At 58.4% G+C, this 57,245-nt stretch carries 49 protein-coding genes, 2 tRNA genes and 1 other RNA gene (1 of these 52 cut by a window edge); 31 read left to right on the top strand and 21 right to left on the bottom strand.

The annotated features are described in order from the left end of the window. From BGIM_RS0122465 to BGIM_RS0122445, 5 genes are all read left to right on the top strand, one after another. A protein-coding gene (locus BGIM_RS0122465) for an enoyl-CoA hydratase-related protein (RefSeq protein ID WP_020471980.1) crosses the window boundary here: on the top strand, positions 1–1,229 show its 3' portion. Its footprint begins 826 nt before the window's first position; 1,229 of the gene's 2,055 nt are visible here — the last part of the coding sequence; the start codon falls outside the window, past its left edge; the stop codon is at positions 1,227–1,229. Between the two features lie 74 nt (positions 1,230–1,303). Next, positions 1,304–1,771, top strand: a complete 468-nt coding sequence (locus BGIM_RS0122460) for a RidA family protein (protein ID WP_020471979.1) — start codon at positions 1,304–1,306, stop codon at positions 1,769–1,771. 115 nt (positions 1,772–1,886) lie between these two features. After that, a complete protein-coding gene (locus BGIM_RS0122455; RefSeq protein WP_020471978.1) occupies positions 1,887–2,813 on the top strand; it encodes a sugar phosphate isomerase/epimerase family protein in 927 nt (308 codons plus the stop codon). A 284-nt stretch (positions 2,814–3,097) separates the two neighbouring features. After that, a complete protein-coding gene (locus tag BGIM_RS0122450; protein ID WP_020471977.1) occupies positions 3,098–3,991 on the top strand; it encodes a serine hydrolase in 894 nt (297 codons plus the stop codon). Between the two features lie 24 nt (positions 3,992–4,015). After that, positions 4,016–5,161: a Gfo/Idh/MocA family protein gene (locus BGIM_RS0122445; protein ID WP_020471976.1), complete on the top strand. Its 1,146-nt coding sequence runs from the start codon at positions 4,016–4,018 to the stop codon at positions 5,159–5,161. A gap of 76 nt (positions 5,162–5,237) precedes the next feature. On the opposite strand, the gene dapA is transcribed toward BGIM_RS0122445, so the two are convergent. Next, on the bottom strand, positions 5,238–6,125 hold the full coding sequence (gene dapA, locus BGIM_RS0122440; RefSeq protein WP_029630289.1) for a 4-hydroxy-tetrahydrodipicolinate synthase: 888 nt from the start codon (positions 6,123–6,125) through the stop codon (positions 5,238–5,240). A 295-nt stretch (positions 6,126–6,420) separates the two neighbouring features. Between dapA and BGIM_RS0122430 the strand changes: the two genes are divergently transcribed. The 6 genes from BGIM_RS0122430 to BGIM_RS0122405 all read left to right on the top strand — a co-directional run bounded on the left by BGIM_RS0122430 (position 6,421) and on the right by BGIM_RS0122405 (position 11,187). Beyond that, positions 6,421–7,260 (top strand): MotA/TolQ/ExbB proton channel family protein, encoded by an 840-nt coding sequence (locus BGIM_RS0122430; protein WP_020471974.1) that lies wholly within the window; start codon positions 6,421–6,423, stop codon positions 7,258–7,260. An 86-nt stretch (positions 7,261–7,346) separates the two neighbouring features. Then, positions 7,347–7,820: an ExbD/TolR family protein gene (locus BGIM_RS58025; RefSeq protein WP_020471973.1), complete on the top strand. Its 474-nt coding sequence runs from the start codon at positions 7,347–7,349 to the stop codon at positions 7,818–7,820. Between the two features lie 10 nt (positions 7,821–7,830). Further along, complete coding sequence (locus tag BGIM_RS0122420; protein ID WP_020471972.1) at positions 7,831–8,328, top strand: ExbD/TolR family protein; 498 nt, start codon at positions 7,831–7,833, stop codon at positions 8,326–8,328. Positions 8,329–8,580: 252 nt separating this feature from the next. Then, the gene (locus tag BGIM_RS0122415) at positions 8,581–9,360 is read left to right on the top strand and encodes a hypothetical protein (protein ID WP_157369344.1); all 780 of its coding nucleotides are present in this window, start codon (positions 8,581–8,583) and stop codon (positions 9,358–9,360) included. A gap of 78 nt (positions 9,361–9,438) precedes the next feature. Then, entirely contained in the window at positions 9,439–11,004 is a 1,566-nt protein-coding gene (locus tag BGIM_RS51820) for a prenyltransferase/squalene oxidase repeat-containing protein (RefSeq protein ID WP_020471970.1), read from the top strand. Positions 11,005–11,113: 109 nt separating this feature from the next. Then, positions 11,114–11,187, top strand: a tRNA-Arg gene (locus tag BGIM_RS0122405). A 48-nt stretch (positions 11,188–11,235) separates the two neighbouring features. Here the strand turns inward: BGIM_RS0122405 and BGIM_RS58020 are convergent. The 3 genes from BGIM_RS58020 to BGIM_RS0122390 all read right to left on the bottom strand — a co-directional run bounded on the left by BGIM_RS58020 (position 11,236) and on the right by BGIM_RS0122390 (position 12,939). Continuing rightward, complete coding sequence (locus BGIM_RS58020; protein WP_020471969.1) at positions 11,236–12,204, bottom strand: tyrosine-type recombinase/integrase; 969 nt, start codon at positions 12,202–12,204, stop codon at positions 11,236–11,238. 6 nt (positions 12,205–12,210) lie between these two features. Next, entirely contained in the window at positions 12,211–12,435 is a 225-nt protein-coding gene (locus BGIM_RS0122395; protein WP_157369343.1) for a hypothetical protein, read from the bottom strand. Between the two features lie 195 nt (positions 12,436–12,630). After that, a complete protein-coding gene (locus BGIM_RS0122390) occupies positions 12,631–12,939 on the bottom strand; it encodes a hypothetical protein (protein ID WP_029630286.1) in 309 nt (102 codons plus the stop codon). A 343-nt stretch (positions 12,940–13,282) separates the two neighbouring features. Between BGIM_RS0122390 and BGIM_RS51810 the strand changes: the two genes are divergently transcribed. Next, positions 13,283–14,419 carry a C2 family cysteine protease gene (locus tag BGIM_RS51810; RefSeq protein ID WP_020471966.1) on the top strand — a complete coding sequence of 379 codons (1,137 nt, stop codon included), beginning with the start codon at positions 13,283–13,285 and terminating at the stop codon, positions 14,417–14,419. Positions 14,420–14,526: 107 nt separating this feature from the next. On the opposite strand, the gene BGIM_RS0122380 is transcribed toward BGIM_RS51810, so the two are convergent. Next, positions 14,527–14,600 (bottom strand) — tRNA-His (locus tag BGIM_RS0122380). Between the two features lie 291 nt (positions 14,601–14,891). Between BGIM_RS0122380 and BGIM_RS0122370 the strand changes: the two genes are divergently transcribed. Together BGIM_RS0122370 and BGIM_RS0122365 are read left to right on the top strand one after the other, a co-directional pair. Then, positions 14,892–15,155: a hypothetical protein gene (locus BGIM_RS0122370; RefSeq protein ID WP_020471964.1), complete on the top strand. Its 264-nt coding sequence runs from the start codon at positions 14,892–14,894 to the stop codon at positions 15,153–15,155. Positions 15,156–15,173: 18 nt separating this feature from the next. After that, positions 15,174–15,662, top strand: a complete 489-nt coding sequence (locus BGIM_RS0122365) for an NUDIX hydrolase (RefSeq protein WP_020471963.1) — start codon at positions 15,174–15,176, stop codon at positions 15,660–15,662. Between the two features lie 145 nt (positions 15,663–15,807). Here the strand turns inward: BGIM_RS0122365 and BGIM_RS0122355 are convergent, their stop codons facing one another. Next, positions 15,808–16,647: a sigma-70 family RNA polymerase sigma factor gene (locus BGIM_RS0122355; RefSeq protein ID WP_029630285.1), complete on the bottom strand. Its 840-nt coding sequence runs from the start codon at positions 16,645–16,647 to the stop codon at positions 15,808–15,810. A 460-nt stretch (positions 16,648–17,107) separates the two neighbouring features. Beyond that, the gene (locus tag BGIM_RS0122345) at positions 17,108–18,922 is read right to left on the bottom strand and encodes a 30S ribosomal protein S1 (protein ID WP_020471959.1); all 1,815 of its coding nucleotides are present in this window, start codon (positions 18,920–18,922) and stop codon (positions 17,108–17,110) included. A gap of 286 nt (positions 18,923–19,208) precedes the next feature. On the opposite strand from BGIM_RS0122345, the gene BGIM_RS0122340 reads away from it, so the two are divergent. Further along, positions 19,209–19,436, top strand: a complete 228-nt coding sequence (locus BGIM_RS0122340; RefSeq protein WP_020471958.1) for an addiction module protein — start codon at positions 19,209–19,211, stop codon at positions 19,434–19,436. Positions 19,437–19,747: 311 nt separating this feature from the next. On the opposite strand, the gene BGIM_RS0122335 is transcribed toward BGIM_RS0122340, so the two are convergent. Further along, the gene (locus tag BGIM_RS0122335) at positions 19,748–20,818 is read right to left on the bottom strand and encodes a peptidylprolyl isomerase (protein ID WP_020471956.1); all 1,071 of its coding nucleotides are present in this window, start codon (positions 20,816–20,818) and stop codon (positions 19,748–19,750) included. Positions 20,819–21,077: 259 nt separating this feature from the next. Here BGIM_RS0122335 and BGIM_RS0122330 point away from each other — a divergent pair, with 259 nt between their 5' ends. Beyond that, complete coding sequence (locus BGIM_RS0122330; RefSeq protein WP_020471955.1) at positions 21,078–22,298, top strand: PQQ-binding-like beta-propeller repeat protein; 1,221 nt, start codon at positions 21,078–21,080, stop codon at positions 22,296–22,298. Between the two features lie 3 nt (positions 22,299–22,301). Beyond that, on the top strand, positions 22,302–22,946 hold the full coding sequence (gene queC, locus BGIM_RS0122325) for a 7-cyano-7-deazaguanine synthase QueC (RefSeq protein WP_020471954.1): 645 nt from the start codon (positions 22,302–22,304) through the stop codon (positions 22,944–22,946). Positions 22,947–22,949: 3 nt separating this feature from the next. Here the strand turns inward: queC and BGIM_RS0122320 are convergent, their stop codons facing one another. The 4 genes from BGIM_RS0122320 to BGIM_RS51805 form a co-directional block, all read right to left on the bottom strand. After that, positions 22,950–24,326 (bottom strand): DUF58 domain-containing protein, encoded by a 1,377-nt coding sequence (locus tag BGIM_RS0122320; RefSeq protein ID WP_020471953.1) that lies wholly within the window; start codon positions 24,324–24,326, stop codon positions 22,950–22,952. A gap of 128 nt (positions 24,327–24,454) precedes the next feature. Further along, positions 24,455–25,882 carry an MBL fold metallo-hydrolase gene (locus BGIM_RS0122315; protein ID WP_020471952.1) on the bottom strand — a complete coding sequence of 476 codons (1,428 nt, stop codon included), beginning with the start codon at positions 25,880–25,882 and terminating at the stop codon, positions 24,455–24,457. Positions 25,883–26,028: 146 nt separating this feature from the next. Then, positions 26,029–26,529: RNase P RNA component class A (gene rnpB / locus BGIM_RS58225), an RNA gene on the bottom strand. 68 nt (positions 26,530–26,597) lie between these two features. Continuing rightward, complete coding sequence (locus tag BGIM_RS51805) at positions 26,598–27,548, bottom strand: NAD(P)-dependent oxidoreductase (protein WP_063607910.1); 951 nt, start codon at positions 27,546–27,548, stop codon at positions 26,598–26,600. Between the two features lie 169 nt (positions 27,549–27,717). Here BGIM_RS51805 and BGIM_RS0122305 point away from each other — a divergent pair, with 169 nt between their 5' ends. Together BGIM_RS0122305 and BGIM_RS67850 are read left to right on the top strand one after the other, a co-directional pair. After that, positions 27,718–27,975 carry a hypothetical protein gene (locus BGIM_RS0122305; protein ID WP_020471950.1) on the top strand — a complete coding sequence of 86 codons (258 nt, stop codon included), beginning with the start codon at positions 27,718–27,720 and terminating at the stop codon, positions 27,973–27,975. A 343-nt stretch (positions 27,976–28,318) separates the two neighbouring features. Next, positions 28,319–30,373 (top strand): calcium-binding protein, encoded by a 2,055-nt coding sequence (locus BGIM_RS67850; protein ID WP_020471949.1) that lies wholly within the window; start codon positions 28,319–28,321, stop codon positions 30,371–30,373. A 138-nt stretch (positions 30,374–30,511) separates the two neighbouring features. Here BGIM_RS67850 and BGIM_RS0122295 read toward each other — a convergent pair whose 3' ends face one another. The 3 genes from BGIM_RS0122295 to BGIM_RS51795 all read right to left on the bottom strand — a co-directional run bounded on the left by BGIM_RS0122295 (position 30,512) and on the right by BGIM_RS51795 (position 36,073). Then, on the bottom strand, positions 30,512–31,270 hold the full coding sequence (locus BGIM_RS0122295; RefSeq protein WP_020471948.1) for an AAA family ATPase: 759 nt from the start codon (positions 31,268–31,270) through the stop codon (positions 30,512–30,514). A gap of 16 nt (positions 31,271–31,286) precedes the next feature. Further along, positions 31,287–32,543, bottom strand: coding sequence for a tetratricopeptide repeat protein (locus BGIM_RS0122290; RefSeq protein WP_162136276.1), 1,257 nt, complete (start codon positions 32,541–32,543; stop codon positions 31,287–31,289). Positions 32,544–32,716: 173 nt separating this feature from the next. Next, the gene (locus BGIM_RS51795; protein WP_157369342.1) at positions 32,717–36,073 is read right to left on the bottom strand and encodes a WD40/YVTN/BNR-like repeat-containing protein; all 3,357 of its coding nucleotides are present in this window, start codon (positions 36,071–36,073) and stop codon (positions 32,717–32,719) included. 109 nt (positions 36,074–36,182) lie between these two features. On the opposite strand from BGIM_RS51795, the gene BGIM_RS0122280 reads away from it, so the two are divergent. The 3 genes from BGIM_RS0122280 to BGIM_RS0122270 are packed head-to-tail and all read left to right on the top strand — an operon-like array spanning position 36,183 to position 37,927. Continuing rightward, positions 36,183–36,572 (top strand): hypothetical protein, encoded by a 390-nt coding sequence (locus BGIM_RS0122280; RefSeq protein WP_020471945.1) that lies wholly within the window; start codon positions 36,183–36,185, stop codon positions 36,570–36,572. A 45-nt stretch (positions 36,573–36,617) separates the two neighbouring features. Further along, positions 36,618–37,271, top strand: coding sequence for a (d)CMP kinase (gene cmk, locus BGIM_RS0122275; protein WP_020471944.1), 654 nt, complete (start codon positions 36,618–36,620; stop codon positions 37,269–37,271). Then, a complete protein-coding gene (locus BGIM_RS0122270; protein ID WP_020471943.1) occupies positions 37,256–37,927 on the top strand; it encodes a lysophospholipid acyltransferase family protein in 672 nt (223 codons plus the stop codon). Before cmk ends, BGIM_RS0122270 begins: the two co-directional genes overlap by 16 nt. A gap of 79 nt (positions 37,928–38,006) precedes the next feature. Here the strand turns inward: BGIM_RS0122270 and BGIM_RS0122265 are convergent, their stop codons facing one another. After that, positions 38,007–38,795: a TIGR03000 domain-containing protein gene (locus BGIM_RS0122265; RefSeq protein WP_029630281.1), complete on the bottom strand. Its 789-nt coding sequence runs from the start codon at positions 38,793–38,795 to the stop codon at positions 38,007–38,009. Between the two features lie 177 nt (positions 38,796–38,972). Further along, complete coding sequence (locus BGIM_RS0122260) at positions 38,973–40,364, bottom strand: DUF1501 domain-containing protein (RefSeq protein WP_029630280.1); 1,392 nt, start codon at positions 40,362–40,364, stop codon at positions 38,973–38,975. Positions 40,365–40,765: 401 nt separating this feature from the next. Here BGIM_RS0122260 and BGIM_RS0122255 point away from each other — a divergent pair, with 401 nt between their 5' ends. Both BGIM_RS0122255 and BGIM_RS0122250 read left to right on the top strand, forming a co-directional pair. After that, positions 40,766–43,195, top strand: a complete 2,430-nt coding sequence (locus BGIM_RS0122255; protein WP_020471940.1) for a hypothetical protein — start codon at positions 40,766–40,768, stop codon at positions 43,193–43,195. A 39-nt stretch (positions 43,196–43,234) separates the two neighbouring features. Continuing rightward, a complete protein-coding gene (locus BGIM_RS0122250; RefSeq protein WP_020471939.1) occupies positions 43,235–45,367 on the top strand; it encodes a DUF1549 and DUF1553 domain-containing protein in 2,133 nt (710 codons plus the stop codon). Positions 45,368–45,533: 166 nt separating this feature from the next. Here the strand turns inward: BGIM_RS0122250 and BGIM_RS0122240 are convergent, their stop codons facing one another. The 3 genes from BGIM_RS0122240 to BGIM_RS0122225 form a co-directional block, all read right to left on the bottom strand. Further along, positions 45,534–46,163, bottom strand: coding sequence for a hypothetical protein (locus BGIM_RS0122240; protein ID WP_020471937.1), 630 nt, complete (start codon positions 46,161–46,163; stop codon positions 45,534–45,536). 155 nt (positions 46,164–46,318) lie between these two features. Further along, the gene (locus BGIM_RS0122230; RefSeq protein WP_020471935.1) at positions 46,319–47,536 is read right to left on the bottom strand and encodes a DNA cytosine methyltransferase; all 1,218 of its coding nucleotides are present in this window, start codon (positions 47,534–47,536) and stop codon (positions 46,319–46,321) included. A gap of 139 nt (positions 47,537–47,675) precedes the next feature. Beyond that, entirely contained in the window at positions 47,676–48,134 is a 459-nt protein-coding gene (locus BGIM_RS0122225; protein WP_084760007.1) for a hypothetical protein, read from the bottom strand. Between the two features lie 278 nt (positions 48,135–48,412). Here BGIM_RS0122225 and BGIM_RS0122220 point away from each other — a divergent pair, with 278 nt between their 5' ends. From BGIM_RS0122220 to BGIM_RS0122200, 4 genes are all read left to right on the top strand, one after another. Beyond that, positions 48,413–48,988 (top strand): polysaccharide biosynthesis/export family protein, encoded by a 576-nt coding sequence (locus BGIM_RS0122220; protein WP_020471933.1) that lies wholly within the window; start codon positions 48,413–48,415, stop codon positions 48,986–48,988. A gap of 498 nt (positions 48,989–49,486) precedes the next feature. Further along, complete coding sequence (gene csrA, locus BGIM_RS0122210) at positions 49,487–49,699, top strand: carbon storage regulator CsrA (protein ID WP_020471931.1); 213 nt, start codon at positions 49,487–49,489, stop codon at positions 49,697–49,699. Positions 49,700–49,781: 82 nt separating this feature from the next. Then, positions 49,782–50,159 carry a CoA-binding protein gene (locus BGIM_RS0122205; RefSeq protein ID WP_020471930.1) on the top strand — a complete coding sequence of 126 codons (378 nt, stop codon included), beginning with the start codon at positions 49,782–49,784 and terminating at the stop codon, positions 50,157–50,159. Between the two features lie 143 nt (positions 50,160–50,302). Continuing rightward, complete coding sequence (locus BGIM_RS0122200) at positions 50,303–50,731, top strand: hypothetical protein (RefSeq protein WP_020471929.1); 429 nt, start codon at positions 50,303–50,305, stop codon at positions 50,729–50,731. A gap of 120 nt (positions 50,732–50,851) precedes the next feature. Here BGIM_RS0122200 and BGIM_RS0122195 read toward each other — a convergent pair whose 3' ends face one another. Beyond that, positions 50,852–51,991 (bottom strand): Gfo/Idh/MocA family protein, encoded by a 1,140-nt coding sequence (locus BGIM_RS0122195; protein WP_020471928.1) that lies wholly within the window; start codon positions 51,989–51,991, stop codon positions 50,852–50,854. 149 nt (positions 51,992–52,140) lie between these two features. Here BGIM_RS0122195 and BGIM_RS0122190 point away from each other — a divergent pair, with 149 nt between their 5' ends. From BGIM_RS0122190 to BGIM_RS51790, 3 genes are all read left to right on the top strand, one after another. Next, positions 52,141–52,887: a BON domain-containing protein gene (locus BGIM_RS0122190; protein WP_029630276.1), complete on the top strand. Its 747-nt coding sequence runs from the start codon at positions 52,141–52,143 to the stop codon at positions 52,885–52,887. 173 nt (positions 52,888–53,060) lie between these two features. Next, a complete protein-coding gene (locus BGIM_RS0122185) occupies positions 53,061–54,524 on the top strand; it encodes an OprO/OprP family phosphate-selective porin (RefSeq protein WP_020471927.1) in 1,464 nt (487 codons plus the stop codon). 135 nt (positions 54,525–54,659) lie between these two features. Beyond that, the coding region (locus BGIM_RS51790) for a PAS domain S-box protein (protein WP_193789008.1) at positions 54,660–57,245 on the top strand (2,586 nt) is incomplete at its 3' end.

Genomic DNA, 57,245 nt, shown 5'->3' with positions numbered 1-57,245 from the left:
ACCGACTGACGATCTCTCAAGAATTGGAATCGGTTCCCGTTATCGCCGAAGGTTCTTTCCAGCCGGTTCGTCGCCTCTTTTGGCTGGGAACCGGCCAAGAGGAATCAGCCGTTGGAAAAGCCTTGCGGTCCCGTGGATTGGAGATAGAGACGCTTCCCGCCGATCCGGAATGGTCGCGGGAACAGTTCGGCGATCAACGCCGGGACTCGGTGGAACTGCTGCTGGTTCCGGGCGAAGACCCGGCCGAACTTCGGCGTCAATTGGCCGTCGTTGCCGGCCGGATTTCCCCGCGCACGGTGATTGCCTTGGTGGGAAACAGTGTCACGGTTGCGGAAGTCCAGGCTGGGTTGCCCAATCCCGCCGGCATCATCGGCCTGCATCTTCCGGAATGGTCACTTACGCCGGGCCTCATCGAAATTTCCGAGGGACCGCAGACATCACCGGACGCGGTCAACCGAATCGGATCATGGCTGGGTTCTCTGAAATTCGCCCCGCACCTCGTCACCGACCGGCCGGGGCGGGTGGCCGACACGCTGCTGCTGGCTTACTTGTCGGAGGCGGTCGCCTTGGTCGCGGACGGATTTTCCCCGCGTGAGATCGACGGGCTGGCCATTCAACTCGGGTTTGTCCGGCCGCCGTTGGAATGGTGCGACGAGATTGGTTTCGAGGAACTGGCGACGCTCACTGCCCAATTGCAACTGGCCCGACGGGATGGCTTTGCCCGGCCGTTGTTGTTTCAAAAATTCCGGCCGCATGGCTGGAATGGAAAATCGAACGGCGAGGGCTTTTATCGCCACGGATTCTGGAAATCCGAAAACGAATTGGCCCGCATGGTCCTCTGGCGGGATCACGACCGTCAAACCAAGGCCCCGTACATCACGGACATGGCGACGGGCCTGACGGACGCCGGGGACCGCCTGATTTACCGGGTCATCAACGAGGCCGCCCAACTGGCGTCGAACGAGTCGGTGCTGTTGAACAAAAGCGCCGACCATGTCGCGGTTCTTGCCGGGGGATGGCCGAGATCGCTGGCGGGACCGTTGCAGCTCACGGACGACACCGGACTGTTGCGCATCGTGAACCGGCTCCATGAACTTCGGGTTCGCTATGGCGAACGGTTTCGCCCCTCCCCGGAACTGCTTCGACGCACGGAAGCCGGGTTGCGATTTAACCAGACAATCGGCGTGACCCCGGCTCCGGGAGTTTCGTTGATGCGACAGGCCGGTTGAGCGGTTCACTCGGGAAGATCGGTTTCGTATGCTGTTTGGTGCATACCCAATCCGTGTCTTCCCGAGGCCGATTCATGGCAAGCACCCCCGAAACCCGCGTTCAAGAACTTCACCTCACGTTTCCCCCGGCCCCTGTTCCCGTCGCCAAGTACAAAACGGCCGTCAAAGTCGGTAACATGCTGTACGTCTCCGGCCACGGCCCGCTGAAGCCGGACAAGACCCAAATTACCGGCAAAGTCGGCAAAGACCTGAATTTGGAGGAAGGCAAAGCCGCCGCCCGGCAGGTCGGATTGGCGATTCTCGCCACCGTGAAGGCCACGCTGGGCTCGCTGGACAACGTTGTCAAGTTGGTGAAGACCCTCGGGCTGGTGAACTGCACGGACGATTTCGGCGATCAACCCAAGGTCATCAATGGTTTCTCGGAACTGATGGCCGAGGTGTTCGGCGAAGAAAACGGCGTCGGGGCCAGAAGCGCCGTCGGCACCAACTCCCTGCCGGGCAACATCTCGGTGGAAATCGAGTGCATTTTCGAGATCAAGTAAGCAAAACTTTCTGCTTGTGAATCGCAACGTCAGCCATTAGATTCGGCCGCACGGAACCACCGGCGGCCTGACCGATCAAACTTTATTCACTGTCATCATTCAGGGGATTCTCTCCATGAGCGCTCGTCTTTCCATCGGTTCTTGGGCTTACATTTTCAATCAAGAAGTCCCGACCAACGACTTTCATCAAGTGCTGCACAAACTGCAAGACCTTGGCTATGAAGGCGTGGAACTCGGCAGCTTCGGCGTCCACCCGACGCCCGTGTCGCACCCAACCAAGGCCAGCCGGGCGAAGCTGAAAAAGGAAATCGCCGACCACGGTTTGGCCCTCTCCGGCATCGCCGTTGACCTGTGGAGCTTCAAAAAGCCCGGCCCGTCGATCCTCGACGAAAACCCGGTCCCGTACATGTCGGCCTTCCTCGGCTATGCGGCTTTTGCCGCCGATCTTGATGTGAAGACCATCCGGGTGGACTCGGTTGAATCGCCCGATTTCTTCACGACCTCGGGCATGGACTCGAAGCTGGGCATGGACCGCATTATTTCGGTGTGGGACAAGTGCAGCAAGATTGCGGCCGATTTCGGCATGAAGATGTGCTGGGAGTTTGAGCCGGGCTTCGTGTTCAACAAGCCTTCCGAAGTGCTGGCCATCGTCGATGGTGTGAAGGCCAAGGGCAACGCCAATTTTGGCGTGCTGTACGACACCTGCCACGCTCACATGTGCGCGGCCATCGGCGCCAACCACCAAGGCGAAAAGGAACTGCTCAAGGGCGGGGCCTTGGAACTCCTTGAAAAGCTCCACGGGAAGATCACCCACATCCACCTGATCGACTCGGACGGCAGCCTCAACGAACACAATACCTCGACCCACAACCCGTTCGGCACCGGCAACCTGGACTTCGACCAATTGATTCCCGCCATCCAAAAAGCCGGTGTGCCGAACGATTGGTGGTGTGTGGACCTGTGCTTCTGGCCGAAGGCTTGGGAAGTGACCGCCGACAGCAAGAAGTTCTTGGATAAACTGCGGGCCAAATACGTGGCGTAAGTGAAGGGAAAGAAGGAAGAGAAGTAAAAGGCACTAACCACAAAGGCACAAAGATCACACAAAGCTTCACAAAGATTAAAACAAAATAGAAGCAAAGGAAGAAATCAAAAGAGACAAAGGAAAGGCATTCTTCTGATGCGTTTTTACTTTGTTTCCTTTGAGATTTTCTTCGCTTGTTGTTTTTGAATTGATTTGTTTTCCTTTGTAAAACTTTGTGTGATCTTTGAGTCTTTGTGGTTGGTCTTCTCTTCCCTTTATTCCTCGCCATTTCAAGGGGAGATTTGATGTTTCACACGGTGATGCTTTGTCTGGCGGCACTGCCTGCCGCTGGGTCGAATCTTAACGTGCTTGAGCAAAAAATCTCCGCATTGGCCAAGGCCCATGAGGGCCGGGTGTCGGTGGCGGTCAAACATCTTGGAACAGGGGAAACCATTCTCCTGAATTCAGGCGAGGTAATGACCACCGCCAGCCTCATCAAATTCCCGATCATGGCCGAGGCTTATGCCCAAGAATTGGCCGGGAAGGTGAAGCTCGATCAGAAAATCACCCTGACCAAAGAAGACATGGTGCCGGGGTCAGGTATCCTCACGGAACACTTTTCCCCCGGCATGACCATGAGCCTGCGGGACGCCATCCGGCTCATGATTGTTTATTCGGACAACACGGCCACGAACTTGGTGCTGGATCAAGTGGGCATCAAGGCCGTCAACGACCGGATGGCCGCGATGGGTTGTGGCGAAACCCGCATCAACGCCAAGGTTTTCAAGGGTTCGACCACCTCCGTCGATCCGGCTCGCACGAAACAATACGGCCTCGGTTCCACCACCGCGAAGGACATGGTTTCGCTGCTGGAGTTGCTTCACCGTGAAGAACTGGTTTCTCCGGCGGCCAGCAAGGCAATGCTGGCCCATCTAAAAAAATGCGAAGACAAGGACAAGTTCCCCCGGCGTTTGCCGCCGTCCGTGGTGGTCGCCCACAAGACCGGCTCGGTGAACGAGGCCCGGACGGACGCGGGGATTTTGTACTTCCCCGGCGGGCCGGTCGCGGTCTGCGTGTTGACCAATCAAAACAAAGACAAGACCTGGACTCCCGACAACGCCGGAAACAAATTGTGCGCGGACATCGCTTTGGCGGTCTTTGAGCACTATCACCAACCCAAGACGAATCCGAAGAAGTAACCCCCAACCAACCAGGAACTCTCCATGTCAAAAAAGCCGCTCAATATCGGGATGATCGGTTATGGCTTCATGGGCCGTGCCCACTCGAATGCCTACGTTCAGGTGAACAATTTTTTTGACCTGAAGTACCGCACCGTCTTGAAAGCCGCTTGCGCCCGCAACGCCGAGAAGGCCAAAGAGTTCGCCGACCAATGGGGCTACGAATCCATTGAAACCGACTGGCGAAAGCTGCTCGAACGCAAGGACATCGACGCCGTCGATATCTGCGTGCCCAATAATCTGCACTGCGAAATTGCCCTCGCGGCGGCGGCGGCGGGCAAGATGATCCTGTGCGAAAAGCCTCTGGCCCTGAACGCGGCTGAGGGCCGCAAGATGGTCGAGGCTGTTGAAAAGGCCGGGGTGGCAAACACCGTTTGGTACAACTATCGCCGCATCCCGGCGGTCACACTGGCCAAGCAACTCATCGACGAAGGCCGGCTCGGCAAAATCTTCCACTACCGGGCCAAATTCCTGCAAGACTGGACCATTTCCCCCGAGTTGCCGCAGGGGGGCAACGGCCTCTGGCGGCTCGACGCGGCGGCCGCCGGCAGCGGCGTCTCCGGGGACTTGCTGGCTCACTGCATCGACACCGCCCTGTGGCTCAACGGCCGGATGTCGAGCCTCTCGGCGCTGACGGAAACCTTCATCAAAGAACGCAAGCACAACCTCACCGGCAAGGTGCAGGAAGTGACCATCGACGATGCTTGCACCTTCATGGGCAAGTTCGAGAACGGGTCGCTGGCGAACTTTGAATCCACGCGATATGCCCGAGGCCACAAGGCCCTGTACACCTTTGAAATCAACGGCGAAAAAGCCTCGATTTCATGGGATTTGCACGACCTGCACCGCCTTCAATACTTCGACCACCGGGATGAATCCAAGATCCGCGGTTGGCACTCGATTCACGTCACCGATGGTGACCATCCGTACATGGGCAAGTGGTGGGTTCCCGGTCTGGCCATCGGGTACGAGTCGAGCTTCGTGCATCAGGTGGCCGACTTCATCGAAGGGCTGTCGAGCGGCAAACCTTGCTCGCCGACATTCCGCGATGCAATGGAAACCCAAGTGATTCTTGACGCCATTCTGGATTCGGCGAAGAGCCAGCAATGGGTGAATATTCCGAAGGTGTGAGCCAACGAAAAACCCCGCCGAAATGGCGGGGTTTTTCGTTTGAACGACAGGTCAGGCATGTCACCTGACGCACATTTCACAGCAAGCCGTATTGCGTCAGGGTCTTGCGAATCTTGTCCTTGCCCGCGTCATCCATCCCGCACATCGGCAACCGCAATTCGCCGTTGCCGCGGCCCAAGAGCATCATCGCCGTCTTGAGGGGGATCGGGTTTGTCGCCGCCCCGAGCATGTCCCGGCAAAGCGGGAAGAGTTGCTTGTGCCACTTCTGCGCTTCGGGAATGTTCCCGGCGTTGAAGGCGGCGATCAAGGCTTTCATGTCCTTGGGGACAATGTTACCCACCACGGAAATCACCCCGCGTCCGCCGATGCTCATCAAGGGGAGCGTCAGGGAGTCGTCCCCTGAGAGAACCGTCAGGTTCGTCAGGGCGATGATTTGCGAGGCTTGGTCCAGAGAGCCGGTCGCTTCCTTCACGGCCACGAGGGTTGGGCATTTTTCAGCCAGTCTGGCCATCGTTTCCGGCAGAATATTCGACCCGGTGCGGCCCGGAATGTTGTACAGCACAATCGGGATATCCACCGACTCGGCCACGGCCGCGAAGTGCTGGTAATAGCCTTCTTGGGTCGGCTTGTTGTAATACGGGCCGACCATCAACGCCCCGTCCGCGCCGACCTTCTTGGCGAACTTCGTCAGCCGAATCGCCTCGCGGGTGGAGTTGGAACCCGTGCCCGGCATGACCTTGATGCGGCCGCGGGCCTGCTCGACGACCACGCTGATGACTTTCTCGTGTTCGTCGTGGTTTAACGTGGGGGATTCGCCGGTGGTTCCGACCGGGGCGAGGCAGTCGGTTCCTTGGGCAACGTGCCAGTCGACCAGTTTCCGAAGGTCGTCGTAATCCACTTCGCCGTTCTTCAATGGCGTCACCAAGGCGACCGTCAGGCCGGCAAATTGTTCTCCCCGCGTCATGACCCTGCTCCGAATTCCTTGTTCATTTGTTGGAACAAATCCCCAGTCCATTCCGTCAAGCATATCAAGTCCCGCGTTTGGCCGCCCGCTCAAAGATCCGAAAACGCCGGGGTTGCGATGGAAAAATATTGTCCACGCGAAGAAAACTCTTGACCCGAGTGGTTGAATGCGTTTCCATGTTGTATACCTTTACCCAAAATCACTGTCTTGTGAGTGTTTCGGTCGATTCTGAGCCCCCACCTCGGGCAACAATCGGAAACACTCTGTTCTTGTATCTCCCTTACAGCGAGTCACCATGCTCGAATTGTTGACGCGACGGCGTTGGGTTGCGATGGCAACCTTTTTGCTCGCCGTTCTGGTTCTGCTTCTCACGGCCGATCCGTCGTTCGCGCAGGAGGGCGATGCGGCAAGACCCGACAAAAGCATCTTCCTCCACATCATCGAGTCGGCCGGTTGGGTCTTCATGGTGGTGCTGGGGCTTCCCTCCATCGCCCTCGTCGCCCTCATCGTCCTGTTGCTGCTCGACCTGCGGATGAGCGTCGCCATCCCGCCGGGCTTCGTGGATGAATTCATTGACACCGTCAACAAGCGCCGGTTCAAGGAAGCTTTCGACATGGCCCGGAACGACTCCTCGTTCCTCGGCCGGGTGCTGACGGCCGGGATGAGCCGGTTGCAGTATGGATTGGAAGACGCCCGTGATGCCGCCTCGAACATGCTTGACAGCATCCGGTCTGGCAAGGAACAGCTAAACAACTATACAGCCGTGATCGGGTCGCTCGGGCCGCTCATCGGGCTGGTGGGAACGGTGCTCGGGATGATCCGGGCGTTTATGTCGCTCGGGAAGGGTGGTCCGCCGAATCCGGCCGAACTGGCCAAGGGGATTTCGGAAGCCCTCTCTGTGACGTTCCTCGGGATCGGCATCTCCGTCCCGGCTATTTTCTTCAACGCTTTCTTCCGCAATCGCATCATCTCAGTGTCAATGGACACGAGCCACATTGCGGACGATCTGCTGACCCAGATGTACCACAACTCCAAGAAGGCCGGCGGCGTTCCCACGGGCACGACCGGAACAACGGCGACCGCCGGACCGGCGTCGGCCCCGCCGCCTCCCCCGCCGCCGGCTCCGGCCCGCTAAGTTTCGAGGCGGACTTTCGGTGACGGACGGAACTCTTGACCGGGTTCCGTCATCCCAATTCACAGGTTCCTCGCGGGGGTTTCCAGATGAGTCACGGCGGCGGTGGCGGTGAGGACGGAGTCAGCTCGGAGCCAAACCTGACTCCGCTCTTGGACATGGTTCTCCAGTTGGTCATGTTTTTCATGCTCGTGACCAACTTCGTGTCCGACGAAATGAGCGACAAAATCAAGTTGCCCATTGCCAGCCAGGCGAAGCCGCTGACGGCCAAGGACACGAACTTCATGTATGTGAATGTGGACAAATCAGGCCACATCTTGTTTCCCGGCAAAGAACCGATTATCGACGAGTCGGAAATTATGTTCAACATGCGGAACTTCGTGAAAGTCAATCGCCTGAACCAAGATGGCAAAACCCCCGAGCGGGTTTATGATCTGGTCACGGTAATCATCCGGGCTGACAAAGACGCCAAGTTCCGCGATTTGCACAAGACGATGACGGCCATCAAAAAGGTCGGCTTCAAGCACTTGCAACTTCGGGCCGAACTGCCCGGGTCGAAATGAGGGGATCGACATGAGCCACAAGAAGAAAAAAGAGCCCCCGATCGACATCACCCTGCCGATCACGCCGATGTTGGATATGAGCTTTCAGCTTTTGTCCTTCTTCATGCTGACCTTCAAGCCGATGCCGACCGAAGGCCAGATGTCGATTAATCTGCCAAAGCCGGACGCGGCCGAGACACCGACCGATAAAGTCGATATTCCCTCGGATGACAAAAAAGACGAATATACGATCACGGTGTTCTCCTCGCAGGGAGACATTGGGTTGATCAGTTTCAAGGGGCCGGTCTCGGCGCCCGCCGAGTTGGTTGGTGAAAACAAACTGGCGGCGTTGTTGAAGGCTCTCAAGGATATTCCCAAACCGGCCGGCAAGGGCCCCGAGGCTATCTCAGTCACCATCGAGGCTTCGCCTGACCTGAGTTATGCCCGGTTGATCGAAGTGATGGATGTCTGCAAGCGGGCCGGATACGAATCGGTTGGGCTCACGCCGATCAAAAAAGAGAAGAATTGACGCGGTTCTAGTCTCGGTCGCCTGTTAGAATGATCTCAGGGTGGTAATATTTCAGCCAACTCCGGGAACTATCTGACCAGTTTCGGCGTCTCAACCCACAGAGAGAATCCCATGAGCAACACCGGACAAATCTGCCGCCGGTTCACGGGAACAATTATCCGGTTCGTTTCCGTAGCTTCGTTTTTGGCGGGTTCTCTCACACTAATCGCCCAAGAACCAGGTCAAACTCTCCCGCCGACCGATGTGACTAAAGTGGCTCAGCCACGTCCGGAAGCGGAATCGGTTCAGTTGGACCCGAAATATGAAAACTTCGAGTTCATTGAGGATGACGCCCCATTTGAGTATCGCGGCAAGAAGATCATCGACCCGAAAAAGGAGATGGCCGCCGCCAATGAACTCAAGGCTTACGATTACGTTCTGGCTTTTGCCAGCAAACTAAAACCCGAGGTGATGGCGAGACACTCAGCCCGGAATGTGCCATACCCAACCCTGTTTAAAGATGGTCTTCGCGCGGAATATCTTCGGGAATTGATGCATTTTGAGGGAAAACTGTCCCTCATCCTTCCGATGAAGCCCACGGACGGACTGCGCGAGCTTGACAAAATTGACAAGCTTTATGAGGTTTGGATTTACCCGGCCGGTCACAACGACCCGCTTTGTCTGGTGGTCTCCGAACTTCCCGAAGGGGTTGAACCGGGGGAAAACCAAAATTTGAATGTGTCGTTTGACGGCTATTTCTTCAAGTTGTTCCGCTACGAAAGCCGTCAGGACAAGCCCGGCGAAGCTGGCAAGAAACAATGGCGCCGGGCTCCGTTATTCCTCGGCCGGACTTTTGAAAACAAGGGATCGGCGGCCAACACCGAACCGCTTTATTCGGACAACATGCTCCTGACAATTGTCTTGTGCATGTTGACTCTGGTGCTGTGCATTGCCGGCTTGGGATGGTGGTTGAAGCGGGGGGGGCGGTATGTCGAGGAAGAAAAACGCCGCCGTTTGGAAGAATCGACGAGTTTTTCGGACGAGTCTTCCTGATTTTCGGGAACGTTCGCCCGGTTCAAGAGTCTAATTTGTTATTCATATGTTGGAATTTCCAGTTCGGGAGGTCTAACGGTGTCCACGAAACCTGAAAAGCCGGAAACCCCGGCGACAGACAGTGCCGGAAAGCCAAAGGGCGTTCCGGTGATCCGTCGTGTCGAAGTGGCCGAAGATGATTTGCAAACCCGGGTGCTCAGTCGGCACGTCCCGGCGTGGGTGATCTCCGGGGCCATTCATGTGGTGGTCATCGGGGTCGGGATTTTGTTCCTGTCTTCCCCCGAGAACGTCGCCGCCAAGATGGACGACAATATCGTGGCTGCCCAAGTGGAAGAGCCAAAGGAAGAAAAAGAAAACCTCACGAACGAGGACATCGGTTTCGACGCCGATCTCGCCGCCGCCACCAATGTGGACAAAGAAGACGTTGCCAACGTCGAGGCGCCGAAATCCGACGAACCGGTCGGACTGGAAAACCAGAAAGAAGACATCGCCCCCCAAACCGCCAATGCCGGAATCACCGACAATGCCGGGCCGACCGGCGTGGATGGCCCGGCGAGCGACGTTGGGGCTCAAATGGGTAAAGACGGCGGCAATGCGAGCATGTCTGTGGATGGCATGAAAGGCCGAAATTCCGGCGCGACCAAGGACAAACTCCTCAAGGCCGGTGGCGGCAACAGCGAGTCCGAAGCGGCCGTGGCCCGAGGGCTGAGCTGGCTGGCCCGCAAGCAACTGAAGGACGGCTCTTGGGAATACGACGGCGGCTCAAAGGCCAACAAAGTGGCCGCGACCGGGATGGCTTTGTTGCCGTTCCTCGCCGCCGGGGAGACCCACAAGTCGAACGGCAAATACAAGAAGACCGTTGATGGGGGCCTGCAATGGCTGATGAGCCGGGTCGGTTCCGGCGGCATGATGTCCGCCAACATGTACGAACACGCCATCGGTTGCGTGACTCTCTGTGAAGCCACCGGGATGACCCGCGATCCGCTGGTTAAGAGGAAAGCCACGGATGCGATTGGCTTTCTGGTTCACGCCCAAGCGAAGAATGGCAGTTGGGGTTACTCCTCCGGCACGGAAGGCGACACCTCAATCGTCGGCTGGCAGATTCAGGCGCTGCACTCGGCCAAACTGGCCGAGATCAAGTTCGACAAGGAAAAGGTTTACGGCCTGACCGAAAAATTCCTGAACGATGTGTCGAGTGATTCGGGTGCCAAGTACGGCTACCGGGAGAAGGGCGCTTCGCAATCCCTGACGCCGGTTGGCCTCTTGAGCCGGTATTATATCGGCTGGACGCCGAAGCACCCGGCTTTTGCTCGCGGGGTGGAATTCATCAAGCAGTTCCCGCCGGCGATGAACTTCTTCGACATGTACTTCTACTACTATGCCACGCAAGTGATGCATTTCTACGACGGTCCGGACTGGCACAAATTCTGGAACCCGAAAATTCGCGATTTGCTGATCAACCTGCAAAACAAGTCAGCTGACGAAACACTGAAGGGAAGTTGGGAAAAGGACGGCGGCTTCATCGGCTCCTCCTGCGGCCGACTCGGCACCACCTGCCTGGCCCTGCTGACCTTGGAAGTTTACTACCGCCACCTGCCGCTCTACAAGCGGGACAATGGCGGCCTGGCCGAACTCGAACGATAACACGGAATCCGGAGGGCCGGTACTCGCGACCGGCGGGGGGCAACCCCCGCCGGTATTTTTGTTTCCTTGTGATGGCCTTCTGACCGACTGTCCGTAAACTTTCATCCACGCGCCCGTAGCTCAACTGGATAGAGCAGCGGTCTTCGGAACCGCAGGTTACAGGTTCGACTCCTGTCGGGCGTAGTTTTCAGATTGACTGCATATGACACTCGACGCCACGGGAAGACTAAACTACCGTGGCGTAACTGTTTGCGGTATTTCAGACTTTTCAGGCCGGTTCAAAGCATCTCCTAACTGCGTCGTTTGGCGCGTCGTCCGCGCGTCGTCGGTGATGGTCCGAAGATAATCCGCGTCCGTCACTTGCAAATAATGCTTCGCGGCGACACGGGCAGAGTTGCCAATCCAAGCTGTGACGACGTGCAGGGGGAAGGTCTGGACAAGTTCCGTTTCCCGGCTGGCGCGCATGTTCTGGAATGGTTTCGGCCACGGGATCAGCCCGGCCCGGTGGACGATCCTCTCGAACATGGTTCGCAGGTTGGTGTCATGAGCCACGTTTCGCCGGGCGACATAGATGGTTCCCGGTTCGGCCTTCTCGAAGATCTCTTCCAAGTACGGCCGGAGTTCCGGGAACAACGGAACCCAACGTCGGCCCCCGTCGGCATGATGAGCAGTTTTCGGAGACTTCACTAAAAACCTGTTCCTCTCCCAATCCACGTCATCCCACGTCAACGCGGCCAGTTCCGACGGGCAACGAAGCCCCCCGAAGCGTGCCAAGGCGACGATTAACCGCCATTCGGCATTGGGGCAGACGTCGAGAATCTTTTGCGTGTCTTCACGGGTCAGATAATACTGCCGTTCAGGGTTCGCCATTGAACCGGCCTTCACATCGGAAAATGGGTTTGAGGCCACCAGCTCGGCGAGGCGGGCTGCGTGGAAGAATTGTTTCCCATACTTGATGAGCCGGGAGACGTAGGCGGGCGAATACTTCTTTCGCATCGCGGCAACGAATCCATCCGCTTCCCCTTCGGTGATGCGGTCGAAGGGTTTCGTTCCTCCAAAATGATCGACCAGTTTCGCACCGGCTTGTTTCAGGGTGTTGAGCGTTCGCGGCTTTGCGTCGGCCTGAAGACCGACGACGTGTTCAATCAACCCGGCCAATGTCGTCACTTCCCTTTTCACCCGCTCGGGGATCAATCCCACGGCGGCCTATTTATCGGCCAGTTCGTCGCCGATGCTCGCCACCCATATGGCGGTCGGCTTCTCAATGGCCGACTGCGACGAATTTGACGACGCAAGGCTTTCTACCTTCGCCCGAATTTCGTTGGCGGTTTTGGCGGGCACTTTGCCTAGATAAATCGACTTCCGTTCCCCGTTGGCGTTCACAAACAGGATGCGTCGGAAACCGTTCTTGTTTGTCGAGATAGTGGCCATCGAAAAAACCTCGGTTCGCAATTGTTGGCCGACGGGCATCAGGAACAGGAAACTTCCGTCATCCCGACCGGCCAAAGTTTGGAGATTGTATCACGGTCATATCGAGTCGCGCCACGCCATTCGCTGTCGAGTCATCAAAGAAGCAAGGAAGGAAGACGGATGCCACACACAGGGGTTGGCACGTCTTCGGGAGTATCATCCTTTGATGGCGTCTAATGATGGGTGATCGGCAAACGACAAGTGTGTGACCTGACTGTCTTCCTTCCTTTCCCCAATGTCGGCGGTGTTGGCTTCAACATTGTCCGGCCGCAACCGCCAGTGCCATTCATTCCCCTTTTTGAAGGCCGATCCTCCAAGGTGATTGAGGATGTCCCGCCACCAGTCAATTCGATATGAGGTTTTGATCGCGGAGTTGCCGAGGGAAACGCATTCCGTCGAATGTTTGGGGCCATCCCGAAGGAAGTCATGAAGAAATTCGGCGGCTTCGTCATTTTTCTGGGACAATTCTAACCCCCATCTGAGATGAAGGTATGCCATGAATCTCGATTGCATGTCGAGCCGGAATCCGCGAGCATTTCGACGAAGGCCCCGCCCTTGTCACAAGTTTTCCGGCTGCGCAAACCTAGTCTGAAAAGTGCTTGCTCTGCTCTCTTTGGTCAGACCTCAATTTGCTGAATCGGGGCCATGAGCAAGTGCGTGAGAATTCGCTTTGCCAAATATCAAATCATCAGACTTTGCTGGCTTGCCGGAATTTAATCCTTTTCATCCTCGCTGGCGTTGCTCTTGCCGAGGGCCGCGTAAAATACCGTCGCCTCTCTCGTGCCATCTTTTTTGGGAAACCAAATTCATGACGTGTTTTCGCATGTTCGTCGGCGTGACGCTGGCCGCCATCTTCTTTGTCGGCGTGCAGGCTCAAGCAGCCGACTCGCCGACCCATGCCAAGGCGATCGCTGAATTTCACGCACAAATCACTGACCACTTCAAAGCGTGGGACACCAACGCCGATGGCGAACTGTCCAAAACAGAAGTAGATTCGGCCATCGCCGATGGCAAAAACACCGGCAAGACGGCCGCCGCGATTGCGACCTTGCGACAAGTCCAGCGCGGCAAGAAGTTCACGGCTCCCGCTCTGACGAAAGAAAACCTGGCGAAGATGTTCAATAGCCCGGCCGCCGGTCAGCCTGATTTGGGCGCGATGTATTCCGGGAATCTCGCCCGGCTTGAAAAGATCGGCAAACGAGACATTTTCCCGGATGGTCTGCCGAAACTTGACACCGTCCATCAGGGGAAGCTTGGCAATTGCTTCTGCCTGGCCCCGCTTGGGGCGATGGTAAATCGCAATCCGAAACAGGTCGTTGATCTGTTCGTCCCGCAAAAAGACGGTTCGTATTGCGTCACCTTCGGCGCTCACAAGGTCACGATTGCGCCGCCGACGGATGCCGAGTTGATTCTGACCTCATCCAACGAGTCGGCCGGATTGTGGGTGAACTTGTACGAAAAAGCAGTCGGCGAAGCGTTGAACCAATCCAAGCCTGCGGAAAAACGCGACGGCTCGACCTTGGACACGCTCACCCGCGGGGGCTCGGCCGGGACGATGCTCTCATTCATTACCGGCCATGAGATCATCCGTTTCTCCTGCAAGTTCGCCAAAGAAGAGAAGACGACGACGGAAGAGCATGAGGCCAAATTGAAGGAACTTCGGAAACTGCTGGCGGCCGCTCAATCCGAGAAACGACTGATGACCTGCGGCACAACGAAACCCACCACACCGGGACTGACGCCCAACCATGCCTATGCCGTGCTGGGCTATGATGAGAAGACGGACGCGATCCGCGTTTGGAATCCGCACGGCGGGGCCTTCACTCCGAAAGGAAAATTTGGATTGGAAAACGGCTACCCGATGAAGGACGGGATATTCATGATACCGGTTTCGGATTTCGTAAAACAGTTCGCCGGACTGGCGTTTGAAGTGTTGAAGTCTTGAGATGATTTGCCGGGTGGTAAAACTCGTCACTCTCGCCCGGCAGACGATTTATCTCTGTCGTCACCGGGCAGACCAATTTTTTGACGCAATTGTTTACAGAATCAGAGGGTGAATGACGGGATTTGAACCCGCGACGTCCAGATCCACAATCTGGTGCTCTAACCAACTGAGCTACATCCACCGTTGAAAGAGATTGTAATCGCCGAGTTGATGGGTGACAAGCGTTCCCGGAAACTTCGTGCTTTTGGGTGTTTTTGTCGATCAATCTCCCACGTCGGACACGCTTGCACTCAAACATGTTCGCGGATTGGCAAATTTGAAGATCGGATTCGCAATCGTCGTGCGGTCAAGCCATTGATGGAGTTTAGTTTGACAGGACCGCGACCGGTTGTTGGCGGGTTCGCCGGGGAATTTGATGCCTTGAGGCCAATCCACTTGTGGCATTCGCACGTTCAGGGGATAATCTAACCTCATGGAAATCAAGTGGACCGACACGGACCCGAACACCGGGGCGAAGCGTTTTGTTCGGGCGGCCCATTTCGCCGGAAAATGGGAATTCTCCTGCCGTCGGGAACGACGGGCCGATTGGGAGGCGTGGCGAAATCCCTCCCGCGAGATGTGGGAAGAGTTGCTCGAATCGCTTGAACGCCGACTGCCCCGCCGTGAGGGAATCGAACCCGAGGATGTGAGAAAGATCAGGGCGATCCTCGCCAATCTCAAAGATCCGTCCATTTGATCGCCGGCCAGGTTTCCGATGCCTTACACACCCGTTCTCGCCACCCTCGGCTATGTCTTCTCACCGGACGGCACGCAAGTGCTGCTGGTCCACCGCAACAAACGGCCGGATGATTTCCATCACGGCAAATTCAACGGTCTCGGGGGCAAACTCGAACAGGGTGAGGACGTCGTCAGCGGCATGAAACGGGAGATCCGCGAAGAGGCGGGGATCGAATGTGAATCGCTCGAACTTCGCGGCACCATTAGCTGGCCGGGGTTCGGCAAGAACGGGCAGGATTGGTTTGGGTTTCTGTTCCGCATCACCCGTTTCACCGGAACACCGTTCGCCGACAATCCCGAGGGGGATTTGGTGTGGACGGATGTGTCCCGTGTGTTGGAACTGAATCTCTGGGAAGGCGACCGGCATTTCCTGGGAATGATGTTCGATCCCGCCGGACGACCCTTCCACGGGGTGATGCCCTACTCGGAGGGGAAACCGCTCAGTTGGACATTCACCTCGTTGTGAAGAAAAAGCATCAACACAAAGACACGAAGGTCACACAAAGTTTCACAAAGAAGGCCGGGAAGAATTTTGTCTTCAGGCTTCTTTGAGAAACTTTGTGTGACCTTCGCGCCTTTGTGGTTGCTCTTTGTTTGCTTTGAATTGTGACTTATTCGCCACCGGACAGATTGTCACTGAGTTTCGCCAGCGCTTCGCTTTCAATCTGGCGGACCCGCTCGCGGGTGAGGCCGAGGGTTTCGCCGATTTCCTTGAGGGTCTTCGGTTCCTCATCGTTCAGGCCGAATCGCATCCGGAGGACGGAGGCTTCGCGGGGGTCCATCTTTTCCAAGAGAACCAGCACTTGGCGAAGGTCGTCGTTCTCGACCATTTCCGTGTCCGGGGTCTTGGCCCGGCCGTCCATCAACATTTCTTCGATGGACCAACCGGCCTCGCTTTGGTCGGTTTGCGGGGTCGAGTTGTAAACCCGGATCGCCTTCTTGATGATGTTCAGCTTCTTTTTGGGAAGACCGAGCAGTTTGGCGATTTCTTCGTTGGTCGGCGGCCGGCCGAGTTCGTCCGTCAACTGGTTGTTGGCCCGGCGCCACTTGGCGAGAAGTTCCACCATGTAGGCGGGAATACGGATGGTCTTGGCCGTGTTCACCAACGCCCGCTTAATGGATTGCTTGATCCAATAGCTGGCATAGGTGCTGAACCGTGTGTTCATGTTGGGGTCGAACCCTTCGACCGCCCGCAGAAGGCCGAGATTGCCTTCTTCAATGAGGTCTTGCAGGGCGAGGCCCTTGCCGGTGTATCCGCGGGCGATGTTCACCACGAGGCGAAGGTTCGCCCGCACCATCAAGTCCCGGGCTTCCGTGCTGCCGGTCTCGATTTCGCGGGCGAGGCTTTTTTCCTGATCGGCGGTCAGCAACGATGTTTCGTTGATCTCACGGAGGTACGTCTCCAAAGGTGATTGAACCAAGTCGTTCCGTAATCGACGCGGTCGATTCATGATGTCGGATCCACGGTAGAGGGGTGCGTTTGCCAGTCAGACCCCGGTTGACTCGCCTGGGACGAGGGAATCCATTCCCAATTTGTCCGGCGGGGCTGATCCAATTTTACCGGCCATCGAATGCTCCATCGTATCGACCCGTTTATCCGCTCTGCTAGATCATATCGGTTGTGAAAAGGTCAGTTGCGAGGCGATCCCGCTGGCATCGGGATCAAAACGCTCACACCCGTCACAATCGGAACTTCACGGCTGCGGTTCATCATCGAACATCTGCCCGCCGATTTGCAATTGAATTTTCTATCGTGGCCGAAAACCGGCCTCAAAAGGGCGAAAACGACTAAATTTTTCGTTTCCGGCGTTAATCAAAAACCCGCCCGGTGGCTCGTGTCACGAATGCCACGGGTCGCCGGACGGGTTTTGAATCACCACCAGAAACTAGAAACGAGAAACTTCTCCAACATCACTGTTTGTCGGAACCCGGAAGGCTGAACAACGGGCCGGCCTGGCCGGTCCCGCCACGCAGTTCCTTGTTTTCCTTTTCGCGGGCTTCCCGTTGTTCTTTCGCGGCCGCCTTGGCGCTTTCGCTGGGGGCGGGAGCATCGACATCGGGGATTTCCACGTCGTCCGGCACGGTCGGGTCGTTCAGATTTTTGCGAGAGAGTCCGATCTTGCGATCTTTGGAATCGACCCGCAACACTTTCACTTCCAGATCGTCGCCGACCTTCACGAAATCTTCCGGGGATTCCACTTTGTCCTCGGTCAGTTCGGAGATGTGCAGCAAGCCTTCGAGGCCCGGTTGCAGTTCCACGAACACGCCGAAGTTCGTCAGTTTCGTCACCTTGCCCTTGACCACCTGACCCGGCTTGTACTGGCTCGGGATGTCGGTGTCCCACGGGTCGGTCGCCATTTGCTTGAGGCCGAGGGCGACTCGCTTCTTTTCCTGATCGACGTTCAAGACAACGCAGGTGACCTTCTGGCCCTTTTGCACGACTTCGTTCGGGTGCGTGACCTTGCGGGTCCAGCTCATGTCCGAAACGTGCAGGAGGCCGTCGATGCCGTCCTCGATTTCGATGAACGCCCCGTAGTTGGTGAGATTCCGCACGACCCCGGACACCACGGTGTTCGGCGTGTACTTCTCGGCCACCTTGTCCCACGGGTTCGCCTGGCATTGCTTCATGCCCAGCGAGATTTCCTGCTTGTCCTTGTTGATGTTCAGGACCATGACTTCGATGGTGTCGCCAACCTTGACGAGTTCCTTCGGGTCGTTGATCCGGCGCACCCAAGACATTTCGGAGATGTGAACCAAGCCTTCGATGCCCGGTTCGAGCTTCACGAACGCCCCGTAAGTCATGATGTTCACGACTTCGCCGGTGTGCTTGCTGCCGGTCGGGTAGCGAGCTTCGATGTTGTCCCACGGGCTGGGGGTCTTGTGCTTCAAGGAGAGGGCGATCTTTTCCTTTTCCTTGTCCACTTGCAGGATGAAGACTTCCAATTCCTGGTCGATCTTCACCATGTCGCGCGGGTCTTGCACGCGATACCAAGCCATGTCCGTGATGTGGAGCAGGCCATCGATGCCGCCGAGGTCCACGAACGCGCCGAACTCGGCGATGTTCTTGACCACGCCCTTGCGGACCTGGCCCGGCTCGATGGTCGAGAGCAGGTCGCGCTTGAGGCGGGCGCGATCTTCTTCAAGCAGCTTGCGACGGCTGACGACGATGTTCCGGCGAACTTCGTCGATCTTGAGGATCATGCACTCGATGTCTTTGTTGATGTAGTCGCCAATATCCGGGGGACGCCGGATGTCGACCTGACTTGCGGGCAGGAAGACGTTGACGCCGATATTGACCAACAGGCCCCCCTTGATCTTGCGGGTGACGAGGCCCTTGACGCGGTCGCCTTCCTTGTGCTTGGCGAGGATGGCTTCCCATTCCTTCTGCCGTTTCGCCTTGCGATAGCTCAGGGAGATGACGCCGTTTTCGTCTTCAACGCTTTCGAGGAGCACTTGGACAGTGTCGCCGACTTTGGGATAGTTCGGGGCCATTTCCCCGTCTTCTTTCCACTCGTCGAGACGAATCAGCCCTTCGGACTTGTAACCGACGTCGATGACGACATCTTCGCCGCGAATCTCGCGGACCTTGCCCTCGACGATTTTGTTCGGTTCGTAGACGGTGTTGGCTTGCTGAATCCACGTGTCCATTGCGCCGGAGAATTCTTCCTCCAGCATCACGTCGTAATCAGATACGTCGAGATCATGAATGAGTTTGCGATTTGCCATTGAACGGGAGATTTCCATGCCGGCCACCCGCGGACGACGGGAGGAAGCGGCCAAAAAGACCTAAAAAGAGGTTAAACCCGCCCCGCCGCGAATTACGGCGAACAAAACGAGTCTCTGGTGATTATAGAAATGTCACCCAAAAACACCATCACCGGGGAAGATTTGCCGGACGAATGAGGCAAGCCCCGCAAAAGCGGCAAAACCGGCGGGCTTCCCCACGCCTCCGGGATTTCTTCCGGTGATCCGGCGTTCATGATAAAGTACACGGACCACGGGAGGATCTGACATGCCGACCATCGACGAATTGAAAGAAACGCTTCGCCAACTGACCGCCGCCGAGCAACTTGAACTGGCCGACTGGCTCTATCAATCAGCCGACCATGACAACGCGCTGGACGAAGAATGGTATCGACTGGCCGAAGACCGGATCGCCGATCTGGAGTCGGGGAAAGTTCAAGGCATTCTGGCCGAAGAGGTCTTCCGGGCACTGTCCGAAAACAGGCGGCAAGCGTGAAACCTGTTGAATTTCACCCGGAGGCCCGGCAAGAAGCCCTTGATGCACAAACGCACCTTGATGCGCAGCAAATTGGATCAGGAACGGATTTCGATCTTGAGTTAAGAACAGCGGTGGATCGAATCCGGCAGCAACCGAGGCTCTACCCAATTGAATTGGGTCGTGTTCGGCGGTGCATCCTGCCGCGATTTTCTTACAGCGTGCTTTACGCCGATCTTCCCGGTCGGATATGGATTGCGGCCGTCGCCCATCATCGGCGACGGCCTTATTACTGGCGTCAGCGAAGACCGTGACACGGATTGGACACGCGATCACTTTCGCGGCGTTTCTTCCTGTTTCGGCGTATCCGTCCCCAACAATCGCTTCGACTGATCTTCAACTTCTGCCCTGCTGATGTCAGCCGGATTGAGCAGATACAGCGGGTTGGCTTCCTGGCTCAGTTTGGCGAACGCCTTCGGCACTTCCTGCTCCAAGAGCCGGTCGGTCAATTCCTTGATGAGCATCGGCTTCACGGCGTCGTAGTCCACATCTTTGCGGGCCGGGATTCTCTTCACACATTTGATGACCATGGCCCCGGCCGGGGTGTCAATCACTTCGCTGATCTGGCCTTCGGTCAACGCAAAGGCAATTTCTTCGATTTTCGCGCTGCCAGGTCCGGAATTTCGGCCGATCGGGTCCACCAGACCGCCACGGGCCGCCAAGTCGCTGTGGAGTTGGTTGCGGGCCTGATTGTCGAACTCCGCATCACTCTTGCGAATACTGTCATAGAGTTTGAAGGCGGTTTGCTTGCTGTCAGACGGCCACATGATGATCTTCACCTGTGACTTTTCTCCGTACATGTTGTCGTAAATCTTTTTGATGTCTTCTTCTTCGATTTTCACCTGATCCCGGCACATGCTCCACAGAATCAGACGCGGCTTGATAACATCCTCCCGCCATTCTTGAAGCGTCTTGCCGTATTTTTGCTTCAACACTTTGTTGGCAAAGTCGGCCTTGTTCACGCCGATCTTGGCGCAGTCTTGGGCAATGATCGCATCGATTTCCTGCGGGGTGACGGACACGTTCTTTTTGGCGGCCGCCATTTCAATAATGCGGCGGTTCACATAAAGACGAACCCGCTCAGCCCCGAATTGCTGGATCAAATAATCGCCGAAGTCTTCGCGGGTGATCGGCGTGTTGCCGTAGATGTACGCGATTACTCGTTGATCGTTCTTGACGGGCTTCAGCGGAGCGGGAGCCCCGGCCGTGCCGCTCGCCTGGACCACCGGGGATTTTTGCTGGGCGGCCAGCGGTTCGGCCCGCATTCCGCCAAGCAAATAGCCCGAACCGACCAACGCCGTCGCCCCGAGGACCGGCAACACCCGACGAGATAGCCAACGCATGGGATTCACCCTCAACAGGACAGGAGAAGAACATTCGTCGCGGCTTGATAGCCAAGGTTGGGGAAGAGGGCAAGGCCAACCTTGGAAGAAGGGATTCGGAAAGCAAGGGATGAAGGATGAAATTAAAACCTAATATCTGTCATAATGACGTTGGCCGATCAGCAATCGGGTTTCCTTTCATCCTTCATCCCTCATCCTTCATCCCTTGCTTTCCGAATCCCTTCTTTATAAAGATCACCGCCCACCGGAGGTTCCGATCATGTCCCGACTCTTCCCGATCATCATGCTCGTCCCGGCCTTGTTGGGGGCGGATTGGCCGCAGCATCTGGGGCCGACGCGGGATAGCCGGTCGCCGGAAACGGGGTTGTTGCGGGCGTTTCCGGCCGGGGGGCCGGCGGTGGTGTGGAAGCGAGAGGTCGGGTCCGGGTGGGCCGGGTCGGCCGTCCAAAAGGGGAAGTTGATTCTGTTCCATCGTGTCGAGGCCGACGAGGTCGTTGAATGTCTGGATGCGACCACCGGAAAAGAATTGTGGAAGCAGACTTACCGGAGCAAATACCGGGATGATTTTGAATTCGACGACGGCCCCCGTTCCACCCCGCTGATCGACGACAGCCGGGTCATCACCCTGGGGGCAAACGGACAGCTTTCCGCATGGGATTTCGCCAGTGGAAAATCACTTTGGGCGAGAAATATCAACGACGATTATCAAGTGCCGAAAGGGTTTTTCGGCGTCGCCACCTCGCCGATGATCGCCGGGGGAAAACTGCTCATCAACGTGGGGGCGAAGAAGGCGGGCGTCGTCGCGTTCGACCCGGCCACCGGCAAGGAGCTTTGGAAAGCGGGAGACGACGGCGTGAGTTATTCATCCCCCGTAATGGCTAAAATCGCCGGGGATGAACTGGCCGTTTTCTTCACGCGGGCCGGGTTGCTGGCGGTCTTGCCGGAGGATGGCAAAATCAAGTTTCAGCACCCGTGGCGGCCCCGCCTCAATTCCTCGGTGAATGCCGCCAGCCCGATTGTCTCGAAGGACCGGATGTTCCTCACCACGTCTTACGGAACCGGGGCGATTGTGTTGGAGGGAACGAAGACGGGGCTGAAGGAAGTCTGGCAAAGCGACGAGGTGATTTCGAGCCACTTCAGCACTCCAGTGTTGATCGGCGGATTCCTTTACGGCATCGACGGCCGGCAGGAGGCCCGCGCCCGGTTGCGGTGCGCCGACTGGGAGAAGGGAACAATCAACTGGACCAAGGAAGGTTTTGGTTGCGCGGGTCTGATTGTCGCTGATGGCATGTTGATCGCCACCCCGGAGAACGGCGATGTGGTGTTGATTGACCCGTCGCCGAAGGCATACAAGGAACTGGCCCGTGCGAGCGTGCTGGATGCCCCGGTGCGGGCTTTGCCCGCGTTGAGCGGGGGAATGTTGTTCGTGCGAGATGGCAAGAAAATGGTGGCATTGAAGATGACGCCGGACGGAAAATGAGCCATGAAGATCGTCGCGGCGTTTTCCGGGGGGCTCGATTCCACGACGCTTCTCTATCACCTGTTGGCTGAGGGGCATGAGGTCAAGGCCCTCTCCGCCGATTATGGGCAGCGTCACCAGGCACGGGAAAGCCGGGCGGCGGAGGCCATCGCCGGGTTGCTCGGCATCGAACGGCGGGTGGTTGATCTCACAGCCTTGGTGACATTCTTCGGCCGAAACAGTCTTTCAGATGCGGGCGTGGCCGTGCCGGAGGGGCCGTATTCGGAAGAGGGAATGAAACTCACCACCGTGCCGAACCGGAACATGATTTTGCTGTCAGTCGGGCTGGCATGGGCGGCGAGTTTGAAGTTCGACGGCGTCGCCTTCGGGGCGCATGGCGGGGAATATACCCCCTACCCCGATTGCCAACCGGCCTTCGCGGACGCAATGGACCGGGCCGCCGCTGTTTGTGATTGGGAACCGCTGCGGGTGTTGGCCCCGTTTGCCACATGGAGCAAGGGGCAGATCGTGAAACGGGGCGCCGAGTTGGGCGTGCCGTTTCATCTCACCTGGAGTTGTTACGAAGGCGGGGAAAATCCCTGTGGAAAATGCGGAACGTGTCTGGATCGTCAAAAAGCGTTCGCCGAAGCGGGCATCGCCGGGGAGTGACAATCAGGCCAGCGTGACTGATAATTTGTAAGGATTAACGCCCGACGCGGGAGCTTGATCCCCGAGTAAACTCAACTCCGCTTCGTTGCTGACATGCCGCACATCGCGGATTCCCTCGGCCAGCAACCGGCCTTGCGATTGAAGCATTTCTTCTTCATCCAAACCGATGAGAATCACCGAGATGGCGAAACCCTGGCGCTTCAGATTGCCAAGCGTCGCGGAAGTGTCGATGGGGACGCCGGGCAGGATGGCGATCACTGTGGCGTCTCGCGGCAACCGAGGCGTGACTTCCAGCACCATGCGGGCAAAAGACAGGCCATCGGTAAACTCAAGCCGGGCCAGCGCCTCGCGGATGAGTTGAAATTGTTCGATCCCCCGGCGGGTGCCCACGACAACGGGTTGCAACCGGGTGTTTTCCTCCTCGGCCTCGCCTTCGCGCCGGGCTTCCTCACGGTTCTCATAGCCGCCGCCGACTTCTTCCGACCCGCGTTGCACGGCCACCGAGTATCGGTACAAATCGGCGGCGTCCCGGCCGTTGCTGGCGAAGCCGATTTGCTGGTTCAGCATGGTGACCGCATAGGCGATGGAACAGGCCGTCGTAATCACCAAGTCCGACCGGGACGGTTCGCCCCGGCTGGGATAACCTTTGTGAAAAAAGTCCACAAGGATGGTCGCCCCGGCCAGCGACGTGGGATCGTAAATCCGACACTGCAACTCGCCGGTGCGGGCCGTCGCCCGCCAGTGAACCCGCTGCAACGGGTCGCCGGTTTGATAGGGCCGGACGCCCGCGTTGCGGGTTGGGTCTTCAAAGAGGCGATGGGCCGAGTTGACTTCGCCGATGGGCCGCTGGGAGGAAAAGTCATACTTCGGCAGCGGCAACACTTTGGGAAGGACCATCAGAAAGAACGGCTTCGTCACGATGCGATGGGTGCGGTGCAGGCCGAACAGGTCGCCGGTTTCGAGGAGCGTCGGGCCAAGTTGATAATAGCCCCGCATCGTGCAATCCAGCTCGTACTTCAGCGTGGCCGTCTGGCCGCCGCGAATCGAGCAAAGTTTCATCCGCTTCCCGGTGATCTTCACTCGCGGCGGCTTCTGCCGAAGGTAATGCTCCGGGAAAAGGTCTTCGATGAGAACCCAAGTGATTGGGGTGTTCCCGTCGTTCAAGATGGTCAGCCGGACGGTGACATTCGCCCCCGCCTCCACGGGACCATCCACATCCGCTTTGCGAATGACGGTCAGCGAACTCACCCACTTGCGAGCCAAAAACCGGCTGAGCAACAACACGCCAATCAGCACATACATGGCGAAGGCAATCAACCCCGCCTGAAGGACAAGGGCCGCCCCGAGAACGACGGCGAAGAGGAGAAGGAGCCGTTTCATGGCAATCTCTCGGGGAATTCTTCAATGACCAATCAGGATTTGTTCACTGGCCGGGATGAAATGCGAACACACTCGGTTTGATCATTGGTCATTGGTCATTGGTCATTCCAACTATCGTCACCGCGAAACTATCCGAGTTCCACCACATCCCCCGGCACCGGGACGGCCACGTCTTCGTAGCCCATGTCCAGCAGGGTGTTTCGCATATGCTCGGCGGGTTCTTTTTCGCCGTGGATTAGCCTCACTTTGCCGATCTTGCCGACGACCGGCTTCAGGTAGGCCAGAAAGTCTTCTTTGTCCGCGTGGGCCGAGAAGCCGTCGAGGTGGACGACTTCAATCCACTTGTTCCATTCCTTGCCCATGAAGCGGACCGTCGGCGTCTTTTCCAACAGGCGGCGGCCGGTCGTTCCTTGGGCCTGATAGCTCACGAGGATGATCGTGCAGCGTGGGTCGTCCACATGAGTTTTCAGGTGGTGCAGAATCCGGCCGGCGTCGCACATGCCGCTGGAGGCGATGACGATCATCGGGTCGGGGCGATGGCTAACGCGAATGCTCTCGTCGAAATCACGGATGTACCGCACATATTCCCCGCCGAGGATGCCGACACCGTCCCGCAGCATCTCCTGGCTTTCTTCGCTCAGGCATTCCGGGTGGCTTTCGTACACCCCGGTAATGTCGGCCGCCAATGGGCTGTCGCAATACACCGGCACCTTGGGGATGATCCCCTCAATGATGCCCTTTTGGACGAAATGGACGATCAACTGGGTGCGGCCCAGACTGAACGCCGGGATCAGCACCTTGCCGCCCCGTTTGATGGTGCGATTGATGGCGTCGTACAGCTTCACCTGCGTGGATTCAATTGGCTCGTGGACGCGATTGCCGTACAAACTTTCGCAGATCAACACCTCGGCCGGGGGGACGGCGGCGGTGGGCCGCAACACCGGCAGGTGGCGGCGGCCAAGGTCGCCGGTGAACGTCAGTGAATGTTCGCCGTTGGTTCCCTGTGTGACGACGTGGACCATCGCCGAACCAAGGACGTGTCCGGCTTCGATGAATTTGAACTTCACGCCGGGGCTGATCTCACGGAACTTGTCGTAAGGAACGGCCACGCAATGGGCCAACACCCGTTCCACATCTGGCCGGGTGTACAGTGGTTCGACCAGCGGTTCGGCATAACCCCGCTGGATGTTCAAATGAGCGGCGTCTTCTTCCTGAATTTTCGCCGAATCCACCAACATGACCGCCAGCAGGTCGCGCGTGGCGGGCGTGGTATAGATCGAACCGTCGAACCCGTGCCGGATCAGGGTGGGGAGATTGCCGCAATGGTCGATGTGGGCGTGCGAGAGCAGCACCGCATCGATACGCTCCGGGGCGAAGGGAAATTGGGAGTTCCGTCGGTGGGAATCCTCCCGCTTGCCTTGGAAGAGGCCGCAATCGAGCAGAATGTTGCTGGTATGGGTTTCCAGCAAGTGCATCGACCCGGTCACCATCTGGGCAGCCCCCCAGAACGTCAGGCGGGCCTTTGGCGGGGCGTTTTTCGATTCAAGAGTCATCATCCGACCATTCTAGGAGGCGGGACGGCGGGATGCGAGAAATGGCCAGCCATTTGGCTGTGAGCCATCAGCCGTGAGTCGTGAGCCAGACACGCCGGACTTCGTCCGCAAGCGTGTTTTTCTGACTGATGACTCAAAAAATCCGGTGTTCCACGAGCCGGACGTAAGCCGGGTTTTGTTCCAACGGTTTCCCGTTGGTGACGATCATTTATCTAGCCGTCCGGTTGCCCGGACGATCAAGCGGCTTACCCGGAGATGATGACGGGACGAGCAGCCCCTCTCCCCTGTTTAGCCTTGCTCCCAGTGGGGTTTGCCGAGCCGACGAGTCACCCCGCCGCTGGTGGGCTCTTACATTAAGGGACTTGCGTCCCCCCACCGTTTCACCCTTACCCCTGAACAGGGTTTAGGGTTTGGGGATTAGGGTTTAGAAAACCGAACACCTGATTTGGTCTGCTAAACCCTAACCCCTAAACCCTAAACCCCACCCAAAGGCGGTCTGCTTTCTGTTGCACTTTCCCGGCGAACCGATCCTGCCGACACCGGAGGGCCGACAGGGAATTCGCGGTGGACGTTATCCATCACTGCGCTCTATGGAGCCCGGACTTTCCTCCCCCGGCAACCTGCCCGGCGGCGATCATCTGTCCGACTCGTGGAAATTTGATTGTACAGATTAAAGAGGCCGCCGTGTGAAACCGGTTCGCGCGGCGAGGTGCAACCGTCATGGCGCGGGATATTTCGGCGTTTGCCCGTTGAGGACATCCAACACATCCCGGACCACCCAGCTCATGTTCTCAATCGCGGAGTATGTGCGGGCGGCCATGTGCGGGGTGAGCAGAACGTTGTCGAAACCGAGCAGGGGATAGTCGGCCTTGGGCGGTTCCGGATCAAACACGTCGATGGCGGCCCCGGCGATCTTCTTTTCGCGGATCGCGGTCGCAAGGGCGGCATCATCCAAAACCTCGCCCCGGCTGGCGTTGATGAGGATGGCCGTCGGCTTCATCAGCGACAGCAGCGGCGTGCTAATCATGTGTTCGTTGCCGGGCTTCATGTCCGTGTGCAGCGTGACAATGTCAGCCTCGCGGAAAAGCGTCGGCTTGTCAACCGGCGTGGCGGGGAACGTCAATTGCGACTGCACGTCGAGCAGGTCGTTGTAAATCACCCGCATGTCAAAGCCGTGCGCGGCGATCTTCCCGACTCGCCGCCCCACCCGGCCCATGCCGAGGATGCCGATGGTCAGTTCGTTCAACTGGACGCCGCGAAGCGTGTTGCGAACTTGCTTGAACTCCTTCGGCTCGTAGGCGCGATCCTTGAAAAACGCCCACGGGCGCAGCAATTGCAGAGCGTAACCGATGACAAAATCGCCGACTGCGAGCGTGTTGGCATCCGGCGTGTAAACGACTTCAACGCCGCGAGCACGGCAAGCCTTCACATCAATGTTCTCGATGCCCACGCCCCCTCGGCCGACGACTTTCAGTTTCGGGCAACGGGCCAGCAAGGCGGCGTTCACTTTGGTGTAAGTGCGCACCACCATCCCGGCCACCTCCGGCAACGCGGCGTTAAATTCGGGCGAATCCGGGGCGGCTTCGACGACTCTGGCTCGCTCTTTCAGCCACGCCAGCGGCTTCACATCGGAGTCTTCGGTAACCAAGACAAGCGGCAGTTCTTTCATGTCCCCCGTTATAGCGAAAAGAAAACTCCGGAATATCCCCGCCGGAGACGCCGAAAAATCCCGCCGAAGATTTTCCCGCATTTCCAAAAGAGATTCCCCGCCCGTCCGCGTTGTGCCTTCCGAAACCAACAACACGATCTCTTAAACACAAGAAACGGAAGACACGATCATGAAAAAGCTCATCATGCTGGCGACGGTTTTGGCCCTCTTCACCGGTTCGGCCTCGGCCACCGAATACAAGAAGGTCGTGACCTACAAGACGATCACGGTCTGCGTGGAGAAAGTGGTCTCGTATGTCGTTGAAGTCATCAAATACGACGAATGCAACCGGCCCTATAAGGTCTGCGTGACCAAGTACAAAACCATCCAAGTGGAAGTGCAAAAGCAAGTTCCGGTCATCTCGTATGTCCCGGCGTGCGACTACTGACAACCTCGGATGCTTTGATGGCAGACAAGGAGATTCTTCACGATTGTTCTTTCACGTTAGCCGCATGATAGGGGAAGGCACATGAGGTCATGGAGGGCAAATCCCAAGCCGATGGAGCCTCCAACTTGCCGAGAAGCTAATTGCCAGACACCTCCCCCACCGAATCGTGTCAGGTTTGTGTGAAATTCGTGTTCAAATCTCCCTTAAAAAGCGAACACATGGCGATAAGTGATGAAATGAGCCAATCAATGAATTTGAGACTTCACAGTGACGAATCCCGCCCTTACGATAAATTGGTTGCCCGGAACGCACCGGGCGAACACACAACCCCCTCGGATACACCATGATTCGCACGAACCGAACTGCCCTGCGCCCTCGCCTCGCCGTTGAGGCCCTCGAATCTCGCGATGTCCCCTCAACCATGACGTGGGGTAATCGCGGCCAAACCACCGGCCCGACCTCCGACCGCTTCCAAGATGTGTTCGGCGCCAACGCAGAGGCCGCCCGTAAAGTGGTGGATTCCGTCCTTAAAACGTGGGGCAACGTACTCGTCAACCTGAACCAGCCCGGCGGCGGCAACTCCATGATTTTCAACGTCCAGATGGACGCCACCGGCGCCAAGTTCGACTCGTCGGCTTCGGCCACGAATTTTAACAGTGGATACCCCACCACTGCCGACATCACCATCGGCCGGGGCCAGGATATTAACGGTGACGGGCTTGGGGACGGAGCCGGATGGTTCGTCGACCCGACCCCGGACGATTCGACCGAGTTCACCAACGTGATCAACTCCTTCGCCGCCACCCCCGTGGCGGGAAGCCCGGCGTTCGGAAAAGTTGACCTCTATAACTTCGTCAATTCCGAAATTGTCCACGCCCTCGGCCTGTTCTCCTCCCCGGCCAGACTCCAGACGCCGGTGGCGGGGACCATCACCCCGCTCAACCGGACCGATCCGGAGTTCGGAGTCGGCAAGTTGTTCGTATTCGACGGGCCGAGCATCACCATGCTGATGACCAGCAACAACGGCGGGAAACTGGCGGACGGCGGGACGGACTTTAATGAACCCATCCACACCGACGGCCCGACCGGGCCGGCCCAGCCGATCGCCTTCAACAGCCAGTTCCGCGGTGACGTGAAGCTCACCGGCGGCGTGGACTGCGGCAATGCCACCGACGGCCCGGATAACCCTCGAGTGCTCCCCGCAGACAACATCGCTTTGTTGTTCAAAGACGCATACGGGATGACCGTCGCGCTGCCCTCCTCTCTGCCGAACGGAACGTTCCGGGCGCAACTCAGCAAGACGACCGGCAAACTGACGGTCACCGGCGGAAACGGAACCAGCGCCGACCAGGTGAGGATCGCCCGCAACGGGGGCAACTTGGAAGTGACCGTCGATCCGTCGAACGATGGCCCGGTCCCGGCCGGTTTGGACGACGACGCGGACGGGAACGCCCCCGCCACGCTGACCAAATTCCCTTTCGCCGGCGTCACTTCGATCGCGATCGCCACCGGGGACGGCGCGGACACGTTGACCGTGGACACTTCGGGAGGAGACCCGATCCCGGCCGGAGGCATCATGGAAGATGGCGGCGCGGGGGATGACATCACGGCCTTCACGGGCAGCGGGACGTTCACACTGTCCGGCAACACCCTGACCATTCCGGGGATGGGGGTCGTCAAACTAGTCGGCGACGAGCAAGTGAGCCTGACCGGCGGCGCCGGGGCCGACACTTTCAACATCAAAAACTTCACCGGGACGGCCATTTTGGACGGACAGGGCGGGAACAACAAGTACAACATTGCCCTGCGTGGCGCGGGCGCCGGTGCGGTCACCATCGACGACGCGACCGGGGCGGGATCACTGGTCGTCACCGGGACGGCGGGCGCCGACATGATGACCGTGTCGGAAGACGGTCTGGAACTGGCGACCGGCGAATCCCTCAACTTCGACGGCACGGTGTTCGCCAGCCTGACGATCAATGCCGGCCTCGGCGACGACACGGTTGCCGTGTCCGGGTTTTCACCAGCCACCCGGATTCAGGTGAACGGCGGGGGCGGCAATGACTCTCTCGACGCCACCGGGTTGTTGGGATCGGTGACGCTTGATGGCGGCAGCGGCAACGACACTCTGGTCGGCGGCGACATGAACGACGTGTTGCTTGGCGGGTTCGGGAACGACGAGCTTGATGGCGGAGACGGGAACGACCGTCTTGATGGTGGGTTCGGGAATGACGAACTGACTGGCGGGGCTGGCCGGGACACGCTCCTCGGCGGATATGGCAACGACCTGATCGACGCCCAAGATGGCGAGGCGGATGTGATCGATGGGGGTTACGGATCCAACTACACACTGATCGATCGTTTGGACCGTGTGCGCCGCTCGGCATACACAACCTGACTTCTCGAAGCAATCCAGTCGCCCAACAACCGGCCACGGACAACCGAGTGACACGGAATCTTGTGAACCATAATCATCCGAGTCTGAGCGTCCAATCGTTCGCCTTGAGGAGCCGAGCGCAATAATCTGGCCGACTCCTCACGGCGATTCTTCATCGGCGAACAGCGGCGCCATTGTACGTTGTGGGTTGGCGAGAAAACCTCGCGTGATGAGATAGTGTTCGGTTTCGGTGTAGGGCGTTTGCCGGATGCCTTGCGTGTCGAACACATGAATGGTGGCATCGGGATAGGCCATGATGATCGGCGAATGCGTGGCGATCACGAATTGACAGCCCCGCTGGCAATAATCGTGCAGCAAACCGAGGAATTGCACCTGTCGCTTGGGCGAAAGGGCGGCCTCCGGTTCGTCCATCAGATAGAGGCCGTTCTCACTAAAGCGATTATTGAACAGGGCGAAGAACGATTCTCCATGAGATTGTTCGTGAAGTGATTTTCTACCGTAACTACTCAGATACCCAAGCTCTTCAACTTGGGTCGCCACATTGAAGAAACTCTCGGCCCGCAGAAAGTACATGTCTGACGGCATCGAATGGGATTTAGATAGTCGCAGAGCCTCATCCAATCTGGAGTGCGATGCCCGCGTGGCAAAATTGAAGTTCGCGCTGCCTCCCTCGGCGTTGAGGTCCATGCCGACGGCAATGGCTTCCAGAATGGTCGATTTGCCGGAGCCGTTTTCGCCGACGAAGAACGTCACCTTCGGATGAAAAGACAGTTTTTCCAGTCCGCGAACGGCGGGTAACGTGTAAGGAAATTGGTCCGGTTTGGTGATGCGATCCGGTAACAGTTCCGCGTGGAGGAGGAACGGTCCCGGCTTGGAGATGATTTTTCGCCGGGCCATTCGCGGGTCTCTCAGATCACTCTTCCATGTCGGCCGGATTCACCCGCAACGGCGTGCGGTTGCGATATTGCTCGGCCCGGCTTGAGTAGTCGCGGCGGGATTTTTCATCCTCGGCCAGTTCGGACGCCCGCTCGGACCACTTTTCGGCTTCCGCAAAGTTGCCGACTTCCGCATGGGCGGCGGCCAGCGTGTCCACAAAGCCGGGGGTTTGCCATTCGGTCAGTTCGCAGGCCCGCGTGGCGCACTCCAGCGCCCGGCGGCCATTGCGCACCGTGGGGTCCGGGGCGGTGGACCACACCCACGCCAGATAGTTGAACGTGGTCGCATTCATCGGATCGCACTTGAGGGCGGCGGTATGGTCCCGCACGGCCTTCGGAAATTCCCGGTTGAAATAGTGCATCATCGCCCGGCGGTTGAACAACCGAGGGCTTTCCGGGTTGCGCTTGATCGCCTCGTTCAGCGCATGCAAGGCATCTTCCTTGCGGCCGAGTTTGTGAAGCGTCTCGAAGCGGTATTCGTAAGTCGGTCCGTGGCCGTGATCGAGTTCGAGCGCCTTGTCGAAGTCCTTTAATGCCGCATCGTATTGCTTCAAGTCGTGCAGCACCAAACCCCGGCCATTGCGGACCCACACCCAATCCGTGTCGATGTCCACGGCTTTGGAGAAGTCCCGCAGGGCCCCGTCAAGATCGTGGTTCGCCCAATGGGCGCTCGCCCGACGGCTCAGGGCGTAGACGTTTCCATCGTTGATGAGCAACGCCCGGTCGAAATCGCTGATGGCTCCGTCCAGGTCGTCGGACTTGAGCCGCAAATCGCCCCGCCACACGAGGTATTCGCTGGCGTGGCCGGGGTCGAGCTCGATGGCCTTGGAGAAATCCGCGTCGGCCAGTTCGGAGGCGCCGCGGGCTTCGTTCACCCGGCCGCGCAGGGCGATCAGGTCGGCGCGGGCGTCGTCGATGGTCAGCGCCTTGTTGCAATCCGCGAGGGCGTCCTCGTATTGCTTCTGGCGAAGAAAGAACGTCCCCCGGTTGAGGAGGGCTTGAAGATCGTCGGGCTTGAGGCGAATGGCTTGGTCAAGGTCGGCGATGGCGCGGGGGACATTGCCAAGTTCCGCATGGGCCATCGCCCGGAAGCGATAACCGGCGGCGATGTCCGGGCGCAGCTTGATGGCCTGGGTAAAGTCGTCGATGGCGTCCCGGTAGTTGCCCTTTTCCAAATGGTCCATCCCGCGGGAGCAATACTCCTCCGGGGTGGCCGGAAATCGGGGGGAGTTCATGTCCATGGGCATCATTGCTTTCGACAATCGGGAATCCTTCATGATCTTTTGCCTGCCTCAGACTTGATACTCGAAATGAACAGTTAACTGCCGACCAAAAATTACCCGATCACAGCGGACGCATTCTTGTTTCGTTTGGTCATTGGCTATTCCGAGTTCCGAGTCAAGGTCGTTCATTTGCCCGGCCTTAACCAGATCATAGGGGCATTCTGTTTCTGCGCCAAATCGTTCACGGGGGCGATATCGTCGGTTTTTACTTTGTCCCACTCGGCCTCCAACTCCGTCAACTCCCGCCCAAGATCCTCGGCCAGTTGCCGTTGGCCCTGTGTCGGGGGGCCGTCTCCGTTGGCGGCGAACGCCAACAGACTGGACAATTGGGAATAAAGTCTGGCACCCCCCTTTTGGGCCAAAATGTCATACACGACTTTGGCTTTCGGGTTGTGCAGCCGCCCCTCCAAGGCGTCGATCTTTAGTTCCACTGCCCGTTCCATCTTCAGGAACACCTTGGCTTTCGGCTCTTTGCCGAGCAATTCTTGATGCAAACCGATTTGGCGGCGAACCTGCCGAAGTTCTTCCACAAGCCCGGTCACTTTGGTGATTTCGTCCCGAATCTGCAAGGCGAATTGTTCCTGATCTTTCGCTTCTTCCCGCACCACGTCAAGGGAGTTTTTTCGATAAATCCACACGGCCTTGTCCAACCGGGCAATCTCCTCCGGGGTGGCCGTTCGGGGAGGGACGGGAATGAGTTGGGGTGGAAACTTCAGAGTGGAAACGCCACGGGGTTCCGTCACACGCGGGTCCATCCGCACTTCGACCTTGGCGCCAAGTGTCCGGCCATCCGCGAGAATCTTGACCAAGTAGGTTCCGGGGGCGACCAACGGCCCCTCGGCCGGGTCTCCGGCGTCCACGACCGCCTGGGGGATCAATTTGGCGCCATCGTGCCGCAGATCCCACACGAACCGGTTGATGCCCTCTTCGCCGGGGATTTCCGGTTTCGGCTTTCGGGGGGCCTCGTCCTCGGTTTCCTCGTCCTTCGCCGACTTTTCCTTCCCTTCGATCAACGCCACCCGCTTGTTCTTCTCATCATATACCTCAAGGACAATGGGTTTCTTGGCCGCATTTTTCAGGCAATAGGTGAATACGGCCCCCGTCGGCGCGTTTTCACCGGCGTTTTTCTCTTGGTGATGAGTCACATTCACCTGTTTGGCCCAGCGCACGGCCGGAAGTGCCGGAAACATATGTACAGGTTTGTTGCCGATGGCCTTTGTCCACTCGCGAATGGGCGTCAAATCGTCCAAAATGAACAGACTGCGACCCTGTGTAGCCACCACCAAATCGTCGTCTTTCACCACCAAATCGCTGATGGCCACGGTGGGCATGTTCAGTTTTAGCGGATTCCACGTTTTCCCGTCATCCGGGGAGAACCAGACGCTCCGTTCCGTTCCCGCGTAAAGAACACCCTTTTTCTTGGGATCGGCCCGGACAACGCGAAGATACTCGTCCGTCGGCAGTCCGTCGGTGATGCGCACCCAAGTGTCCCCGAAGTCGGTTGTCTTCCAGAGGTGCGGCCGGTAATCGTCCAACCGGTGCGCATCCACGACGACATAAGCCGTCGCCTCGTCGTGCGGGCTGGCCTCCACGCAACTGACGGTACCCCAATCGGGCAGGTCGTCGATGCCGGGAGTGACGTTCTTCCACGTATAAGAGGCATCTTGGGAAAGATGCACCATTCCGTCGTCGCTGCCGCTCCAGAGAACTTTTTTGTTCACCGGCGATTCGCTCAAGGCGAAGATGGCGCCGTAAACCTCCACGCCGGTGTTGTCCCCGGTGATCGGCCCGCCGGACCAGCGTTGCTTGTTCTTGTCGTTGCGGGTGAGGTCGCCGCTGACTTTCTCCCACGTCTGGCCGCCGGTGGTGCTGCGGAACAACACGTTGGCTGCGTGGTAGAGCGTTTTCGGGTCGTGTTTGGAAACCAAGATCGGGGAGGTCCATTGAAAGCGATACTTGAGATCGCCCGGAGCGATGCCCGAGGGATCATACGGGAAGACGCCAACATGCCGGGACTGCCGGGTGCGATGATCGTACCGCGAAATGTAACCGCCATACTCGCCGGCGTAGACCAGATTTGGGTCCGATGGGTCTGGCACGCAGAAACCGGCCTCGCCGCCGCCAACGGTGTGCCAGTCTTCTTTCACAATCCCGTTGGGGTTGAACGACCGGCTTGGCCCGGAAGCGGTTCCCATGTCTTGCATGGAACCCATCACACGGTAGGGGAAACTATTGTCGGCCGCCACATGGTAAAACTGGCCAAGCGGCAACAACGGGGCGTTCCAAGACTTGCCGCCATCAGTGGTGATTTCCACGCCGCCGTCGTTGGCGTCGATCATCCGTTTCGGGTTCGTCGGGTCGATCCACAGATCATGATGATCGTGATGAGAGGTTCCCTTGAGTTCTCGGAAAGTCTTGCCGCCGTCGATGCTCTTGAGCGGAACGACTTGCGGGCAGAACACCACATCCGGGTTCGCCGGATGAACGGTGAGCGTGGAGAAATACCACGGGCGTCGGCGAATCGCCGGATCATCGGAGACGAGATCCCATTTCTCGCCTCCATCGTCCGAACGATACAGGCCCCCCTTTTCCGCTTCGATGATGGCGTAGATCCGCTTGGAATCACTCGGGGCGACCGCCACGCCCACTTTGCCCCACGGGCCGGGGGGAAGGCCGTTCAAGGCAGGCTTGTTCTTCGGTGAATCGGGGCCGAGTTGGTCCCAAGTGTCCCCGCCGTCGCGGGAGACATACAGGCCGCTCCCCGGCCCGCCGCTGGTCATTTCCCACGGTTTCCGGCGGGCCTGCCACAACCCGGCCCACACCACGCGGGGATTGTTCGGGTCGATCACCACATCGGAAGCACCGGTGTCGATGTTTTTGAACAGCACGCACTTCCACGTTTTGCCACCGTCGGTCGTGCGATAAATCCCGCGTTCTTTGTTTGGCCCAAAGGCATGACCCAGCACGGCCGCGAAGGCGATGTCCGCATTTTTCGGATGAACCGCCATTTGCCCGATTTGGCCAATTTCATCCCAGACGTGTTTCCACGTCTTTCCACCGTCAACGGAGCGGTAAATGCCATTCCCGGCCGCGACATTCCCCCGAATGTTCGCCTCTCCGGAGCCGACATAAATCACATTCCGGTCAGACGGGGCGACGGCAATCGAGCCGATGGAGGAAGCGGGCTGATCGTCGAAGATCGGCTTAAAGCTCAGGCCCCCATCCTCCGATTTCCAGACGCCGCCGGATGCCGCCGCCGCATAATAGGTGAGAGGGTCGCCGGGCACGCCAATGGCATGACTGGTGCGTCCCCCGGCGGCGGGGCCAATGGCCCGGTACTTTAACCCGGCGAATTGCTTGGGGGTCTCCGGCCGTTCCTCCTCGGCGACCGTGACGGTCGGGGAAAGAACGCCGACAAGGCAGGCCAGGCAGATCGAACGCATAAACAACGCCCCGGAGAGATGTTCCGTCGTCCGTGCCATGATAAGCCATCGCGTGCCCGCCCGCATAGTCCCCGTGGCCGGAAAATCTTGACATCGACGCCGGACCTGCGGATTGTGCCAAGGAAGTCGGTTTAAGGAGCCATTTCACATGCCGGTTCCAACTCGGTCATCGCGGGTCTTGCTCACCGCCCTGGTGACCGTGCCGTGGTTGATGGTGGGGGTTCAATGGTTTCTCGTTCTGCCCCGGTTTGCCCGCTTGTTTGATCAATTCGGTTTGCGTCTGTCGATCCCGAGTAATTACATCATCGCGGCCGTCAAATGGGCGGGGGAAACGTTCTTCCTTTCCGGCTGGGTCTTTCTCGTTTGTGTGATGCTCTCGATGTTTCGCGTCTCCCGGCTGATGAAACAAGACCTGTCGCCGAAAACTCGCAACCGTCACCTCCTGATGGTCTTTGCCGTGCCCATGACGCTGTTCATTCTCTCTTGGGTGGGCATCGCGGAACCGTACTCTAAACTGATGAGAGGATTGGGGAAGTGATCCGCATCCTGCATTCCGCATTTGGAAATGTTTCGAGATGCAACAATGATCGTCACGATTGACGGGCCGGCGGGGTCCGGGAAAAGCACGGCCGCGAAGGGGCTGGCGAAACGCCTCTCCTACGAGTACCTCGACACCGGGGCGATGTACCGGGCGATTGCCCACGCACTGATCCGGGCCGACATCCCGTTCGGGGACGAGATGCGCGTGGTGCCGTTCCTGAGCGAGTGCAAACTCGAAATGCCCCCCGGTCGCGTGATCCTCAACGGCGACGACATCACCGAGATCATCCGCAGCCCCGCGATGTCCGACGCCTCCAGCCGGGTGGCGGCCCAAGGGCATGTCCGGGCGATTCTCGTCGGCTGGCAACGGCAGATCGCCGCCGGCCGACAAATGGTGTGCGAGGGGCGGGATCAGGGGAGCGTGGTGTTTGTCGAGTCGCCGTGCAAATTCTACCTGACCGCCAGCGTCGAAGTGCGGGCCAAACGCCGTCTGGCCGAGCTGCTGGCCAAACACATCCCCGCAACGCTCGACAGCGTGATGCAGGACATCGAAATCCGCGACCACCGGGATAAAACGCGGGCGGTTGGCCCGCTGGTGCAACCGGATGACGCCATGGTGATTGTCACGGACAATCTGACTCCTGAAAATGTGCTGGACCGGCTTGAAGAGGAAGTGAAAAAATGCGTGTGTGGGTAGCTCACCGTTGGTATGATTTTTGCAAATTTCTCACTTGGTTGTTCCTGTCCGTGTTCGCCAGTTTGCGAACCAACGGCCATGCCAACATGCCCAAGACCGGCGCGGTGCTGCTGCTGGCCAACCATGCTTCGTTCTTCGACCCGCCCCTCTTGGGTGTGGCGGTGCCCCGTTATTGCAGCCACATGGCCCGCAAATCGCTGTTCGGCAAAAAGTTCTGGGGCTGGCTAATCGCCAGTCTAGACGGCTTCCCGGTGGAAAGCAAAGGCTTCTCCCGCGAAGGTCTGATGAGCATGATCGCCAAGATCGAAGAGGGCAAGCCCGTCACGATGTTCCCGGAAGGGGAGCGCACCCACGACGGTCAGATGCACGAGTTCAAGCCCGGTCTGCTGCTGTTGTTGAAAAAGGTTCAGTGTCCCATTGTCCCCATTGGCGTCGCCGGGACTTACCAGACGTTTAGCCGCCACCACAAATTCCCAAGTTTTTGCACGATCTTTACCCCGGCCGACGACCGCTGCATTGCCCTCTCCGTCGGCAAACCAGTGATGCCGGAAGAATACGGCCAATGGTCCCGCGACGAGATATTGCAGAAACTCTTCGAGGTGGTGCAGGCCCAAGAGGCCGAGGCGAAGAAGTTGCAGCGCAAACGCCGGATCTGAAAAGATGAATCGGAAACAAAAAGAGGCTTCGATCCCGCTCGGCGGATCGAAGCCTCTTTCATTTCAACCGACTCGATGATTACTTCACGGACACAACGCTGTCGGCCGACTTCCGGGAGAAGTCGATCACGACGGGTTCGCCGACTTTGAAGGTCACCTTGCGGGTTTCGACTTCCGTTCGGCCATCACGCGGGGTTTCGGTCACGAACGTGTGGGTCACGCTGGAGCCAGCCGAGAGGTCCGGGGTGTTGAAGTTCTGGCGGGTGGTTTCCACGCCGTCAACCATCAGCTTGCTACCGGCGGGGAGGTTCACGCTCACCGCGCTCGACGACTTGTTGGCGGCCAGGCCGGTGAAGTCCACCGGGGTCACCGAACCGCCGCGAACCACGACTTGCTTGCTGGCCACACGGGTTTCGCCGTTGACCGTGAATTCGACTTTCAGGGTGTAGTTGTAGTCCGTGCCGGGGGTGATCTCCGGAGTCGTCAGGATGCGGGTCGAGCCGGTTTGGTTGTTCAGATAACCATCCGTGTACACCTTGGCGCCTTCCGGAACCTGAATCTTGATCTGGGCCTGAACGGCCGTCAGTTCTTCATAAGGCGGCTGGCTCACCGGGACATACCCGCACGGGCTGGCGCCGCAAGAGCTGTAACCACAAGAACTGTAACCACAACCGCCAGAGGTGCAACCGCCGAAACCGCAACGCTTGGAATAGCAACTGGAGTAACAACAAGTCGGCGGCGGGCAGACGGGATAACATGCCGGGCGACAGCTTGAATAACAGCCGCCGAAGCACTTGGGGAACGTCCAGCAACACTCGGGCGTGGCGGGGGCGGCCGTCATGGCGGCCAACATTACGACGCTATACATGGGACGAGCCTTTCCGGAGTCGAAACTCCATGAAATACGGGGAGTGACAACCCTGCCCCGTGAAGTTTGAGGGAAAGGACAAGGTTGTTAAGATAGGTTAAGTGAATAATTTGCGTCGATCAAATAGTTTTCGACGAATTTGCCGATTGATGCGGTGATGTGCGTCGGGATATGACCTCACACCAAGATCGGCGTGATCGGGCTTCCCTTCGACAAGGCAATCGGCCGGCCGACTTGGTCGTGAATCTCGCCTGCCGGGTCGATTCCGAGGCAATGGTAGATCGTTGCCGTGAAATCGGCCGGGGTTGTCGGGTTGAGGGCCGGGTAGGCCGCGTTCTTGTCCGACTGGCCGTGAACCGTCCCCGGACGGATGCCGGCTCCGGCGAACAGCACCGTGTAACAATCGGGCCAGTGTTCCCGACCCATGTTGCTGCGAGTGATCTTGGGCGAACGGCCAAACTCGGCGGCCACCACCACAAGCGTATCGTCCAGCTTGCCCGATTGATCCAAGTCCGTCATCAGGGCATGGAATGCCTTGTCAAATGGGGGAACCAAGTCTTCCTTGTGCGAAGTGAAGTTGTTCCAGTGCGTGTCCCACGCGAAACCATCCTTGCCCTGCGATCGCTGCCAGTTGCACTGCACCAATCTTGCCCCGGCATCCAACAATCGCTTGCCGAGAAACACTGATTGACCGAAAAGATTGCGGCCGTAGCGTTCCCGTTCCTTCGGGTCTTCCTTGGAAAGATCGACCGCTTTCCGCACCGCTTCCGAGGAAATCACGTCCATCGCCTTCGCCTGGCTTTGCTTGATGCTCTGGCTCATCGCCAAATCATTCATCTCGGTCGTTTGCTTGTTCAATTGATCGACAAGCGACAATCGGCGTTTGAAGACCTCCGCGTTTTCATTGGGAACGAGCGGCAGGTTGTCGAGTTTGAAGTTGTCGTCGTTCGGGTTGCCGCCGGTCAGTAGCGGATCGTACTTGCCGCCGAGCGAACCGGCGAACTGGCCGGAGCGTCGGCCCCCCGCCACGTCCATCCGGTGGGGCACCAAGGCGAACGGGAACATCGGCCCGCCGCCGGGGGCCAGTTTCGCCAGACACGACCCCATGTGTGGCATGTCGGCCCGGCTCATCGAGTTCACATCGCTCACGGACCCGAGATAGGGGTAACCCGTGAACATCCAGTAAGAACCCCGGCCGTGATCGTTGTGTTCGTGGTACATCGTGCGGACAAGGGCCGACTTGTGCATCCACTTGGCCGTCAGCGGCAACAATTCACTGAAGCGCACGCCCGTGACGGAGGTATTGATTGTTTTGAATTCGCCGCGAATATCCTCGGCGGCATCCGGTTTCGGATCGAAGGTGTCGAGTTGGGCCGGTCCGCCGGACAGATACAGGATGATGCACTTCTTCGCTTTGCCGAAACTTTTCCCCTTCACGGCCGACGGGGCCGGGTTCGCCGAGAGCAAACCGGGAAGGGACAGGCCGGTGATGCCGAGGCCGCCGATGCGGAGCAATTCCCGGCGGTCGATGCGATTGGCGGGGACGCGAGTGTTCCAAAGTTTGAACATGGCGGGACTCGGCTGGAGAGTGTTCTTCGGCGGGGCGGGAGTGTTGACTCCCTGTTTATCGGCGGGGTGCGCAATCTTCTTGCGTTTGGTTGATGATGAATGTACCATACATCACCCGCCTTCCGCAAATGGAATTCCCGCTTCTTCATCGCTTGTTTTTGAGAACTCTCCCCATGCGGCCTGTTTTTCAATCGCCCCCGAACCTGCCGTTTGGCCGTGAGACAACGATGCCGGTCGTTGGCGGGCGACCTAACCCCCCGTCCCCCTTCCCTAAGAAGGAAGGGGGAGCAAGCGGGAGACAATCACAACCTTCTGTGGCCGATATTTCGGACGGTGATATTTCCCCGCTTGCTCCCCCTTCCTTCTTAGGGAAGGGGGACGGGGGGTTAGGTCGCCGGGCGATGACAGTTATTCTCTGGCTTTCTTTTGTCCTCCTCGCCACCCCTGCCCGCGCCGACATTTTCATTGAACACCTCGACCCGCCCACGCTCCAAGCCGACAAACCCACCCGCCTGACCGTCCACGGCTCCGACCTGAAAAACGCCATCGGCCTATGGACAACCATGCCGGGAAACGAGAACTACTTCAGCGCCAAGCTCGTTTCCAAGTCAGACGTATCGGCGGTGTTTGATGTGATCGTAAAAACGGACCCTGCACGCGGTCTGCACGGAGTCGGCCTCCACGGGCTGCGTCTGGTGAGCCGGGACGGTCTGAGCAACGTGCAACTATTCTTGGTTGATGATTTGAACACTGTCAAGCGGGACGCCGGCGACGAACCGCAACTGCTCAAGTGGCCGGTGGCTGTGCATGGCACGTTCCGGGAAGCGACCGTCGATCAGTTCACGGTCGAGATAACGGCCGGTCAAACCCTGAGCATCGAAGTCGTCGGCAATCGCTTCGGCAAAGATGCAGACCCGTTGCTGACCATCCGGGATGCCGACGGCCGGTTTGTGGCCGAGCGGGACAACGATGTCGGTCTGTATTTCGATTTTCGATTTTCTCACCGTTTCGAGAAAGCGGGTCGTTACACACTACACCTGCGGGATTCCCGGTATCGCGGGTCGCCGCATCAGCCGTATGTGTTACGAGTCGGCGCTTTCCCCGCCGGCCGGGTCGGGTTGAGCGTGGGAACCTCGGAAGTGTTTTTGCCGGAGACGGGGAAGAACTTCCCGATCGGAAAAACCGAGCCACATGCCGGGCCGCGAACCATTGTCGTGAAGACGGACGGCGGTTCCGCATGGCTGCCCCGCACGCCTCCGGAACATCCTGCGTTCATTCACCCCGGCTACAATCACCCCCTCGGAGCCGGACAGCGAGCGGCGGCCTCGCCCGAGATGGTCTTTGCCTTCCAGATGTCAAAGATGAAGGCGAACCCGTTCGCCAGTCTGGATCGGCTGATCGTCACCGGCCCGGCCCAGGCCAGCAAGGTGACGGTGCCGTGCGTTGTCGGCGGCGTGTTACGCCAGCCAGGTGAACGGCAGGCGGTGTGGTTTGAACTGGCGAAGGGACAAAACGTGTGGATGAAGGCCGAGGCAAAGAATCTGAACTCGCCCGTCGATGTCGATTTCATGATGGTGGACAAGAACGGCCGCGAAGTTCGCCGGCCGGATGGCAACCGCGAACCGCCGAGTTTGGAATTCACCGCGAATAACCCCGGCATTTACGGAGTGATCGTCCGTGACATTCTCAACGGCGGCGGTTCGGCCAACGCCTATCAACTGACCATCTCAGATGAACCATTCCCGTTGCTGATCCAAGCCGAGGCCGAGGGCATCACCATCCCCCAAGGAACCTGGCAACCGCTGCCGTTGACCATCACCCGTATCGGCGGCGGGAGTGGCGGCGAGTTGAAACTGAAACTCCACAACGCCCCGCCGGGAATGACCCTCACACCGGAGGTGATCCCGGCCGGGAAGAACGCCATCGTCTGTCGGCTCGGGGCCAGTTCCAGCACGCCGGTCGGGATGAATACCCTCCGGCTGACGGCCGAGGAAACACTGCCGGACAAAAAAACGCGGGACATTATCGTCCGCACGCAACCGCTGATCGATCGGCAACTTCACAACGTCGATCTTATCCCCATCGGTCTGCGGGAGGATCAACGCCGCCTGCCGCCGGGCGTGACGGACCGGCTGGCTGTGCAAGTGACGCCCCCCAGTCCGTTTGACTTCGACCCGGCCGAGGAAGTCACGCTGCCGCGTTATCAAACCTGCAACGTGCCGCTGACAATCCGGCGAACCGGCAACGCCTCCGGCGAATTGACCTTCACCGCCAAAGGGGGCCAACTTGGGCCAAAAACCGAGGGGCGTACCCGCGTTTATGCCGAATTTCCGACAGCCAAACCCGGCGAAACAGCCATCAGCGGCCAAATCCGCTCGTTGATTCTCACCAACCTGGCCAAGAGCCGGATCGATGTGACCGTCACCGGCCACGATGGCGACCGCCGCATTTGTCTGACCCGGCCGTTTGAACTCAACGTGACAACGGCGTTTACCGTCAACCCGGAACCCGCGATGCCGAAGACCCCGCCGTTGATTCAACCGGGTGAAACCGCCACCCTGACGCTCAAATGTGAACGGCTGAAATCGTTCACTGGCCCGGTGACGGTGCGATTCAACACGAACGGCAATTTCGAGATGCCCGAAACGGTGAGCTTCGCCGCCGGACAAACGACGGCGACTGTTCCCGTGAAAGCCCGATTGGATACGGGCAACGGCCGCCACCGGCTGGACTTCCACGCCACCGCCCAAGTGGACGGCTACGAGGAAGAGTACCGGAATTCGGCGGGCGAAGTGGAAGTGAAGAAGGCGGAACCGCCGAAGAAGAAATAGAACCATCGGGCTTAGATTCTCTCCCACGGTAGACAGTCCATGAATATTCGCCTCCTGCTCCCGTTGTTCCTCGCCACCCCGGCCGTTGGTGCCGAGCCGATTGCGTTCCGCGACCAGGTGATGGCCGCGTTTTCGCGGGCCGGGTGCAACTCCGGGGCGTGTCATGGGTCGCCGCAGGGCAAGAACGGGTTTCGACTTAGTCTGCGCGGCTTCGACCCGGATCAGGACTTTGCCCTGCTCGTCAAGGAACAAGGGGGCCGCCGTGTCAACCGCACGGACCCGGACGCCAGTCTGATATTGGAGAAGGGGGCCGGCCGTGTCCGGCACGGGGGCGGGGCGTTGTTCTCCCCGAGCGATCCCGCGTATCAAACCATCCGCGAGTGGATCGCCCAAGGAGCCGTTGACAGCCCCAACCCGGTCATCCGCAAATTGGAGATCACGGCCGAGGGGACCGGCAACGCCCGGCAAATCACGGCGAAGGTCATCCACCAAGATGGCCATGCGGCCATCGTGAATCCGCTGGCGGTCTTCACCACCACCGATGCGGAAGTGGCGAGTGTCAACAATTTGGGCCAAGTGAATTTCAAGCAAAACGGAGAAGTCGTCGTCCTCGTTCGCTATCTCGAACAAATCGCCAGCATCCGACTGGCTTCCCAACCGACCGAGACCGGCTTCAAGTTCACCGGCCCGGCGCCTGCCAACTTCATTGACGAGGAAGTCTTTGCCAAGCAACGCGAGTTCCACCGCAACCCGCTGCCCGTTTGCGCCGACGAAGTTTTTCTTCGCCGGGTGTTCCTTGACCTGACGGGGACGCTCCCCTCGGCCGACGAGGCGCGAGCTTTTCTTGATTCGACCGATCCGAAAAAGCGGGCCGTGCTGATCGACAGCTTGCTCGACCGCGAGGAATACGCCCAATTCTGGGCGATGAAGTGGGCTGACGTACTGCGAGGGAACCCCTCAAGCATCAGCGACCGGGGGGTGCATTCGTTTCACCGCTATCTCGTGCGAACGGTGGCCGCCGACCGGCCGATGACGGAGTTCGCCCGTGATTTGCTCACCGGACAAGGAAACACGCTCAACAACCCGGCCGCGAACTTTTATCGCATCGCCCGCACCCCGGAGGAAGCCGCGGAGAGCGCCGCCCAATTGTTCATGGGCGTCCGTGTGCAATGCGCGAAGTGCCACAACCACCCGTTTGAGTCAATCACGCAAACGGACTATTACGGGCTGGCGGCGTTCTTTGCCCGTGTGCAGTTCAAGGGGACATCTTTCGGCCTCGACGACGAGATTGTCTATCTCACCAACAACCGCGACGTGCAACATCCCCGCACCCGCAAAACGCAACCGCCGGTGGCCTTCGGCGTTCAACCGACGATGAATTCCGAGGATGATCGCCGGGAGAAATTTGCCGACTGGCTGACCGCGAAAGACAATCGCTTCTTCGCCCCGTCTCTGGTCAACCGTGTCTGGTATCACCTGATCGGCCGCGGCCTCGTGGACCCGGTGGACGACTTCCGGGACACCAACCCGCCAAGCCATCCAAAACTACTGGAACGCCTCGCGGCCGAGTTCGCCGCCAACGGTTACCGGATGAAGCCGCTGATTCGCCAGATCCTCAACTCGAAAACATATCAACTCGCCGGACTCTCCCCCGGCCAAACCCCGGAACTGGCCAAAGCGGATCGTTACTTCACCCGCTCGGCTGTGCGGATGTTAAGCGCCGAGCAAATTCTGGATGCCGTCTCGCGGGCGACCGGCGTGCCGGAAAAATTCAAGGGCTTCCCTCTCGGCACCAAAGCCATCGAACTCCCCGAGGGGGGCATCAATCACCCGTTCTTGCAAGCCTTCTCCAAACCCGTCCGCGACGTGACCTGCGAATGCGCCCGCGAGGAAGACCCGTCCTTGCCGCAAGTGATGCAACTATTGAACAATGATTCGCTAATCGAAAAGATCCACTCCCCGAAAGGCCGCATCGCCGCTTGGGCGAAAGCCGGGAAAAGCTCCGAGTGGATGGTGGAGCAAATTTACCTCGGCACCCTCAGCCGCCGACCGACGACGAAGGAACGCGAGATCATCGGCAAACACCTGGCCACAATCCCTGACAAAACCGCCGGGTTGCATGACCTGCAACATGCGTTGCTGAATGTGAATGAGTTTGTGTTAAGGCATTGAAAATAAGTTGCCATAGGCAATGGAATGGTTGGATGAACTCCGTGAAGCCGCGACGCGGAGTTTTCTGAGCAAAGCGAGGGAACGGGAGTTTTCGGGCAACCCAAAAATTCCCGCGAAAGTCATCACTTCCTTCAATCAATCTCTCGAACGGTGAGGTTAGCGTCAGTTACTTCCGAACCTTCGGATTGTTTGAATCCGCATCTGCCAGCAGTTGAAAACTGTCAAAGAAACGTTTGATTTCTGCGGGAGTCAGATCACCCTGATCCCCTACCAAGCCCACAAAAGCGAACGCCTCCGTGGACAGTTGCCTGATGATCAATCGCTGAAATTTAGCTTTGGATGGATCTTCTGCCTCACAAATGATTTCCTTGGCAGGCTGTCCTCCCCAAATGACTTCTTTCGGTTCCGAAACCTTCATGCCTCGCGCAAAATGGGCGGTCTTAAAGAATTCGCCAACGGCCTCGTCTTTGGATTTCTTTGAATCGTCTTTCTTCAACACTGCGATAGTGATGCCAAAGAAATGGGTATGGGTTTGTTTGTTAACATCATAATAGCTTGTGTTAAAGTCTTCAGCCTTATGGACCGCTTCCGACTTGAGGTCGAAGTTAAACGGGCGCGGAATTGGATTATCCCAAGGAAAACTCGCCTTAAAACCGTGAAATGGGGAAGAAAACTCACGCCATCCTTTGGTGAACGTCTGGGCCGGAGGTGGCGACGAAACTGACGGCGTACCAACCTCCTTTTTTCCGCATCCGGTCATTGCGATCATCATCGCCATCAGGGCGAGTGTCCTCATTATTGAACCCCTCAAATGCCAGCCACAAAATTTTCAAGATAGCGCAATCTTATGCGTTGCGGCACCCGAGGCATCCTTTTCGCGGATTTGCCAAATGTCAATGAAAACTACAAAAATCACCGTTCGAGAATCACATATCAAGTCGACGGGCAATTCTAATTTTCTGGTCTCACTCGGTTCTTCAATTCGGTGAACGATTGATTTTTCAATCGCAGGCTTCCGCACATCTCGGCGGCGATAGCCGCGATCACCGGGACGGCGACGGAGTTGCCGGCTTGCGAGCGCATCACCCGTGGGTTGGCCGCGAGGCGGTACGATTCGGGGAAGCCTTGGAGACGAAGCATTTCCCGGCCGCCCAACCGCCGGTTTCCGTTCACCAGCAAATAATTGTGCGAGGCGTGATGCCGAAGGGCGCACGAGTAGGGGTGCATGCCGATGTGGCCCCCTTTGTTTTCGTGCCAGATGGTTGGGTAAACTGGTTCGCGGCCCTGTTCTCGCAGGCGTTCCAGGCGTTTCTGACGGATGGGGGCCGAGGCGGCGAGGCGGGGGTCGGCGTCAGCCTCCGGGTCGAGAATGTCGGCGAGATTGGGCCGCCACGGTTCGGGCGTTGGGAAAGTAAAGGGAATCGGCTCGCGGAACGCCACGATGAAGGTGCGCTGCCGGGTTTGGGCCACGCCGAAATCGAGGGCGTTTAGCACCGTGACATGCGGGTGATATCCCAAGTTGCGGAGGCTGGCAAGCACCGTTTGACAGGTTCGGCCGCCGTCGTGAGTGCGGAATTGCTTCACATTTTCCAGCAACACCGCCGTTGGCCGGTGATGGGCGAGAATGCGTTCGATCTCGAAAAAGAGGGTGCCTCGGGTGTCTCCGAAACCAGCCCGTTTGCCGATGACGCTAAAGGGCTGGCACGGGAAGCCGCCGGCCAAGATATCGTGTTCCGGAATGGCCTCGGCCGCAATCGCCGTGATGTCGCCGTGGGGCCGTTCGCCAAAGTTGGTTTCGTAAGTATCCTGCGCGTCCGTATCCCATTCGGAGGAAAACACGCATCGGCCGCCGACCGCCTCCAACCCCAACCGGATGCCGCCGATGCCCGCGAACAAGTCGATGAACTGAAATGGCCTCCAATCCGGAGACACCCGGCAATGCTCCGGGGCGACATGCCGGACGACCACCGCTTCGCCCGCCTTCAAGTTGGCGGCTTGCATCCACGCCAGAACATCCGGGCCGGAAGCAATGGAGTTGTCAGCCATCACGGTGAGCGATGATTCACCCGCCAGCGTGACTTGTCTGATATCCGGCCGGGGAATGGAGAGAACACCCCGCCGGATTTCGTTGGCCGACGGGGTCAGGGGAAATGCCTCGGCAAACCGCATGGGGTGATCCTGTTGGGGCAGACAAAGGCGCTAACCACAAAGGCACAAAGGTCACACAAAGTTTCACGAAGAAGTTGAAGCAAGGAAAGCCTTGTCGGTCTTCTTTGTGAAAATTTGTGTGACCTTTGTGCCTTTGTGGTTAGTGTCTTTCATCCAAAGCCGGCGCCAATTCCCTCTCACGCGCATCCTCGTTGACATCCGGCATCAGCGGCAGGTCGATCTCTTCCTTCAAGGTGTGGTTGGTCGGGTCGCCCATGCCTTCGGGCCAAATGTGGAAGCCGCCTTTGAATGTCATGAAGCCCCATCGCAATTCCCAAGTGCCCCAGATTCCCTTGCCTTCGTTGAAGCCGCGATAAGCGATCCGGTGGGCGTTCAAGTATTGTTTGGAAAAGAGGCATTCGCCGTTTCGGGTGTCGTAACCGCCGGTGACGACGAACTCGCCGACACGGTCACGCCCTTCGCCGGTCATTTTGCCGTTGACAAAAGTGAGGCTCAATTCCATCTGGTGTTTGCCCGGAATGCGGCTGTCCAGAAAGAATCCCACCCATTTGCCGGAGGGAAAACGGTCATCTGCCTCCTGACTGGCTGCTTCATTCATGAGGTTGCTCCCGTGGATCGATCCCCGACTTTCCCAGATTATCCGATCACCCATCAACAGGGGGATGAAATTTTGGGGAGGTTCAACGAAGCGGGTTATTTTTGCCGATGATTGTTCCGATGGATGACAGTTCCCCATCACCGTGGGTTCGTCCCCGCTCCGCATCCGGAAAGTCGCCTCGAGGGCGCGTTCTCCGGCTCCGTCTTCATTGGACATTGGTTGTCGCCTGTCTCGTGCCCGTTGGCTGCCAGTCGCCGCGGCCTCGCGAGTCGTTGCCGGTGTCGCCGTTCATCGCCCCGATCACAGCCCCCGATTACCGGGTAGCCTTCCCGGACATTCTGGAAGTCAGCGTGCCCGAACGGCCGGACAGCACCGGCCGGTTCCTCGTCATGCCGGATGGCAATGTGGAACTCGGGAAATTGGGGAACGTGTTTGCGGATGGCAAGACAATCGCCGAGATCACTCAAAAGATCGCGGCCCAAGCCGGGGTGCCGGAGGGGCAGGTGATCTGTCGGGTGTCCCAGCATCGCAGCCGGGTGGTTCACGTGTTCGGCCCCGGCGGGGAGACGCCGTCCACGTTGCCGTATGCCGGGACGGAACGAGTGACCGACGCGCTCAACCGGGCCGGATTGTCCAATCATCAAAATCTCGCGGAAGTGCGAGTGATTCGGCGTAACACGGCGACGGGCCGCCCGGAGGAAAATTTCCTGGTCGATCTGACGGCCATCCGCTCCGGCGATCCGCAAACCAATCTAATCCTTGAACCCAACGACGAAATCCGGCTGACGGAAACTTCCCCCACATTCCTCACCCGAACGCTCCCCGCCTGGTTCAAGCCAGAAAACGATCATTGAGCTGCGGATTCGGACAAAAACAAGTCATGATGAAAACCAAAATGAGATGAAGGACGGGACAAGTTAAACCCATCTTCATTTGTCTTGTCCCGTCTTTTATTTCTGCCTTTTGTCCGAATCCGTGTTCGATCCTTGGCTAAAAACGGCTTTGGTTTTCATCTCTCTTCGTATTCAATCCGTAACTGTGTAATCCCCGGAAATTCATGTCTCAGCACAACTTCGGTCTTCAACTTCCGATTTTTGAGAACAAAATGTGTGAAAATGGGAAATTTGTGCGGCAACGCCTTGACTGGCGAAAAATTTCTGTTTAGCGTGGATGGGTGGGCGGTTTGGCATGCCAATATATTGACAGCCGGTGACAACCGGTTTTTCACATACACGGACGGAACCCGAAACGAGAGGCGTGGCTAACCACCACGGAGATAGGCAACTAGGGAACTCAAAACCGGATCGACCTCTCCCATTGATTCCGGCGATTCCCAAGAAGGATAACCAGTCATGCTAGTCCTGTCCAGAAAGAAAAACGAAAGTATTGTGATTGCAAACGACATCGTGATCACAATTGTCGAGATTCGAGGCGACAAGGTTCGTCTGGGGATTGTGGCCCCGAAGGACGTGCCGGTGCATCGCTCCGAAATCTACGAAGCGATTCACGGTCGGCTGCCCGAACAGGCGCCGTTGATCGTGAACGGCGGGGACGCCAAGGTCTGAAACGACCGCTGGTTCCCCAAAACCCTCCCCCCGACGTCATCTCCCCGTCGGTGTCCCTCTCTCATTGCCTCCGGTTTCCTCCATGCCGACAATCGCCGTTCTCGGGGCCAGTTCCGACCGTCGCAAGTTTGGGAACAAGTGCGTTCGCGCCTACCTGTCCCGCCATTACACTGTTTATCCGGTCAATCCCAAGGATGCCGAGGTCGAGGGGCTTCCCGCCTATCGCACCATCGCCGACGTGCCTCCCGGCCGGCTGGATCGTGTGAGCGTGTATCTGTCGCCTTCCGTTGGCTTGGGCGTGCTGCCCGAACTGGCCAGGCGGGAGGTTGGCGAAGTCTGGCTGAATCCCGGCACCGTCTCCCCGGAAATTCTGGCGTTGGGCCAACAACTGGGATTGAACCTCGTCACCGCGTGCAGCATCGTGGATATTGGAATTTCACCGAGTGAACTTCCCGAGTGATTCTCACTCGGCAATTGCACACCCCGCACCGGGGTGATAAGCTCAAAAAGTGAAAATCCGGCCGGGGAGCGGCAGGCGGGCCAAATCCGGGACACGCTTGATCGAAACACTCTCCATCGGTCAACCAACACGGGAGTCGAAAAATGGCGCTGGAAGAAATCAAGAAGCGGTTCGTCGATGAGATCAAGCTGCGAGCTTACGACGACAAGTATGTGGACAAGAACGAAGAACGGGAAATCCTGCAAGTCGCCATCCAACAAGGCATCAGCATCGACTCGGCGCGGAGCGCCCTCCAACAAGTTTGCGAGCATCAGGGCTATGTCCTTGAAAGCACTCTCCTGAAGACGATCAAGGACCAAGTGGAAACGGCCGCCGGGAACGACGGGAAGGTCGATCAAAAAGAGTTTGACCTGATTTTCCAAAACGTGCGGAAGTCTGCCTTGGGCAAAAAGAACGACCGCGAGATCAAGAAAATGATTATCACGGTGATGGAAGACACCGGCTTGAACAAGGTCAAAACCGGCTGGTTCAGCGACTGGTATTCCACGATGAAAAAAGATCTCGGCATGTAAAGTAAAAGGCCCGCCTCAAAGGTCACACAAAGCCTCGCCAAGAACCCCCGGAGAGATTTTCTCTTCGGTCTTCTTGGTGAAACTTTGTGTGACCTTTGCGTCTTTGTGGCTGGCGCCTTTTTACTCCACGCGAACCCAGCGTTGCTCGCGATGGCTTTTCAAAATGGCCTCGCACAAACGCACTTCGCGATCGCCATCCGCAAATGTCGGATAGGGAATCATCGATTTTCCCGTGTCGATGGCCTCGTACACCGCCCGGAACAATTGTTTGAATGAGTCCGGAAAGCCCTCGGCATGCCCCCCCGGATAATTGGCGAATGGTCGAACTGTCGGGGAGAGCAAGGCGGGATCGCGGGCCAATTCCTCGTTGGGATTGTCCCGGCGGCCGATCTGTAGGGTGTTCGGTTCTTCGCTATTCCAAGCCAGACCGCATTGGCTGGCGGCGATGTCAAAGCGGATGCAATTCTTCCGACCCGCTGTCACTTGTGAAACGGTCACCGCCCCCCGCGTCCCGCCGACGAACCGCAACAGCACGGAGCCATAGTCTTCCGTGTCCACCGGGATTCCCTTGAACGGCCGGTTCTGATCGACCGCTTGGAAAGTTTCCACGCTTCCCTGCACGGATTTGCGAATCGGATGAATCGTGGCAAGGTCCGCGCAAAGCGATTCGACTTCCAACCCGGTGATGAACTGGATGAGGTCCAGCCAGTGGGTGCCGATGTCGGCCATTGCCCGCAGTTCGCCCCCCTCGGCCGCCAGCACCCGCCAGTTGAAATCGGTGTCGTGCAGCAACCAGTCTTGCATGTATGAACCGGTCACATGGTAAATCGGCCCAAGCCGCCCGGCGATCCGGCGTTCGCGGGCCTCCAGACACACCGGGTAGTAACGCACATTATAGTTAACGGCAGTCACCACCGAGGCCGCCACCGCGAGTCGCACCAGACTGGCGGTCTCGACGGAGGTCATCGCCAGCGGCTTCTCGCAAACGACATGCTTTCCGGCGGCGATGGCCTGTTTGCACTGTTCGTAGTGATGACGGTTCGGCGAGGTGAGATGCACCACGGCAACATTCGGGTCCGCCAATACTTCCTCATAGGTGGAGTAGGCTTTGGGCAGATTCATCGCTTCCCGCGCGGCCCGGCTCTTTTCCGGCGTGGAACCCAACACCCCCAGAATATTGCGGCCAAGCCTTCTGAGGGCCTCCACATGCACCGGGCCGATGAATCCGGTTCCCACCACCACCACGCCTGTCGCACGCATAAGCGAACCTTTCCGGCAAACCGGTTAAATCATGAGAGACAGAGAATCCGATACATTCGGAGAGTGCGGGCTTTTGAACGCCCTGTTATACTAGGAATTGATCGTGACCGGCCGACGGCTGACCGGTTGAATGTAATCAGGAGGTTCCCATGATGCGGTTATGGCTTCTGGCGGCGGTCGTCGCCTTGGGCGTTGGCGCGAACGTTCATGCCCAACAAACCGGCGGCGGCGGCGGTGGTTTGGGAGGAAACGGCGGCACCGGGGGATTCGGCGGCAGTTCCGGCGGCAGCCTTGGCGGGGGCACCAGCCTCGGCACCGGGGGAGGAAGTTTGGGCGGAAGCACCGGTTCCACCGGCGCCACCCGAACCGGGGCCGGCGGACGATCCATCTCATCCACGGCCGTGAGTAGCACGAACTTTCTGGCCGCGACCTACGGCAACCCGTTATATCCGGGCCGACCCGGCAGCACCAACCTCAGCATCTCGGCGGGAGGCGGCTTCGGCCAGGCCACGCTGCCAAACACCACCAACACGCGAACCACCGGAACGACCGGCGGGGTCACCGGCGGCAGCGGACGGTTGGGCGGGACGGCCTCCGTTTCCGGTGGTTCAGGCACGGGTTCGCAGAACAGCACCTCCCGGATTCAATACTCGACGACTCTTGATTTCCCGACCCGGCCCGTCGAGTTCAACGAACTGCGATCCGAGTTGCGACAAATGCTTGATCGCTCGACATCAATTCGCAATCCAAGCCGGATTTTGGTGTCAGTCGAGGGGAACACGGTGGTCCTCACCGGCGCGGTCAGCGATCCCAAAGAGATCCGGCTGGTCGAGGGAATGGTCCGGTTGACGCCGGGCGTTTACTCCGTGAGAAATGAGCTGCAAGAAGCGCCTTGAGTTGAAATGCGAGAGATGGAACGAGAGGAGGCCGGACATGTTCCGGCCTCCTCTCGTTCCATCTCTCGCATTTGCCGTGAAATACCATTCGTCGGAAGTCATTCCCTTTAATCCAAGCCGACTTTGTCAAGTTATTCTGGAGAAAGATTGCCGACTGTGCCGATTAATCCGGCATGTGCTCGTCTCTCTCTTCCATCGTCTGTTGCTTCTCGCTCGCCCTCGCCCTGTTCTTCGGACGCTTTGCGTGTCCCGAGGCATTGGCTCAAGAGGGCACACCCCTTGGAAAGCCGTTGGAAACACGGATTCAAGAACTGGAGGAGACGGTTCGGAGGTTAGAACAAGCCAAATCGGCCCTGGCCGATGACAAGCCTGTTGATCCTTCCGTGTTGTCGGCGATCAATTTGCCGGAAGAACCGAAGGCCAAGACGCCAATCCTCGCAGGATGGGATAACGGCTTTATCCTCCGTTCTCCGAACGATGATTTCAAACTGCGAATCACCGGGCAGATTCAATCTGATTACCGGGATTACCTGGACCACAACGATACTACAGACGTCCCGAGCTTCCTCGTCCGCCGGGCGCGTTTGGGGATCGAAGCCACTGTCCTCAAATATTACGAGTTCCGCCTGCTCCCTGATTTCGGGCAGGGAACGCCGCGCATCGTTGACTCGTATTTCAACATTCATTACTGGGACGCCTTGCAATTTGAAGTTGGCAAGTTCAAACAAGCCTTCAGTTTCGAGCAGTTGATTCAGGACCGCTTCGTGCCGACGGTCGAGCGGTCGTTGATCGACCAACTCGGCCCGCAGCGTGACGTCGGCTTGATGGTCCACGGGCAGAAGTTGTTCGACGACCGGCTTGATTACGGCGTGACTGTCTACAACGGTGTCCAAAACGGCGACCAAGACTCAGACCGCAACAAGGAAATGTCGGCCCGCGTGGCGATTCGGCCGTTCAAGCAAAGCGAATCAGAAGGATTGCTTGACGGATTGCAACTCGGCCTCGGCGGCACTTGGGGCAACGACACCAGCCCCCTCGCCCCGACGATCTACCGGACGCCCGCAAATGTGGCGTGGTTCCGCTACGCCACCGGGGCCAGACCGGATGGCGTGCGCTGGCGGCTCAGCCCGGAATTGGTGTACCTCAACGGGCCATTCAGCCTGACCTCGCAGTATTACCATGAATCGCGGGACATGCGCCCGGCCGCCGACAAAAAGGGGATCGAACCATTGTCAGAGGTGAAGGCCAACGGCTTCTTCGTGATGACCACGCTGCTGGTGACGGGCGAAAACCGCACCTCGATGAGCCAGAACATTGATCCGCTGCGTCCCTTCAACCCGCGCGACGGGTTGCTTGGTCCGGGGGCTTGGGAATTGGTGGGCCGCGTTTCCCATTTGGAATTCGGCGATGATGACAACCCGGCCGCTTTTACCCGGCTCATCAACCGGGCCACCACCAGCCGGGCGGCCACGGAAATGACGTCGGGCTTCAACTGGTATCTGAACAAATTCGTCCGGGTTCAGTTCAACTGGGAATACGCCCGCTTCGGAGACGCCATCCGTCTCGGCGGCGCCGGCCCGGGCGGATTGCGAGATCATCAGAACTCGTTTGTTACGCGGCTTCAAATCGTGTTTTAACGAGACAGTGGTATAAAGGAGAGAGAGCCTTTTGACACCGATCACTGACGACCACTTCTCGCGGTTCTCTTGAACGAGCGACGAGTTTGGTCTTTTGGTGATTCCAAATTCCGAGTCCGATCCGAAGGGACTGTCATGTCTGTCGGGTTCGCCCGTTCTGAACGCGTGAGACACCGCCTCCTCACGGGTTGCGGTGGTGTCGCCATCGTGGCCGGCTTGCTGGTTTTGTTTGGCTGGTTCGCGGACATCACCATTCTGAAAAGCGTCATGCCCGGCCGCACTGCCATGAAGGCGAACAGCGCCGTCTTGTTCGTTCTGGCTGGCCTTTCGATGTGGGCGGCGGGAAATCAGATGCGCGGCGCGGGGTTGGCGCTGGCCCTCCTCGTTGTCTTCGTCGTCTTGCTGACGGCGGCCCAATACGCCTTTTTCATCGACCTCGGCGTTGACCAGCTTTTGTTCCGCGAATTACCAGCGACACCCGCCAATCCATCCCCCGGACGGATGGCTCCCTCCACGGTGATTGTCTTTGGCCTCATCGGATCGACACTGGCCCTGCATCACGCCAACCGTTCTTTTCTGGCAAGGCAGATCCTTGCTTCGTTCGCCCTGTTCATTTCCTCTCTCTGTTGTTTGAGCTATCTGTTCGGGGCTAATTCATCGCACGCCATCACCCCGTTTTCCTCGGTGGCGATGCACACGGCGATACTGTTTCTGATTCTCTCGGCCGGACTCATGGCGGCGTCGGCGGACCGGGCATGGGTCGGACTGTTGGCTGACGGAGGCGTGGGCGGGGCGTTGATCCGGCGCGTGTTTCCCGTCGCCGTGGTCATTCCGGTCCTGATCGGCGGGCTGCGGTTGGCCGGGCAGCGAGCCGGATGGTATGGCACGGAGTTCGGCGCGGCTCTGTTCGCCATCTCGAACATCACCCTCTTTACGGTCGTGTTGTTTTGGGCCGCCTCGCAGGTTCGACGGTCGGACGGCAATCACATGCAAGCCGAGGAACAACTGCGAAGAAGCGAGCGAAGATATCGGGCGTTGATCCAAGCCACCCCGCAGGTGGTCTGGACGAGCCGGGACTCCGAGAGCGGGGCGATGGTCTGGTGGATGGAACTGACCGGACAGTTTGCCAGCGAGGCGTCCGGCTGGGGGTTTCTGGACGCCGTCCATCCCGACGACCGGGAGCGGGTGCGGGAAACTTGGGCCGCCGCCATGAACACTCGAATGATTTACGACACGGAATACCGCATCCGCATCCGCTCCGGGGAGTATCGCCACTTCGCCGTCCAAGGGGTCGCCCTCTGCGACCCGGACGGCATTCTGGAGGAATGGGTCGGCACTCTGGCCGACATCCACAATCGGAAAATGGCCGAGGAGCAGTTGCGGGAACTGAACGCCACCCTCGAACGGCGAGTGGCGGAACGGACGGAGGCGCTGGCGGCGAACGAGGCGTTGCTAAGCCAGTTTGTCACCCATGCCCCGGCCGCGATCGCCATGTTCGACACCGAAATGCGTTACCTGCGAATCAGCGACCGCTGGCAAAAGGATTACCACCTTCAAGAACAGGACATCATCGGAAAGTCGCATTACGAAGTCTTCCCGGACATCCCGGAGCGTTGGAAGGAAGCCCATCAACGGGTTCTGCGGGGGACCGTTGAAGCATGCGCGGAGGATCCGTTTCCCCGCGCCAGCGGCGAGTTGGATTGGCTCCAGTGGGAGGCCCGTCCGTGGCGCAAGTCGGGCGGGGAGATTGGCGGGTTGATCTTCTTCACTCAGGTGATTACCGCGAGAAAGCAGGTTGAAGAAGCGCTTCAGGAAAACCAAGCCCGCTTGGAAATGGCCCTCGCCGCCTCGCACATGGGGGTATGGGAGTGGGACATCCGGTCGGGGTCGATCTACTGGTCCCCGGAGTGCCAAACCATCCTGGCGGGCGCTTCGTTCAGCGGAACCCGGAAGTCTTTCGCCGAGGTGATCCATCCGCATGATGTCGGCCGGGTATGGGCCGCGGTCGAGACTTCGCTCGCCACCCGCCAACCGTATGCCGCCGAGTTCCGAATCGTCACGTCCGCCGGAAAAACCAAGTGGCTGTCAAATGTCGGCCGGGCGACCTACGACTCCGCCGGAAAAGCGTTGCGAATGGTCGGTCTGGTACAGGACATCTCCGAACGTCGGCGGGCCGAGGAGGCCCTGCGAGAACAGGAAGAACGATTCCGAAGCGCCTTTGACCATGCCCCCATCGGAATGGCCCTCGTCGCTCCGGACGGCCGGTGGCTTCAGGTGAACCAATCGCTATGCGAACTGGTCGGCCGCTCGGCCGGGGAGTTGCTATCGCAAAATTTTCAGGCCTTCACCCACCCCGCCGACCTCGACACCGACCTGAGTTTGGTGCGACAAGTTCTTGATGGCGCCATTAAAACATACCAACTGGAGAAGCGATATTTCCACAAACAGGGCAATGTGGTCCAGACACTGCTGACGGTGTCGCTCGTGCGCGACAACGACAGCCAGCCGCTCTACTTGTTGGCGCAAATCCAGGACATCACCCGTCGGAAGCGGGCCGAACAGGCGTTGCGAGACAGCGAGGAGCGGTTCCGGTTGCTCGTCGAGGGCGTGAAAGATTATGCCATCTACATGCTTGATCCGGATGGCAACGTCGTCAGTTGGAACTTGGGAGCCAAGCGGATCACCGGGTATGACACGGAAGAAGTCGTCGGCCGTCATTTT

Origin of the sequence: Zavarzinella formosa DSM 19928, assembly GCF_000255705.1 — a bacterium.
GTDB lineage: Bacteria > Planctomycetota > Planctomycetia > Gemmatales > Gemmataceae > Zavarzinella > Zavarzinella formosa.
This window is presented reverse-complemented; position numbering and strand designations above follow the sequence as displayed.

What these genes read in the sequence shown, in the direction of transcription:
- BGIM_RS0122460 (WP_020471979.1), top strand. Translation starts at nt 1,304, where the DNA reads ATGGCAAGCACCCCCGAAACCCGCGTTCAAGAACTTCACCTCACGTTT.
- BGIM_RS0122455 (WP_020471978.1), top strand. Translation starts at nt 1,887, where the DNA reads ATGAGCGCTCGTCTTTCCATCGGTTCTTGGGCTTACATTTTCAATCAA.
- BGIM_RS0122450 (WP_020471977.1), top strand. Translation starts at nt 3,098, where the DNA reads ATGTTTCACACGGTGATGCTTTGTCTGGCGGCACTGCCTGCCGCTGGG.
- BGIM_RS0122445 (WP_020471976.1), top strand. Translation starts at nt 4,016, where the DNA reads ATGTCAAAAAAGCCGCTCAATATCGGGATGATCGGTTATGGCTTCATG.
- dapA (WP_029630289.1), bottom strand. Translation starts at nt 6,125, where the DNA reads ATGACGCGGGGAGAACAATTTGCCGGCCTGACGGTCGCCTTGGTGACG.
- BGIM_RS0122430 (WP_020471974.1), top strand. Translation starts at nt 6,421, where the DNA reads ATGCTCGAATTGTTGACGCGACGGCGTTGGGTTGCGATGGCAACCTTT.
- BGIM_RS58025 (WP_020471973.1), top strand. Translation starts at nt 7,347, where the DNA reads ATGAGTCACGGCGGCGGTGGCGGTGAGGACGGAGTCAGCTCGGAGCCA.
- BGIM_RS0122420 (WP_020471972.1), top strand. Translation starts at nt 7,831, where the DNA reads ATGAGCCACAAGAAGAAAAAAGAGCCCCCGATCGACATCACCCTGCCG.
- BGIM_RS0122395 (WP_157369343.1), bottom strand. Translation starts at nt 12,435, where the DNA reads ATGGCCACTATCTCGACAAACAAGAACGGTTTCCGACGCATCCTGTTT.
- BGIM_RS51810 (WP_020471966.1), top strand. Translation starts at nt 13,283, where the DNA reads ATGACGTGTTTTCGCATGTTCGTCGGCGTGACGCTGGCCGCCATCTTC.
- BGIM_RS0122370 (WP_020471964.1), top strand. Translation starts at nt 14,892, where the DNA reads ATGGAAATCAAGTGGACCGACACGGACCCGAACACCGGGGCGAAGCGT.
- BGIM_RS0122365 (WP_020471963.1), top strand. Translation starts at nt 15,174, where the DNA reads ATGCCTTACACACCCGTTCTCGCCACCCTCGGCTATGTCTTCTCACCG.
- BGIM_RS0122355 (WP_029630285.1), bottom strand. Translation starts at nt 16,647, where the DNA reads ATGAATCGACCGCGTCGATTACGGAACGACTTGGTTCAATCACCTTTG.
- BGIM_RS0122345 (WP_020471959.1), bottom strand. Translation starts at nt 18,922, where the DNA reads ATGGCAAATCGCAAACTCATTCATGATCTCGACGTATCTGATTACGAC.
- BGIM_RS0122340 (WP_020471958.1), top strand. Translation starts at nt 19,209, where the DNA reads ATGCCGACCATCGACGAATTGAAAGAAACGCTTCGCCAACTGACCGCC.
- BGIM_RS0122335 (WP_020471956.1), bottom strand. Translation starts at nt 20,818, where the DNA reads ATGCGTTGGCTATCTCGTCGGGTGTTGCCGGTCCTCGGGGCGACGGCG.
- BGIM_RS0122330 (WP_020471955.1), top strand. Translation starts at nt 21,078, where the DNA reads ATGTCCCGACTCTTCCCGATCATCATGCTCGTCCCGGCCTTGTTGGGG.
- queC (WP_020471954.1), top strand. Translation starts at nt 22,302, where the DNA reads ATGAAGATCGTCGCGGCGTTTTCCGGGGGGCTCGATTCCACGACGCTT.
- BGIM_RS0122320 (WP_020471953.1), bottom strand. Translation starts at nt 24,326, where the DNA reads ATGAAACGGCTCCTTCTCCTCTTCGCCGTCGTTCTCGGGGCGGCCCTT.
- BGIM_RS0122315 (WP_020471952.1), bottom strand. Translation starts at nt 25,882, where the DNA reads ATGATGACTCTTGAATCGAAAAACGCCCCGCCAAAGGCCCGCCTGACG.
- BGIM_RS51805 (WP_063607910.1), bottom strand. Translation starts at nt 27,548, where the DNA reads ATGAAAGAACTGCCGCTTGTCTTGGTTACCGAAGACTCCGATGTGAAG.
- BGIM_RS0122305 (WP_020471950.1), top strand. Translation starts at nt 27,718, where the DNA reads ATGAAAAAGCTCATCATGCTGGCGACGGTTTTGGCCCTCTTCACCGGT.
- BGIM_RS67850 (WP_020471949.1), top strand. Translation starts at nt 28,319, where the DNA reads ATGATTCGCACGAACCGAACTGCCCTGCGCCCTCGCCTCGCCGTTGAG.
- BGIM_RS0122295 (WP_020471948.1), bottom strand. Translation starts at nt 31,270, where the DNA reads ATGGCCCGGCGAAAAATCATCTCCAAGCCGGGACCGTTCCTCCTCCAC.
- BGIM_RS0122290 (WP_162136276.1), bottom strand. Translation starts at nt 32,543, where the DNA reads ATGAACTCCCCCCGATTTCCGGCCACCCCGGAGGAGTATTGCTCCCGC.
- BGIM_RS51795 (WP_157369342.1), bottom strand. Translation starts at nt 36,073, where the DNA reads ATGGCACGGACGACGGAACATCTCTCCGGGGCGTTGTTTATGCGTTCG.
- BGIM_RS0122280 (WP_020471945.1), top strand. Translation starts at nt 36,183, where the DNA reads ATGCCGGTTCCAACTCGGTCATCGCGGGTCTTGCTCACCGCCCTGGTG.
- cmk (WP_020471944.1), top strand. Translation starts at nt 36,618, where the DNA reads ATGATCGTCACGATTGACGGGCCGGCGGGGTCCGGGAAAAGCACGGCC.
- BGIM_RS0122270 (WP_020471943.1), top strand. Translation starts at nt 37,256, where the DNA reads ATGCGTGTGTGGGTAGCTCACCGTTGGTATGATTTTTGCAAATTTCTC.
- BGIM_RS0122265 (WP_029630281.1), bottom strand. Translation starts at nt 38,795, where the DNA reads ATGTATAGCGTCGTAATGTTGGCCGCCATGACGGCCGCCCCCGCCACG.
- BGIM_RS0122260 (WP_029630280.1), bottom strand. Translation starts at nt 40,364, where the DNA reads ATGTTCAAACTTTGGAACACTCGCGTCCCCGCCAATCGCATCGACCGC.
- BGIM_RS0122255 (WP_020471940.1), top strand. Translation starts at nt 40,766, where the DNA reads ATGACAGTTATTCTCTGGCTTTCTTTTGTCCTCCTCGCCACCCCTGCC.
- BGIM_RS0122250 (WP_020471939.1), top strand. Translation starts at nt 43,235, where the DNA reads ATGAATATTCGCCTCCTGCTCCCGTTGTTCCTCGCCACCCCGGCCGTT.
- BGIM_RS0122240 (WP_020471937.1), bottom strand. Translation starts at nt 46,163, where the DNA reads ATGAGGACACTCGCCCTGATGGCGATGATGATCGCAATGACCGGATGC.
- BGIM_RS0122230 (WP_020471935.1), bottom strand. Translation starts at nt 47,536, where the DNA reads ATGCGGTTTGCCGAGGCATTTCCCCTGACCCCGTCGGCCAACGAAATC.
- BGIM_RS0122225 (WP_084760007.1), bottom strand. Translation starts at nt 48,134, where the DNA reads ATGAATGAAGCAGCCAGTCAGGAGGCAGATGACCGTTTTCCCTCCGGC.
- csrA (WP_020471931.1), top strand. Translation starts at nt 49,487, where the DNA reads ATGCTAGTCCTGTCCAGAAAGAAAAACGAAAGTATTGTGATTGCAAAC.
- BGIM_RS0122205 (WP_020471930.1), top strand. Translation starts at nt 49,782, where the DNA reads ATGCCGACAATCGCCGTTCTCGGGGCCAGTTCCGACCGTCGCAAGTTT.
- BGIM_RS0122200 (WP_020471929.1), top strand. Translation starts at nt 50,303, where the DNA reads ATGGCGCTGGAAGAAATCAAGAAGCGGTTCGTCGATGAGATCAAGCTG.
- BGIM_RS0122195 (WP_020471928.1), bottom strand. Translation starts at nt 51,991, where the DNA reads ATGCGTGCGACAGGCGTGGTGGTGGTGGGAACCGGATTCATCGGCCCG.
- BGIM_RS0122190 (WP_029630276.1), top strand. Translation starts at nt 52,141, where the DNA reads ATGATGCGGTTATGGCTTCTGGCGGCGGTCGTCGCCTTGGGCGTTGGC.
- BGIM_RS0122185 (WP_020471927.1), top strand. Translation starts at nt 53,061, where the DNA reads ATGTGCTCGTCTCTCTCTTCCATCGTCTGTTGCTTCTCGCTCGCCCTC.